Annotated in this window: 57 protein-coding genes, 1 tRNA gene and 1 pseudogene (1 of these 59 running past the window's edge); 44 read left to right on the forward strand and 15 right to left on the reverse strand. The window is 54.0% G+C overall.

Features of this window, described 5'->3' with window-relative positions:
- The 3 genes from BAA01_03750 to BAA01_03760 form a co-directional block, all read right to left on the reverse strand.
- The coding region (locus BAA01_03750; GenBank protein OUM86719.1) for an ABC transporter at positions 1-701 on the reverse strand (701 nt) is incomplete at its 3' end.
- Positions 702-713: 12 nt separating this feature from the next.
- Entirely contained in the window at positions 714-1,769 is a 1,056-nt protein-coding gene (locus BAA01_03755; protein OUM86720.1) for an iron ABC transporter permease, read from the reverse strand.
- Entirely contained in the window at positions 1,769-2,767 is a 999-nt protein-coding gene (locus BAA01_03760; GenBank protein OUM86721.1) for an iron ABC transporter, read from the reverse strand. The genes BAA01_03755 and BAA01_03760 overlap by 1 nt, the downstream gene beginning before the upstream one ends.
- A gap of 200 nt (positions 2,768-2,967) precedes the next feature.
- On the opposite strand from BAA01_03760, the gene BAA01_03765 reads away from it, so the two are divergent.
- Positions 2,968-3,990, forward strand: coding sequence for a hypothetical protein (locus BAA01_03765; protein ID OUM86722.1), 1,023 nt, complete (start codon positions 2,968-2,970; stop codon positions 3,988-3,990).
- 115 nt (positions 3,991-4,105) lie between these two features.
- On the opposite strand, the gene BAA01_03770 is transcribed toward BAA01_03765, so the two are convergent.
- From BAA01_03770 to BAA01_03790, 5 genes are all read right to left on the reverse strand, one after another.
- The gene (locus BAA01_03770) at positions 4,106-4,588 is read right to left on the reverse strand and encodes a hypothetical protein (protein OUM86723.1); all 483 of its coding nucleotides are present in this window, start codon (positions 4,586-4,588) and stop codon (positions 4,106-4,108) included.
- A gap of 4 nt (positions 4,589-4,592) precedes the next feature.
- Entirely contained in the window at positions 4,593-5,678 is a 1,086-nt protein-coding gene (locus BAA01_03775) for a hypothetical protein (GenBank protein ID OUM86782.1), read from the reverse strand.
- Positions 5,679-5,919: 241 nt separating this feature from the next.
- Positions 5,920-7,260 carry a hypothetical protein gene (locus BAA01_03780; protein OUM86724.1) on the reverse strand — a complete coding sequence of 447 codons (1,341 nt, stop codon included), beginning with the start codon at positions 7,258-7,260 and terminating at the stop codon, positions 5,920-5,922.
- On the reverse strand, positions 7,257-8,375 hold the full coding sequence (locus BAA01_03785) for a hypothetical protein (protein ID OUM86725.1): 1,119 nt from the start codon (positions 8,373-8,375) through the stop codon (positions 7,257-7,259). Before BAA01_03785 ends, BAA01_03780 begins: the two co-directional genes overlap by 4 nt.
- A 63-nt stretch (positions 8,376-8,438) precedes the next feature.
- Positions 8,439-9,845 (reverse strand): hypothetical protein, encoded by a 1,407-nt coding sequence (locus tag BAA01_03790; protein ID OUM86726.1) that lies wholly within the window; start codon positions 9,843-9,845, stop codon positions 8,439-8,441.
- Between the two features lie 108 nt (positions 9,846-9,953).
- On the opposite strand from BAA01_03790, the gene BAA01_03795 reads away from it, so the two are divergent.
- Both BAA01_03795 and BAA01_03800 read left to right on the forward strand, forming a co-directional pair.
- Positions 9,954-11,135, forward strand: a complete 1,182-nt coding sequence (locus BAA01_03795) for a hypothetical protein (protein OUM86727.1) — start codon at positions 9,954-9,956, stop codon at positions 11,133-11,135.
- Positions 11,136-11,356: 221 nt separating this feature from the next.
- Complete coding sequence (locus BAA01_03800) at positions 11,357-12,667, forward strand: hypothetical protein (protein OUM86728.1); 1,311 nt, start codon at positions 11,357-11,359, stop codon at positions 12,665-12,667.
- Positions 12,668-12,700: 33 nt separating this feature from the next.
- On the opposite strand, the gene BAA01_03805 is transcribed toward BAA01_03800, so the two are convergent.
- On the reverse strand, positions 12,701-13,192 hold the full coding sequence (locus BAA01_03805; protein ID OUM86729.1) for a hypothetical protein: 492 nt from the start codon (positions 13,190-13,192) through the stop codon (positions 12,701-12,703).
- Positions 13,189-13,521 (reverse strand): sporulation protein, encoded by a 333-nt coding sequence (locus tag BAA01_03810; protein ID OUM86730.1) that lies wholly within the window; start codon positions 13,519-13,521, stop codon positions 13,189-13,191. The genes BAA01_03805 and BAA01_03810 overlap by 4 nt, the downstream gene beginning before the upstream one ends.
- A gap of 129 nt (positions 13,522-13,650) precedes the next feature.
- Between BAA01_03810 and BAA01_03815 the strand changes: the two genes are divergently transcribed.
- The 8 genes from BAA01_03815 (at position 13,651) to BAA01_03850 (ending at position 23,181) form a co-directional block, all read left to right on the forward strand.
- On the forward strand, positions 13,651-17,037 hold the full coding sequence (locus BAA01_03815; GenBank protein OUM86731.1) for a DNA polymerase III subunit alpha: 3,387 nt from the start codon (positions 13,651-13,653) through the stop codon (positions 17,035-17,037).
- Between the two features lie 29 nt (positions 17,038-17,066).
- Positions 17,067-17,570, forward strand: a complete 504-nt coding sequence (locus BAA01_03820) for a phosphatidylglycerophosphatase A (protein ID OUM86783.1) — start codon at positions 17,067-17,069, stop codon at positions 17,568-17,570.
- Positions 17,571-17,695: 125 nt separating this feature from the next.
- Positions 17,696-17,884, forward strand: a complete 189-nt coding sequence (locus BAA01_03825) for a glutamate decarboxylase (GenBank protein OUM86732.1) — start codon at positions 17,696-17,698, stop codon at positions 17,882-17,884.
- Between the two features lie 179 nt (positions 17,885-18,063).
- Entirely contained in the window at positions 18,064-18,990 is a 927-nt protein-coding gene (locus BAA01_03830) for an acetyl-CoA carboxylase subunit beta (GenBank protein ID OUM86733.1), read from the forward strand.
- Positions 18,983-19,951, forward strand: a complete 969-nt coding sequence (locus tag BAA01_03835) for an acetyl-CoA carboxylase carboxyltransferase subunit alpha (protein OUM86734.1) — start codon at positions 18,983-18,985, stop codon at positions 19,949-19,951. Before BAA01_03830 ends, BAA01_03835 begins: the two co-directional genes overlap by 8 nt.
- A gap of 12 nt (positions 19,952-19,963) precedes the next feature.
- On the forward strand, positions 19,964-20,935 hold the full coding sequence (locus BAA01_03840) for a 6-phosphofructokinase (protein ID OUM86735.1): 972 nt from the start codon (positions 19,964-19,966) through the stop codon (positions 20,933-20,935).
- 32 nt (positions 20,936-20,967) lie between these two features.
- Positions 20,968-22,719, forward strand: a complete 1,752-nt coding sequence (locus BAA01_03845; GenBank protein OUM86736.1) for a pyruvate kinase — start codon at positions 20,968-20,970, stop codon at positions 22,717-22,719.
- An 18-nt stretch (positions 22,720-22,737) separates the two neighbouring features.
- The gene (locus tag BAA01_03850) at positions 22,738-23,181 is read left to right on the forward strand and encodes a hypothetical protein (protein OUM86737.1); all 444 of its coding nucleotides are present in this window, start codon (positions 22,738-22,740) and stop codon (positions 23,179-23,181) included.
- Positions 23,182-23,219: 38 nt separating this feature from the next.
- Here the strand turns inward: BAA01_03850 and BAA01_03855 are convergent, their stop codons facing one another.
- Positions 23,220-24,374 carry a sporulation integral membrane protein YtvI gene (locus tag BAA01_03855; protein ID OUM86784.1) on the reverse strand — a complete coding sequence of 385 codons (1,155 nt, stop codon included), beginning with the start codon at positions 24,372-24,374 and terminating at the stop codon, positions 23,220-23,222.
- Positions 24,375-24,591: 217 nt separating this feature from the next.
- Between BAA01_03855 and BAA01_03860 the strand changes: the two genes are divergently transcribed.
- The 21 genes from BAA01_03860 (at position 24,592) to BAA01_03960 (ending at position 44,080) form a co-directional block, all read left to right on the forward strand.
- Positions 24,592-25,707 (forward strand): citrate synthase, encoded by a 1,116-nt coding sequence (locus tag BAA01_03860; GenBank protein OUM86738.1) that lies wholly within the window; start codon positions 24,592-24,594, stop codon positions 25,705-25,707.
- A gap of 237 nt (positions 25,708-25,944) precedes the next feature.
- Positions 25,945-27,234 (forward strand): NADP-dependent isocitrate dehydrogenase, encoded by a 1,290-nt coding sequence (locus BAA01_03865; protein OUM86785.1) that lies wholly within the window; start codon positions 25,945-25,947, stop codon positions 27,232-27,234.
- Positions 27,235-27,354: 120 nt separating this feature from the next.
- A complete protein-coding gene (locus BAA01_03870) occupies positions 27,355-28,293 on the forward strand; it encodes a malate dehydrogenase (protein ID OUM86739.1) in 939 nt (312 codons plus the stop codon).
- A 171-nt stretch (positions 28,294-28,464) separates the two neighbouring features.
- Positions 28,465-29,154: a DNA-binding response regulator gene (locus BAA01_03875; protein ID OUM86740.1), complete on the forward strand. Its 690-nt coding sequence runs from the start codon at positions 28,465-28,467 to the stop codon at positions 29,152-29,154.
- Entirely contained in the window at positions 29,151-30,530 is a 1,380-nt protein-coding gene (locus tag BAA01_03880; GenBank protein OUM86741.1) for a hypothetical protein, read from the forward strand. The genes BAA01_03875 and BAA01_03880 overlap by 4 nt, the downstream gene beginning before the upstream one ends.
- 52 nt (positions 30,531-30,582) lie before the next feature.
- A complete protein-coding gene (locus BAA01_03885; GenBank protein ID OUM86742.1) occupies positions 30,583-33,261 on the forward strand; it encodes a DNA polymerase I in 2,679 nt (892 codons plus the stop codon).
- A 70-nt stretch (positions 33,262-33,331) separates the two neighbouring features.
- Positions 33,332-34,171 (forward strand): DNA-formamidopyrimidine glycosylase, encoded by an 840-nt coding sequence (locus tag BAA01_03890; protein ID OUM86743.1) that lies wholly within the window; start codon positions 33,332-33,334, stop codon positions 34,169-34,171.
- Between the two features lie 47 nt (positions 34,172-34,218).
- Positions 34,219-34,929 (forward strand): sporulation membrane protein YtaF, encoded by a 711-nt coding sequence (locus BAA01_03895; GenBank protein OUM86744.1) that lies wholly within the window; start codon positions 34,219-34,221, stop codon positions 34,927-34,929.
- Positions 34,930-34,942: 13 nt separating this feature from the next.
- Complete coding sequence (locus BAA01_03900) at positions 34,943-35,599, forward strand: dephospho-CoA kinase (protein OUM86745.1); 657 nt, start codon at positions 34,943-34,945, stop codon at positions 35,597-35,599.
- A complete protein-coding gene (locus BAA01_03905; protein ID OUM86746.1) occupies positions 35,596-36,177 on the forward strand; it encodes a hypothetical protein in 582 nt (193 codons plus the stop codon). The genes BAA01_03900 and BAA01_03905 overlap by 4 nt, the downstream gene beginning before the upstream one ends.
- A 103-nt stretch (positions 36,178-36,280) precedes the next feature.
- Positions 36,281-37,342, forward strand: a complete 1,062-nt coding sequence (locus BAA01_03910) for a type I glyceraldehyde-3-phosphate dehydrogenase (protein OUM86747.1) — start codon at positions 36,281-36,283, stop codon at positions 37,340-37,342.
- A 126-nt stretch (positions 37,343-37,468) separates the two neighbouring features.
- Entirely contained in the window at positions 37,469-37,957 is a 489-nt protein-coding gene (locus BAA01_03915; GenBank protein OUM86748.1) for a transcriptional regulator NrdR, read from the forward strand.
- Positions 37,958-38,012: 55 nt separating this feature from the next.
- A complete protein-coding gene (locus BAA01_03920) occupies positions 38,013-39,461 on the forward strand; it encodes a hypothetical protein (protein OUM86749.1) in 1,449 nt (482 codons plus the stop codon).
- Positions 39,462-39,485: 24 nt separating this feature from the next.
- Positions 39,486-40,418 (forward strand): hypothetical protein, encoded by a 933-nt coding sequence (locus BAA01_03925; GenBank protein ID OUM86750.1) that lies wholly within the window; start codon positions 39,486-39,488, stop codon positions 40,416-40,418.
- A gap of 118 nt (positions 40,419-40,536) precedes the next feature.
- Positions 40,537-40,611, forward strand: a tRNA-Ala gene (locus BAA01_03930).
- 446 nt (positions 40,612-41,057) lie between these two features.
- Positions 41,058-41,363, forward strand: coding sequence for a hypothetical protein (locus BAA01_03935; protein ID OUM86751.1), 306 nt, complete (start codon positions 41,058-41,060; stop codon positions 41,361-41,363).
- Positions 41,364-41,474: 111 nt separating this feature from the next.
- A complete protein-coding gene (locus BAA01_03940) occupies positions 41,475-41,693 on the forward strand; it encodes a hypothetical protein (GenBank protein OUM86752.1) in 219 nt (72 codons plus the stop codon).
- Positions 41,694-42,030: 337 nt separating this feature from the next.
- Positions 42,031-42,588 carry a hypothetical protein gene (locus tag BAA01_03945; GenBank protein OUM86753.1) on the forward strand — a complete coding sequence of 186 codons (558 nt, stop codon included), beginning with the start codon at positions 42,031-42,033 and terminating at the stop codon, positions 42,586-42,588.
- A 64-nt stretch (positions 42,589-42,652) separates the two neighbouring features.
- Complete coding sequence (locus tag BAA01_03950) at positions 42,653-42,901, forward strand: hypothetical protein (protein ID OUM86754.1); 249 nt, start codon at positions 42,653-42,655, stop codon at positions 42,899-42,901.
- A gap of 122 nt (positions 42,902-43,023) precedes the next feature.
- Positions 43,024-43,590 (forward strand): DoxX family protein, encoded by a 567-nt coding sequence (locus BAA01_03955; protein ID OUM86755.1) that lies wholly within the window; start codon positions 43,024-43,026, stop codon positions 43,588-43,590.
- Positions 43,591-43,702: 112 nt separating this feature from the next.
- Positions 43,703-44,080 carry a hypothetical protein gene (locus BAA01_03960; protein ID OUM86756.1) on the forward strand — a complete coding sequence of 126 codons (378 nt, stop codon included), beginning with the start codon at positions 43,703-43,705 and terminating at the stop codon, positions 44,078-44,080.
- On the opposite strand, the gene BAA01_03965 is transcribed toward BAA01_03960, so the two are convergent.
- Entirely contained in the window at positions 44,043-44,894 is an 852-nt protein-coding gene (locus BAA01_03965; protein ID OUM86757.1) for an alpha/beta hydrolase, read from the reverse strand. The two genes, BAA01_03960 and BAA01_03965, sit on opposite strands and share 38 nt — an antisense overlap.
- 1 nt (position 44,895) lies before the next feature.
- The gene (locus BAA01_03970) at positions 44,896-45,309 is read right to left on the reverse strand and encodes a hypothetical protein (protein ID OUM86786.1); all 414 of its coding nucleotides are present in this window, start codon (positions 45,307-45,309) and stop codon (positions 44,896-44,898) included.
- 618 nt (positions 45,310-45,927) lie between these two features.
- Between BAA01_03970 and BAA01_03975 the strand changes: the two genes are divergently transcribed.
- From BAA01_03975 to BAA01_04005, 7 genes are all read left to right on the forward strand, one after another.
- Positions 45,928-46,518 carry a hypothetical protein gene (locus tag BAA01_03975; protein ID OUM86758.1) on the forward strand — a complete coding sequence of 197 codons (591 nt, stop codon included), beginning with the start codon at positions 45,928-45,930 and terminating at the stop codon, positions 46,516-46,518.
- Between the two features lie 35 nt (positions 46,519-46,553).
- Entirely contained in the window at positions 46,554-47,321 is a 768-nt protein-coding gene (locus tag BAA01_03980; GenBank protein ID OUM86759.1) for a hypothetical protein, read from the forward strand.
- 229 nt (positions 47,322-47,550) lie between these two features.
- On the forward strand, positions 47,551-47,742 hold the full coding sequence (locus tag BAA01_03985) for a hypothetical protein (protein ID OUM86760.1): 192 nt from the start codon (positions 47,551-47,553) through the stop codon (positions 47,740-47,742).
- A gap of 339 nt (positions 47,743-48,081) precedes the next feature.
- A complete protein-coding gene (locus BAA01_03990) occupies positions 48,082-48,510 on the forward strand; it encodes a hypothetical protein (GenBank protein OUM86761.1) in 429 nt (142 codons plus the stop codon).
- Positions 48,491-49,051, forward strand: a complete 561-nt coding sequence (locus BAA01_03995) for a hypothetical protein (GenBank protein ID OUM86762.1) — start codon at positions 48,491-48,493, stop codon at positions 49,049-49,051. The genes BAA01_03990 and BAA01_03995 overlap by 20 nt, the downstream gene beginning before the upstream one ends.
- A 217-nt stretch (positions 49,052-49,268) precedes the next feature.
- A complete protein-coding gene (locus BAA01_04000) occupies positions 49,269-50,708 on the forward strand; it encodes a hypothetical protein (GenBank protein ID OUM86763.1) in 1,440 nt (479 codons plus the stop codon).
- 57 nt (positions 50,709-50,765) lie between these two features.
- The gene (locus tag BAA01_04005; protein ID OUM86787.1) at positions 50,766-52,427 is read left to right on the forward strand and encodes a hypothetical protein; all 1,662 of its coding nucleotides are present in this window, start codon (positions 50,766-50,768) and stop codon (positions 52,425-52,427) included.
- A 404-nt stretch (positions 52,428-52,831) separates the two neighbouring features.
- Here the strand turns inward: BAA01_04005 and BAA01_04010 are convergent, their stop codons facing one another.
- Positions 52,832-53,128: a hypothetical protein gene (locus tag BAA01_04010; GenBank protein ID OUM86764.1), complete on the reverse strand. Its 297-nt coding sequence runs from the start codon at positions 53,126-53,128 to the stop codon at positions 52,832-52,834.
- 63 nt (positions 53,129-53,191) lie between these two features.
- On the opposite strand from BAA01_04010, the gene BAA01_04015 reads away from it, so the two are divergent.
- The 4 genes and pseudogenes from BAA01_04015 to BAA01_04030 all read left to right on the forward strand — a co-directional run bounded on the left by BAA01_04015 (position 53,192) and on the right by BAA01_04030 (position 55,130).
- On the forward strand, positions 53,192-53,464 hold the full coding sequence (locus BAA01_04015) for a hypothetical protein (protein OUM86765.1): 273 nt from the start codon (positions 53,192-53,194) through the stop codon (positions 53,462-53,464).
- Between the two features lie 279 nt (positions 53,465-53,743).
- On the forward strand, positions 53,744-54,226 hold the full coding sequence (locus BAA01_04020) for a hypothetical protein (GenBank protein OUM86766.1): 483 nt from the start codon (positions 53,744-53,746) through the stop codon (positions 54,224-54,226).
- Positions 54,227-54,365: 139 nt separating this feature from the next.
- A pseudogene (locus BAA01_04025) lies at positions 54,366-54,659 on the forward strand (iron-uptake system-binding protein).
- A 168-nt stretch (positions 54,660-54,827) separates the two neighbouring features.
- The gene (locus BAA01_04030; GenBank protein ID OUM86767.1) at positions 54,828-55,130 is read left to right on the forward strand and encodes a hypothetical protein; all 303 of its coding nucleotides are present in this window, start codon (positions 54,828-54,830) and stop codon (positions 55,128-55,130) included.
- Positions 55,131-55,252: 122 nt separating this feature from the next.
- On the opposite strand, the gene BAA01_04035 is transcribed toward BAA01_04030, so the two are convergent.
- A complete protein-coding gene (locus tag BAA01_04035; protein OUM86768.1) occupies positions 55,253-56,782 on the reverse strand; it encodes a hypothetical protein in 1,530 nt (509 codons plus the stop codon).
- A gap of 427 nt (positions 56,783-57,209) precedes the next feature.
- Here BAA01_04035 and BAA01_04040 point away from each other — a divergent pair, with 427 nt between their 5' ends.
- On the forward strand, positions 57,210-57,671 hold the 5' portion of the coding sequence (locus BAA01_04040) for a hypothetical protein (GenBank protein ID OUM86769.1). 411 nt of this gene lie beyond the right edge of the window; only the first 462 of its 873 coding nucleotides appear in the window; its start codon is at positions 57,210-57,212; the stop codon falls past the right edge of the window.

The raw sequence follows: 57,671 nt of genomic DNA on the forward strand, positions 1-57,671 counted from the left end.
TGCACCAATTCCCTCGTAATAATCTCTTCCGGCTTGCCCTGGGCATACACGGAACCTCGATGGATGGCGACAATGTGATGCGCATAGCGGCAAGCCAGGTTTAAATCATGCAGCACCATGACGATGGTGCATTTTTCTTTTTCGTTCAGGTCATACAACAAATCCAGAATCTCAATTTGATGGGTCATGTCCAAATAGGTGGTCGGTTCGTCCAGAAGGATGATGTCCGTGTCCTGCGCCAGGGTCATGGCAATCCACGCGCGCTGCCGTTGCCCGCCGGAAAGGGAATCCACGGGACGATCGGCAAGCTCTTCCAGTTGCGTCGCCTTTAACGCTTTGTATACGTGTGCCTCATCCTCTTCCGACCATTGCCTCAACCAGCTTTGGTACGGATAACGCCCCTGTTTGACGAGTTGAAGCACAGTCAACCCTTCGGGAGCCACCGGACCCTGAGGAAGAATGGCCAGCCGCTTGGCCACTTCCCGGGTCGGGTATTGGGAAATTTCGCGGCCATCCAGGATGACCGAACCTGTTTTCGGCTTCAGGAGCCGCGCCAGGGCGCGCAGCAGCGTGGACTTGCCGCAGCCGTTGCTGCCGATCAAGACAGTGATTTTCCCGATTGGAATTTGCAGATTGAGTTCTTCGATGATCACCGTGTTTCCATAAGAAAGGGTCAAGGATTTGGTTTCCAGAGCCTGCATTCAAACCACCCCTCACTGATTCCGGTTTTTATAGAGCAAGTAGATAAAAAAAGGTGCGCCGATGGCCGCCGTGAAAACCCCGGTAGGCACTTCGACCGGCGAAAAAGCGGTCCTGCCGATCAGGTCAGCCACAAGGACGATCATGCCTCCGATCAGGGCGGACAAAGGCAACAAGCCGCCAAAGGAGGGTCCTACCAATTTCCTCGCGATGTGCGGGGCCATCAGACCGACAAATCCGATTCCTCCGGCGAATGCGACAGCCCCGCCGGCCAAAGCGGTGCAGATGAAAAGCAGGATCAACCGTTGCTTTTGCACGGCACTCCCGACCCCGGTTGCCAGGTCATCTCCCAACTCCTGCACGTTCAGATGTCTTGCCATGACAAAAGCCAGCGTGAGAAAAAAACAGGTCCAAGGCAAAAGAATGACCACATCTTCCCATTTCGAACCGTAGACGCTGCCTGCCAGCCACAGGTTTGCCTGTGTCAGCATGATCAGGGGACCATAAATCATCATCAGCGTGATGACGCCTTGCATGGCCGCGGAAAAGCCGATCCCGATCAACACCAGTGTCAGCGGGGATACGCCGTTTTTCCAGGCCAGAAGGTAGACGATGAGGGCTGCGAGCGTAGCCCCGATGAAAGCCGTAAACGGCAACCAGTTTGCGCTCACGACCAATGAGTTGTTGACGGGATTGGTGTAGATGCTCAAAAAGGTGACCACAGCCGCTCCTGCGCCGCCGGTAATCCCGATGATATCGGGAGATGCCAGCGGGTTGCGAATGATCCCTTGCAAAATCGCGCCGGCAGCGGCCAGTGACGCCCCGACCAGGACAGCGATGAGAATGCGTGGCAATCGAAACGACTGCACAATCAGATTTTCCGTCTCCGATCCGTGCCCAAAGGCAGCCTTGACGACATGGATGGGGTGGATGTTCTGATCGCCCATTCCCATGCTGAGGATCATCAATCCCAGGGTGCCCAGGGAGGCAAAAAGGATGACCAAGACAGCCTTTTTATCCAGGAGAAAGGAGAGGCCGCGCTTCCACCGCAAAGGCATGTACTTGTTCATCATTGACCCCCTCCCCTGCGGGCGATGTAAATGAAAAACGGAACGCCGATGAATGCGGTCATCACCCCAACAGGCACTTCTTTCGGCATAATGACGAAGCGGGCCAGGATGTCGGCAGACAACAAAAGGATCGCGCCGAGCAGTCCGGCATAAGGAATGATCCAGCGATAATCGATGCCGACAAGGGCACGTGCCAAGTGAGGGATCATGAGGCCGATAAAACCGATCGGGCCGGCGATGGCGACGAACCCCCCGGCCAGGACGGTCACCGTCAGGAGACCGAGCAGCTTGACAAGCAGGGTGCGCTGGCCAAGCCCTTTGGCCACATCTTCTCCCATGATCAGCAGATTGATCGGCTTGGCGAGCAGGAAAGCAACCAGCCAGCCGGCCGCCAAGTAAGGAAAAACAGCCCACAAATATTCCAGCTTCCTGCCTTCGACTGACCCGGTCAACCAGAACAGCACCTCCTCCGCCGCTTTTTCGTTGACAGCCAGGAGTCCTTGGGTCAACGAAGCGAGGAGGGCTGCCAGCGCCGCGCCTGCCAATGTGAGTTTTATCGGCGTCAGGCCTTCCCGTCCCACAGAGCCGAGGAAGAAGACGAGCACTGCGGCTGTTCCGGCGCCGAGAAAGGCAATCCAGACGAAGGAGCCGATGGAAGAAATGGAAAAAAAGGTAGCGGCAGCCACGATGAAGAAAGCGGCGCCTGCATTGATTCCGAGAATGCCCGGGGAAGCGAGAGGATTTCTCGTCAACGCCTGCATGATCGCCCCGGCCATGGCGAGGCTGGCGCCCACGGCGGCGGCGATGAGCGCACGGGGCACTCTCGCTGTCTGAATGATCACATGTTCATTGGAGCCGTTATATCGGGTAAAGGCTTCCAGCGCCGTTTTCCAACTGATATCTGTCAAACCGAAGAGAATACTGGACAGGATAAAAACCACGAGCAACGCGATACAGCAGATGAATCCAAAGAGCTTGGATGACACGGTTTGCAACATGTATGCCGCTTGATCTCCTCTCCAACATACTTGCTCTTCAGCATCCAGTCTAATAGCAGATGAGAATGATTGTCAATGATTTTGAGAATCATTTTCGCTCGTGAATGGGTACACTTGACATCCGGCAGGCAACGATTTATGATATTTCATTGTGAATGATAATCATTTTCAATTATAGGTGAATCAGGAGGGATTTTTTGATGAATTTTCTCGCGCTTCATCGTCATAAGGGGCGAATGCTGACGGCACTTGTTGCCACCCTTTTCCTTATGTCTTTTGTCTTGATCGGATGTGGAAACAGCGGCAGCGGGGGGGCCGGGACAGAACAGCAAAAAACCCAAGACGGCTCAGCCGACGCCACATCCTCAGAAGGACAAGAAACGCGCCTGATTAAACACGCGATGGGAGAGACGCCTGTCCCTGCCAACCCGAAAAGAGTGGTGGTGCTGACGAACGAAGGGACAGAAGCGTTGCTGGCCCTTGGGATTAAACCGGTGGGAGCGGTTCAATCGTGGACGGGAAACCCTTGGTATGAACATATCAAAGAGCAAATGGAGGGGGTCACCCCGGTCGGCCTCGAAAGCCAGGTCAACCTGGAAGCGATTGCTGCGCTTGAGCCGGATTTAATCATCGGCAATAAAATGCGCCAGGAAAAAATCTATCCGCAATTGTCCGCGATTGCCCCGACCGTGTTTTCAGACACGCTGCGCGGGGAATGGCAAACCAACTTTAAGCTGTATGCCGAAGCGGTGAATAAAGTACAGGAAGGGGAAAAAGTGCTGGCTGATTTCGAACGGCGGATCACCGAGTTCCGGGAAAAGGCGGGTGACAAGTTGTCGACGAAAGTCTCGGTGGTTCGTTTTATGGCCGGGAAAACGCGGCTCCTTCAAAAGGACACCTTTTCAGGCGTCATCCTTGATCAAATCGGCTTTGCCCGTCCTGATTCGCAAAATGTGGATGCCTTTGCGGAAGAGATAACAAAGGAACGCATTCCTGAAATGGATGGCGACATCCTCTTTTACTTTACGTATGAAACCGGTGACGGAGAAGGAACAAAGCAGGAGAAAGAATGGTTAAACGACCCCTTGTTTAAGAATCTGAAAGTGGTCAAAGCGGGCAACGTGCACAAAGTGGATGATGTGATCTGGAATACCGCAGGCGGCGTCATTGCAGCCAATTTATTCCTCGACGATCTGGAGAAATATTTTTTGGATAACAAGTAGATGGAGCTTCTCGAAAACGTCTGGCAAGGAAAAAGGGGCTGCCCCAAGTTGTAGACTTTTGGGTCAGCCCCTTCATGCTGCCTTGATTTCATGCTGCCTTCCCTTCATGCCGCCTTCAATCGAGTGATTGTGCACGCGAAATTTCGTCTTTTCGCCAGTTTCCTTTGCCTATCCAGAGTGTCGGTTTTCCTGTAGGACCTTTTGCCAGGGCAAAGGCGACAAAGCCGGCCTCAAAGCACATGGATAAACTGGGGATGTTGTCGATGGCGACGCGGCCGTAAAGCTTGCCCAAGTCTTTGAAGGCTTTGTCAACCATGCGGATGGCGACATTTTGGCGACGGTATTGGGGATGAACCACGATCAAAGATTCTTTTCGCCCGTAATCCGCGATGGCAACCAGGCCGACGAGGCGCCGTTCGTGCAGAGCCGCCAGAATGAGGTTGCCGTCATCTGACAAATGGGTTTCTTTCACCTGCCTGAGCCAGCGGATGCCACTGGCGGTAATCCGCCGTTCGCCGTATTTTTGGATAAACTGAATCATGGCCTTTCGTGCCTTTTTCAATTGTTCATGGTCAATTTTCCTGATGACAAACTCCATGTTGTTATCCCCTTTTTGTGAAGCCTGATAAGTAGCGGCAAAACTCGAAAAACCGCTTGATGGAGGTTTCCCGAATGTGAGGTTCGTCAAATTTCATCGGTTTGGCATTTGCCTCGAAGATCCATGGTTTTCCAGAACGGTCAATGCCGATGTCAATGGAAAGTTCGCCAAGAAGCTGGAAATGCCGCTCGAGCGATTGGGCGGTTTTCAACGCGACCTGACGCGTATGGCGATAAATGGCGCTGACGCTTTTTTCGCCAAACGCATGCCGCAGTGCGGTATCGGGATTCACAATGGATCCCCCTTGAGGGACATGGGTTGTAATGGCCTGTTTTCCGGATAATCTGGCCCCAATCCCGCTGACATCCCATTTCCCTTCCTGGTTCTTTTGCACGAGCACGCGCAGATCAAAGGGACGGCCCGCAAACGTGGCCAGCGGGATGGCTTGCTGAATGACATAAAGGCGGCTGGGAAGCGTGGCATCCACATAGCGCACCAGTTCCTCTTTGTGACGAAAGGTCTGGTGTTTTTGATGGCGATGTGTTTGGTGAGTCAGTTTCGTTCCGTAAGCGGTTTGTTCGATTTTGAAAAAGTGAATGCCCGCTTTTCCATGAATGGGCTTGAGGTAAAGGGTTGGATGACGTTTGGCCATCCGTTGCAGGGCAGCAGCTGAGTAAACGAGCGTTTCCGGGAGATAAGCGCCGATCTCGGGATCGGCGTGCAGCCATTGGTACAGATCCCATTTGTTGAAGAACGAAGGGTTGTACAAATGGATGGTCGGCTCTTGTTGCAACCGGGCCAAAACGTGACGCATTTCCGGCTTGCGCTCATCCTCCCGCCGCGGGATGCGGTTGTACACCACATCGGGAAACGGCATTTGCACCCTCATCCAGCGCCGTTGAATGGGATGATACTGATAGCCATGGATGATTTTACGGACATCATCGATTCCTTCAGGGGTAAATACATACACGATGCCGCCATATACATAGGAAGCTTTGCAGAGGTCCCGGAAATTTTGCCTGTTCCCGGAAAATCCCCCTTGTTTGCTCGCCGTGGTCAGAATGCCGATGATGGGTCCCACTTTCACTCCTTCCGGTGTCGTTTTGATGTACACCTTCTGGAGATGCGCGTCCGAGCCTTGAACAGGCCGTAACTGAAAGGTCTTTACCTCTCCTGAACTACCGAGCTGGCCGGTGACCCGGAAAAGGTGTTTGGCAAGCAGCGTGTTTTTTTCAACGTACAATGTATATTCCCGGTCGGCAGGAGTGGGATGAAGCCAGCCGACAAACGGTTCGGTCGCGATGGTTGTAAGCATCATGTCCCTCCTGTCAGGATTCTTTAAAACCGCTCAGATAGAGTGCGTAATCAACGATTGACCGTGCCGACTCCAGGGCGGCTGTTTTGAGCCAATGGCTTTTAAAAATGTGGCGTCCTGGTTTAGCGTTGATTTCGAATAACCACGGATTCCCATTGATATCAATGCCCATGTCCAATCCCAGTTCGCCGATGGGACCAGTTTCGCTGTTGGCCACTTCCTCTGCAAAAAGGATGGCCGTTTTTTTGAGAACATCCATGATTCCTTGCGCTTGTTCGGCAAAAGCGGATTTGAGGATCGCTTCTGCCGGCATGAAGCTGCCGCCTGTACGGACATGGGTGGTGATGCTGCGGGGGTGTCTTGCCACTTTCGCGCCAACGCCTACCACCTGCCACTCACCGTTGCCGTTGCGGTGCAGGTGAACACGAAAATCGACAGGGGCATGGTTGTATTGAATCAAAGAAATGGCCGGTTGAACCAGGTAACGGGAAGGCCCGATCGGGAACTCATGGAAGAGCCGGATGATGTTTGGAAAAATGCGGGAACGAATCGCGCCCTGCTGGTGGAAATGGCATTGGATGAGCCCGCTCTTTAATTGATGGGCGCGGATAATCCCAAGCCCCAGGCTGCCGTGGATCGGTTTGATGTAGACCGCTTGATAGCGGGACAACATTTCTTTGATGAGGGTCGGATGGGCCAGCGAAGTCTCCGGAAGGTATGGCCGGAGGGAAGGATTCTTGACCAGTCGCTTATAAATGTCCCATTTGTCGTAAAATCCCTGATTGAACACTTTGGCTCCCGGAAGATGGCGGAGTTTTTCCAGGCATAACCGCACATCGCGCCGTTTTTCGCTTTGGCGATTCGGAACCCGTTCGTAGATGACGTCTGGAAGAGGACACCTTTGGCGTTTCCAGGAAATCCGCCCTTTTCCCCCTTGATCCTTTTGCAACATGCTGGCCACGACCTGTTTTCGCGCCCAATCCACATCTGCCGGCCGGAAGAAGTAAAAGAGGGTGCCCTTGTCCAATCCCTCTTTGAGAAACGCAGTAAACATCGGCAAGCGGTAGGTACTCAAGAGGCCAATCACCGGCCCCAATTGAAGGCTGTGATTGCCGATGGCGCGAATGTGCAGTTTACCCGCCGGCAAACATAAGGAACGCGCCACTTCATGGCTGACGAACAGCTTGTCAATATGAGGAGAGAGGCGGACGTTGGCGACGCACTGAAGTTGCCCGAGTTTCAATATCACGCTTTGTTTCGGAGAAAGGTGAAACGCCTCGAGCAGCTCATGAGGCAACCAGATGTGACGGCCTTGCTCCCTGTGGATGGCGATGGGCTTGACGAATGTTTTCATTGTTTTCTTTTTCCCCCACCTTCAAAGCGTTTGGCCTTCAGGCAATAACAGGCGTAATCAATGATGTTTTGAACGGATTGATGTTGCACGTTTTGTTCGCCTGTCATGGCAAACAGGTTCCGCCCGGGTTTTGAATTCACTTCGATGATCCAGATGTCGCCTTTGCGATCGATCCCGATGTCGATTCCCAGTTCCAGCAAAGGACCGTGAACAGATTCCAGAGAAGGCGGGATCATTTGACTCAGCGCATCAATTTGTTGATGAATCACCTTCTCCCGATCCGGAAAATGGTGGCGGATAAAAGGAGCGAAGCGAAATCCTTTGCCACCGCCGTGCAAGTTGGAGGTCAAACCGCCGTGATTGCCTTGCCGGATGGCTTTGCCGACAACTTCCCATTCCCCTTGGCCGTTTTTTTGCGTGAGCACGCGGATGTCAAAAGGTTTTTGATCGGCAGTGTACAGGTGCAGGTATGGCTGGGCAATCCATCTGGAGAGGAGCAGTTGTTTACGGAGCCAGGAATAAAGTTGTTGATCCGACATCGCAGCGGAAAAAGGACGGTTTTTTGCATCCCGGCCCAACAGCCGGTACCATCCCGGATGGAGCTGCTGGACGCGAATCACTTTTTTGCCTGTACTTCCCCCGATCGGTTTAATGACGATATCCCGCTTCTTTTGAAGATATTCGAGCACTTCATTCACGTGATGGACCCGGCGGGTATCCGGCAGGTAAGGGCGGATGTGCGGAATGCGGGAGAGAATCTGATAAACCTCCCACTTTCCAGCCAATCCGTATCCGAGAAATCGCGTGTTTGGCAAACGTTGCAATCGCTTGATGAAAGGGGTATATTCCCTGTAGTGAGCGGAAGAGAGATAGAAGCACCGATCGTAAATCAATTCGGGTGGGGGCGCAACGATGGGATTCCAGGATTTGGAATGTTCCGCCCAATAATACCCGCGGACCCGTTTTTCCCTCAGGCGCAGGGATTTTGGCGAGAAAACAAGGACGAGAATGTTTTCTTTTGCAGCCAGTGTGGATAATTTACGAAAAAAAGAGTCTTCCATATAAGGCGGTTTTGCTTGACAGGTGAGGATTCCCAACGTGTGTGAATGGTTCATACATTGAATCCCCTTTTTCGGCGTGGTCGCTTTGTATGCCGTTTGTACACCGGTGATCTTTCATTACAAGGTAAATCGGTGTCTTGCGTTGCGTTGTTGTTCGGTGGCGTACTGGACGTAGTGCAACAAATTGCGTACAGAGGGACGGTTGGAATCTTTGCCCAGCATGCTGTTTTCATTTTTGGAGGGTTTGGCATTGACTTCGAGAAGCCAGAGGTTGCCGTGGATATCCAACGCAATGTCCACCCCGAATTCCGCAAACGTGCCCTCCAGTTGGGCCTCCAGTTCCTGTGCGATCAGAATGGCTAACTGACGCAAGCGGTGTTGCGTTTTCTCAACGGAGTGTTGTGTCAGGTGGGGCAGGATGCTTTTGACGCTGTAAATGTTTCCGCCCCGTGCGACGTTGGTGACCACCGTGTTTTCCCTTGCGGCACGTGCCACCATCGACGTGACGCGCCAATTGCCCGTGCCGTTCTTTTGCACCAGGATGCGAAAATCGACAGGACGTTTCGCCCAGCTGGCCAGTTTCAGTCCTTCTTGGATCAAATAGTCCTGACGGGTGGTTCGCGGTTTGAGAAATTGGAGAAGCTGACCGTAGTTTTTAAACTTTTTGATCACATTCCCGCTTACCGTAGCATATTGACAGGTGATATGACGGGAATGGCGAACAAGTCGTATCACACCCCGGCCCAGGCTTCCATCGGCCGGTTTGAGGTAGATGGTATTGTATTTTTTTAACATCTCATTCAAATCGGCTTCTGTATAGGGCCGTGTTTCCGGTAGGTAATGTCTTAGTTTTTCCGATTTGAACAGGTGTTGGTGGACTTGCCACTTGTTGAGAAATTGGGTGTTGAAAAGGTGGCAGGTTTGGTTTAGGAAGCGCAAAGCGGCCTGGGTTGCCTGCGCTTGTTCGACAGTGCGGGAGGAGATCCGGTTGTAGCAGACGTCGGGAATCGGAAATTCACTTGCTTGCCAGGTGCGGTTGAGAAGATGCCAGCCGGTAATTTGCTGCTTTTCCGGATTGACCCCGTCAGGACTGGCTACGAAAACCAGCGTTCCTCTTTTTTTCCCGTATCGTGTCACCTCTTCAATAAATGGAGACAAAAATTTTATTGGCCCGTCTGTGGGTTTTTCGATTGGATCGACAAGGATGCAGAACAAGGGACCGAGAAACAGGGTATTTGCCCTTGGGTTGTAGCTGATGTTGAGCTGAATGCCATCCGGCAGGCAGAGGTGGCTTGCCGTGGCGGCGTCGACGATTAGAATGAACTGGTTGTGATGATGGTTCGTCTTTACGCGCACCCTTGTTTTGCGCTTGCCACATACCAGTGCGGGAGTAGATCCCGGTATCAGTTTCAAGCGATTCAGCAGTTTGGGGTTGATGCTCAGGACACCGGTAAGTGAATGCTCTGGGTTTGACTTGGTTTGGACGGTTACTTTAACAGGTTTTGATTGGGAGACGGATGTCACGTCGATTCCTCCCAGGACCCGTTTGGCTCTTGCCAACCGTGATCCACGTCTTGAATGGACAGGTGTCCATGTCTTTGTTATGGAGTATTGTATGAAGGAGTGTCGGGCTTGGTGCATTTGGCACAGTTAGGATGGGCCATCATCATCAGTGTTGTCTTGGGAGCCCTGATTGGGGGGTTGACCAATTTTTTGGCGATTGTGATGCTTTTCCGGCCGCATCGGCCATGGAAAATCGGAGGCTGGAATGTCCCGTTTACACCGGGACTTATCCCAAAACGCCGGGAGGAGTTGGCCAGACAACTGGGGCATGTGGTGGAGGAATACCTGTTTACCTCGGAGGGGATGGTCCGGCTGATCCGGAACGGGGAGGTCCCTTATCGCATCAGTCGGATCCTGATGGAACGGCTTAAGAAATGGTCAGCATCGGAGCTGACCGTCGCGGAGTGTATCGATGCATGGAGCCGGTATGTTCCGCTGCCCTCGACACCTTCTGCATCTGTCAAAGGTACCGATTGGCATGCTTTGCTCGGACGGCTGCTGGAGCAGCCGCTCAAATCGTTGCAGGGAAAAAATCTGGAAGCAATATTGGGCAAAGAATGCTGCTCATGGGTTCGTGACCAGATTCCGCGGTTTTCACAAGTGCTGCTTGCACGGCTGAGCGAGAGGTTGAGCAGCCTTTCCGGCAAACGATGGCTGATGCACCTAATCCAGGATTTTGTCCGCACCAGCCTTCGGGGTGGCAGGATGTGGAATACCCTGGCGTCTCTGGTTTTGGATGAAGAACGTCTCGCCAGTTGGATGCAGCACCGTTTTATGGAATGGCTTGCGCAACCTGGAACCAAGGAGCAGTTGGACAGGCTCTTGCAACAGCAATGGGATAAGCTGTCGAAAAAGCCGCTTGGCGATTTGCGGGAGGTGCTGGGAAAAGAAGAATGCCGCCATTGCCTGGACAAATTGCTGCGGTTCTTTCTGGATGGGGAGCGGCTTCGTCAGATTCCCGTAAAAGAACTGTTGCGGCCTTTTTGCTCTGAGCCATGGGAACTGTGGCTGCGGCAGTGGCTGAAGGAGTCGGAAGATCGGCTGATTCAGCTCCTCCCCGCCATTTTCCGCCGGCTGCAGATTGCCCGGGTGGTGGAACAGCAGGTGCTGGAATATCCATTGTCCCAGCTGGAGGCCTTGATTTTGCAGGTCGCATCGCGCGAGCTGAAAATGATTACTTGGCTCGGGGCGCTGATTGGCGGGCTGGTGGGGTTGGTGCAGGGGGTTTGGATGTATGTGGTGATCGGTTAGCACGGTTTTAGGCGGGGAAAAACTGAGAACGATTTGTAATCCCTGTGTTACGGTTTTGTAATCTTTAGCCGCTACAATAAGAACCAGTAAAACCCCCTTTTAAATATAGATGATGCGCAGGCAGTCGGTGGACTGCCCTTTTTTTTGTGTACTATAATTGTGTACTATAATGGCTATTACAGGAATTATTACAGGAATGTCGCGAGGATGGGAGGACGATAATGACGACCAAACACCATCAGATTTTACGGTATATCGAAGGGCTGGAAGTGGGGACCAAGATCTCGGTGCGTCAGATTGCCAAAGATCTGGACGTCAGCGAAGGGACAGCCTACCGGGCGATCAAGGATGCTGAAGCAAAGGGTCTGGTCAGTACCATCGAGCGGGTGGGAACCATTCGCATCGAAAAAAAGGTCAAGGAAAACATCGAGCGGCTTACCTTTGCCGAAGTAGTCAATATCGTGGACGGACATGTGTTGGGCGGGCGTGGCGGCTTGCACAAGACGTTGCAGCGCATGGTCATTGGCGCGATGAAGCTGGAGGATATGATGAAGTATGTGGACCCGGGGAGCCTGTTGATTGTGGGGAACCGGGATCGGGCCCATTTGCTGGCGATGGAGGCAGGTTCAGCCGTCCTGATCACGGGAGGGTTTGATGCGCGGGAGGAAGTGAAGCAGCTTGCCGACGAGAAACAGCTCCCTTTGATCTCCAGCGCCTATGATACGTTTACGGTGGCTTCGCTCATCAACCGGGCCATTTACGACCGCTTGATCAAGAAGGATATTGTGATGGTTGAAGATGTCCTGGCTCCGCGCGAGAAGGTCCTGGTGCTGACCGATAAACAGACCGTCCTGGACTGGCAAAAGCTGGTTGAAAACACCAGGCATAGCCGCTTTCCGGTCATTGACGGGGAGGGGAAGATTATTGGCGTCGTTACGTCCAAGGACGTGCTAGGAATGGCGCCCGAGACGCCGATCACGGAAGTGATGACGCGCAACCCGATCACCACCACGCCTTATACGTCCATAGCGGCCGTGGCGCACCGGATGGTATGGGAGGGGATTGAAATGATCCCGGTCGTCGATGAGGAACGCAGACTGATCAGCGTGATCAGCCGGCAGGATGTGCTCAAAGCGATGCAACTGCACCAGAAACAGCCCCAGGTGGGTGAGACCATTGAAGATATCGTGCGTTCGGCCTTGCAGGAGTTCCGCGATGAACGAGGAGTGCGTTACCGGCTTGTTGTCACGCCGCAAATGACCAACCCCCTCGGGATGTTATCCAATGGCGTGATGACGACGCTTCTGGAGGAGACTTCGATTCGCTCGTTGCGCAGGCACAGAAAAGGGGAGATGATCGTTGAAAATCTGACCATCTATTTTATGAAACCGATTCCATTGGAGAGCCATATTGAAGTGCGGCCTTCCATGTTGGAAGTGGGCCGTCGTTTTGGGAAGGTGGATCTGGAAGTGACGATGCAGGGGCAGCTGATGGGGAAAGCGCTGCTGACCGCGCAAGTGTGGGAACGGTAGTGTGGGACCGGAATGGTTGGGAAGGGACTCTGATCAAGGGTCTTTTTCTTTTTCCACTTTTACCCTCAGCCAAAGATGAGTCAGGTTGCTGATGCTGACGGTCCTGGTCTGTATCCTCAGCCATCGATCATTGATGAAGAACAGGCGGTTGTCAAAGAAATAGAACAGGATGTCAGGATTTTCGGACAGGGTTTTTACCTCTTTGCCGATAAAGAACTTTCCGGCTTCCTGCAGCCGTTTGATGATCTCGGTTTCGGTAAAGCCGTCCGGTGCCTCCTCGATCGTAAAAAGCAATTTTTCCACGACTTGGGTATTCTGTTTCTGATGAAGACGGCTTTCCAGCGATTGCACTTCCTCCCGCAGACTGAGCATTTCCTGTTCCAACTGTTTTCGTTCCAGGTACAGGTCGTCCATCTGCTTGCCGGTGTGAACCACGATCGCAAGCGCCCCCAAAACGGCCCCGAAGACCAACAATGACAGGTCCCTGAGCGTTTTCCTGAGGTGTTTTTTTACCGGCGATTTCATGAGGAAGGTTCTCCTGCCATCCATTTGATGAGCAGCATGCCTGTGTTCGCTCCCATAAAGGCGCTGAGAATGTAGAGCAGTTGTTTGATGGTAGGTGACAGTTGGCCGCTCAGTACGCCGGATTCCAGGATGCGGAAGGCGTCCAGCGCTCCGCCGATAGCCGCGACGATGGCCCAGAGCTTTAATTGTTCGGCCAGTCGAAGCATGCTGTCCATCGGTGGCTGCCCCATGATCAGGGCGCCCAGCCCGCCAGTCAGGGTGCCGCCGATGAGAATACCGAAAGCGATGAAAAAATGAAAGACCAATGTGACGATGAACCTGTCCTCCATATGCCTCAACTCCTCAAGGGTACTGGCCTTCATTGGTCATGTATATGTGGACGATGCCGGGCCTTATTCCTGAAAGCCGGATATCAGTTATAATGGAAATATTGGTCCAGACATGGAGGGGCGATCAACTTGGTTCCGTCGGTTGTGCATCTGTTTGTCCAATCGGAATACAGCCTCCTTCAGAGTGCGGCGCGCATCGATGAGCTGGTGCAAAAGGCCAAGCACCTTGGCATGAAAAGCCTGGGCCTTGCGGATAACAGCGTGATGTACGGGACGATTCCTTTTTATCAGGCCTGCCGGAAGGCGGGATTGCATCCTGTGATCGGGTTGCAGGTCTGGGTGGCGGAGCATGAGGCGCGCCGGCAGAAGGCGTTCCAGCCGCATTGCTTGGTGCTGCTGGCGGAAGATCAGGATGGTTACCGCAGTTTGGTAAAGTTGTCCACGCTTGCCCAGATGAATGCGGTGCAGGGATGGCCGCTTCTTTCCTTTGAGCAGCTGGTGGAACATCGGCAGGGGATCATCGTTTTAAGCGGCGGCAGGCAAGGGGAGATTCAGCGGCTGCTGGAGCGGGAAGATGAAGCCGGGGCGTTGGACGTGATCCGGAGGTACCGTGAAGCTTTTGGACCGGAACATTTTTTCCTGCAACTGGAGGATCATGGCCGAAGCCATACACGGGAGAGGGACGTCCTTGTCCGGTTGGTGGAGCTCGGCCGCCGGCACCGGGTACCTCTGGTGGCGGCCAACCAGGTGCTGGCTGCCGACACGGAAGGCACCCGCCTGTTGCCTGTTCTTCACGGAATCCGGGATGGGAAGCATTGGCATGAACTGGAAAAGGATTGGCAAGGGTATGAGCTGACCCCGCCTGAGGTGATGCGGGAGCGGTTCGCCGAGCTTCCCTGGGCTTTGGAAAACGCGCGGGTGCTGGCTGAACGATGCCGGGTTACGTTTGATTTTGATCAGATGATCCTGCCCCGCTTCCCCCTGCCGGAGGGCGTGCAGGCTGCCGATTACCTGCGGGCGCTTTGCCGGAAAGGGGCCGAGAAGCGGTATGGCCGCATGACCAGGCAAATCCGGGAAAGGCTGGAACAGGAGCTGGCCGTCATCGAGTCGATGGGTTTCGTGGATTATTTCTTGATCGTCTGGGATTTCGTCCGCTATGCTCACCAGCAGGGGATTCTCACAGGGCCGGGAAGGGGTTCCGCGGCGGGCAGCCTGGTCGCTTATCTGCTGGGGATCACCAAGGTGGATCCTTTGAAGTATAATCTCCTTTTTGAACGTTTTCTCAATCCGGCGCGTGTCACGATGCCGGACATCGATATCGACTTCAGTTACGACCGGCGTGATGAAGTGATTCGTTACGTCGCGGAGAAATATGGCACCGATCGGGTGGCGCAAATCATCACGTTCGGGACAATGGCCGCCCGCGCGGCGGTTCGTGACGTGGGCCGGGTATTTGGAGTGGCGTCGGACAAAATTGATCGCTTGACCAAGTTGATCCCTTCTCACGCCAGCCTGGAGGAGCTGGAGAAGGGGCAGACCGCTTTTCGTCAGCTGCTGGACAGCGATCCGGAGCTGGCCGAGGTGGTCAGATGGGCCAGGCAGGTAGAAGGCCTGCCGCGCCACACCTCAACCCATGCGGCCGGGGTGGTGCTGGCACCCGGACCCTTGACCGACTGGATTCCCTTGCAGCCGGGGGCAGACGGACTGGCGTTGACGCAGTACCCGATGGATGTCCTGGAATCACTGGGTTTTTTAAAGATGGATTTTCTCGGCTTGAAGAATCTGACGATCATCGAGAAAACGCTGCAGTCTATCGAAGCGCAAAAAGGCATAAAAATCAATCTGAGCGAACTTCCTGACGATGATCCGAAAGTGTACCGGATGCTTTCATCCGGTGATACTTCCGGCGTATTTCAGCTTGAATCGGAAGGGATGCGCCGTGTGCTGAAGGAGATGCAACCGACCTGTTTTGAAGACATCGTGGCGGTGCTGGCCTTGTACCGCCCAGGACCGATGGATTTCATCTCCCATTACATTCAGGCCAAACATGGGCGGATTCGGGTCACCTATCCGCATCCGTCGCTGGAACCGATTCTCAAGGATACCTACGGGATTATTGTATACCAGGAGCAGATCATGCAGATTGCCGCCCGGATGGCCGGGTTTTCCTTGGGCGAAGCCGATCTGTTGCGGCGGGCCGTGTCCAAGAAACAGCGGGAGGTATTGGACGAACAGCGGGCACACTTTGTGGAAGGCTGTCTGCGGATGGGGTATGATCGCGAAGTGGCTGAGCGTGTCTACGATATGATCGTCCGGTTTGCCTCGTACGGATTCAACCGTTCCCATGCTGTGGCTTATGCGGTGATCGCCTATCAGACGGCTTATCTCAAGGCGCATGCTCCCCAGCATTTTATGGCCGCTTTGATGAGCGAGTCGATCGGCAATGCCGAGAAGCTGCACCAGTACCAGCGCCAGTTGCGCCAGCGGGGGATACGCCTGCTGCCTCCGGACATTCAGCGCAGCGGGCTGGAGTTTACAGTAGAAGGCAACGACATCCGCTACCCGTTAAGCGGCATCAAACAGGTGGGGACGCAGGCCGTACAGGCGATTCTGCGAGCCAGGCAGGAAGGGCCATTCAAAGACCTGTTTGACTTGTGCGCCAGAGTGGACTTGCGGTTGTGCCACCGCCGCGTGTTGGAGGCGCTGATTCAGGTTGGAGCGCTGGATTCGCTGCCCGGGCACCGGGCGCAACTGTTGATGATCCTGGATGAGGCGATCGCATGGGGAAGCCGGGTGCAGGAAGAGAAGAATCAGCCGCAGCTGTTGTCGGCAAACGCGGCAAAACCGGAGTACCCCGATGCGGCCAGGTATACCCGGGAAGAAGAATGGCAGCTGGAAAAAGAATACCTCGGTTTTTACCTTTCGGGTCATCCGCTTGAACTCTGGCAGGAGAGACTGGCCGCGCAAGGGATTCGGACGATTTCAGAGCATCTGACGCACAAGCGGGCCCATCCGTGGCAGGTGGCCGGGATTCTGCAGCAATTGCGGATCGTCCGCACGAAAAAGGGCGAGCCGATGGCTTTCGCAGAGCTGGAAGATATGAGCGGATCAGTGGGACTCATTCTGTTCCCGAAGGTATTCCGCAAATGGCTCGGAAGGATCCAGGAAGGGAAGCTGTTCATTGTGGAAGGGCATCTGGAAAGCGAGGAGAAGCTCACCCTGATCGTGGAGGCCCTTCATCCATTGGAGGATGCGGTGCAGGATGCGGTCAATCCCGTATACATTCGAATTCCTCCCCAGCGCACTTCTCCTCACGTGTTGAATCGGTTAAAAAACTTGTTTCTTCAATATCGTGGCAAGCGGCCGGTGATTTTGTATTATGAAAAGAAGGAGCAGGCGGTAAAGCTCGCGTTTCCGTTTCAGGTAGAGGATTCACCGGCTTTGCGGGAAGCGGTGGAGCGTCTGCTCGGTCCGGGTACCTATGCCAATGGGCCGAGGGGGAAAGACCAGCGCTGATGGCAAGAGGAATGTGGGAGGAATGTGCCATGTTATATCAGCAAACCTGCCAGTTATTGGAATCCAGAGGCGTGACCATACAACAGATCGCGGAGATCGTGCGGCAACTCCAGCTGCCGTACAATGCAAGCCTGACGTTGGAAGAGTGTATTGAAAGCGTGGAGATGGTCCTGCGGAAACGCGAGGTGCAGTACGCCCTGTTTACAGGGATTGCGCTGGATATGTTGGCTGAGGAAAAGAAACTGCCCGAACCTCTCCAATCCATCTTGGAAATGGATGAACCTTTGTATGGCGTGGACGAAATCCTTGCGCTCGGGATCACGAATGTCTACGGGTCGATCGGCTTGACCAGTTTTGGCTACCTGGATAAGGTCAAGATGGGCGTGATCGGCGATTTGAACCGTCACAACGCCGGGGAAATTCACGTCTTTTTGGATGATCTGGTGGCCGGCATCGCTGCCGCGGCCTCCGCGCGCCTGGCGCATCAGCAGGATGATCTCAAAACCCTGGAAACAGAGAAGAGGCTCAGCTAAACCGCGGATTTTTCAGACCTTCTCGTGTCCGCTGGCGTTTTCTTGTCAGTCGGAGAAGGCGTATGGTATCATTATTCCGAAAATGGCGCGTAGGGACATGACAAGTCAGCGAAGGAGGGCCTGGCATGTGGAAGGTGATTTATGTCACCAGTGCGGAAAAACTGGCGCGCCGGATAGAAGAGGCGTTGACCCGCGAAGGGTTTTTGGCTCAGGTTCGTCCGAGCATTTCCAAGCAATATGAAATCCAGGTACCGGCATCCGAGGTGCGTGATGCGCAAGAGATCTTGAACCAGATTTTGCAAACTCCGATGTAACCGAGCATGTGTGGATCCTGTGAGCAAATCCGATAATATATGATGAAAGATTCCTGTGATAGAATGAACGGTTGACAAGAAAGCCGCGTCGATGGAGAAAGACAGATGGCACTTACGGGACGGGAAAGGGAAATAAGGAGTGTTTGCGTGACCAGGTCGATATGTGCGAGGTGTTTTGAGTGCTGAAAGATTTTTTTCCCAAAAAGCGGAAATATGCCACCTTGCCGTCAGAAACGAGAAACAGGCCGGCTGATGAGGTGAAAAAGGAAATCCCGGAAGGTCTGATGGTCAAATGCGACCTTTGCGGAACCATCATGTACGCCAAGGAACTGGCCAAGAACTACAAGATTTGCAAGGGATGCGGATACCACTTTCCGATGAGCGCGCCGGAACGGCTTGCGATCACTCTCGATGAAGGCACGTTTGTCGAATACGATACGGATTTACGAACGACAGATCCGCTGCATTTTCCTGGTTACGAAGAGAAAGTGAAACAGACCATGGAGAAGACCGGGCTGGCGGAGGCAGTGGTGACGGGTGAAGGAAGAGTGGGCGGGATGCCGGTGGTGGTTGGCGTGATGGATTCCCGCTTCATCATGGGGAGCATGGGTTCGGTGGTTGGCGAGAAGGTGGCGCGGGCGATCGAACGGGCCCATCAACAGAAGGTTCCGCTGATCCTGTTTTCTGCCTCTGGGGGAGCGCGCATGCAGGAAGGGATTTTCAGCCTGATGCAGATGGCGAAGACCAGCGCCGCTTTAGCCCGTTTTCACAAAGCTGGTGGATTCTTCATCTCGGTGCTCACGAACCCGACGACAGGGGGAGTATCCGCCAGCTTTTCTTCTTTGGGGGATATTAACCTGGCCGAACCAGGTGCCTTGATCGGTTTCGCCGGCCGGCGGATCATTGAACAGACGATTCGCCAGAAACTTCCCGATGATTTTCAGACAGCAGAGTTCCTGCTGGCTCACGGCCAGCTGGATGCGGTGGTTCCCCGCAGACAGTTGCGGGACGTGCTGATTAACCTGCTTGATCTTCATCAGCCATATGGGGTGTCCACCGTTTTTGACGAGGGGCAAGCGGAGGAAAAGGAGGTTTCCAATGTCTAGCGAATTGGAGTTTGAACGTCCGCTCCTCGAACTCCAAAGAAAGATTGAAGAATTGAGGCGGTTCAGCGAGGAGAAGGAATTGGATCTGTCGTCGGAACTGGAAACCCTGCGTCATAAATACCGCCAACTGGAAGAGCAAATCTATGGAAATCTGGAACCCTGGCAGAAAATGCAGCTGGCCCGCCATACGGCCCGGCCGACGACAAAAGACTATATCGAACGGCTGTTTACCTCCTTCATTGAACTGCATGGAGACCGCCTGTACGGGGATGATCCGGCGATTATCGGCGGGATCGGCAAGTTTGAAGGAAGACCGGTGACGATAATCGGGCACCAAAAAGGGAAGGATACCAAAGAAAACATTGCGCGAAATTTTGGCATGCCACACCCCGAAGGATACCGCAAGGCGTTGCGTCTGATGCAACAGGCTGAGAAGTTTTCCCGGCCGATTATCTGCTTTATCGATACGCCGGGAGCCTATCCCGGGATGGCCGCCGAGGAGCGGGGACAGAGCGAAGCGATTGCGCGCAATCTGCGGGAGATGGCTTCTTTTACGGTACCGATCATCTGCGTGATCACGGGGGAAGGAGGCAGCGGCGGCGCTCTGGCGCTGGGAGTGGGGAATCATATCTACATGCTGGAGCACGCCATCTATTCGGTGATCTCGCCGGAAGGAGCGGCTGCCTTGTTGTGGAAGGACGCCACACAAGCCAAGCGTGCCGCGCAGACGATGAAAATCACGGCACAGGACATCTGGGAATTCGGCATCATCGACGGGATCATCCCTGAGCCCAAGGGCGGCGCCCATCGGGATGTGGACGCTCAGGCGGCTGCCATTGCCCATGTATTGCGGCGTTCCTTGGCGGAATTGGGGCAGATGAGCGGCGAGGAGCTGGTGGCCCATCGGTACGAAAAATTCAAGGCGATTGGCCGGTTTCATACACAGGTTCACCATGCATGAGGGGTGAAAACGATGAAACGGATCGCGGTTCTGACCAGTGGCGGGGATGCGCCGGGGATGAATGCGGCCATCCGGGCGGTGGTTCGGACAGGTTTGTACCACGGGATGGCGGTGTACGGTGTTCAGCACGGGTACAATGGGCTGATTGCGGGTGAATTTGTCCAGATGGATCTGGGTTCGGTGGGGGATATCATCCATCGGGGTGGCACCATCCTCTACAGCGCCCGCAGCGAGGCTTTTCGCACACCGGAAGGACAAGCCGGCGCATTGCGGCAATTGAAGTCGCACCAGATTGACGGTCTGGTTGTGATTGGCGGCGACGGCTCCTTCCGCGGCGCGCTGAAGCTTCACGAGCAAGGATTCCCCGTGATTGGGGTTCCAGGGACCATTGACAACGACATTCCCGGAACCGATTTTACGATCGGGTTCGACACAGCCGTCAACACCGCCATTCAGGCCATTGACAAAATCCGTGATACCGCCACCAGCCACGAGCGGACCTATGTTGTGGAAGTGATGGGCCGCTCAGCCGGGGATATTGCGCTGTGGGCCGGGCTTGCGGGAGGAGCGGAGTCGATCCTCATCCCGGAGGTTCAGTTGCCCATGGAGCAACTGTTGGATGAATTGGTTGAACGATTGAAACGGGGGCATCAGCGCGGCAAAAAACACAGCATCATCCTGGTTGCCGAAGGGGCGGGAAGCGGCGTGGAGATTGCCCGGCTGGTCCAGGAGCGAACCGGATTTGAAACCCGGGTGACAGTACTCGGCCATATTCAGCGAGGCGGCTCGCCCACCGCCTTTGATCGCGTACTGGCCAGCCGGATGGGCAGTATGGCGGTACAACTGTTGATGGAAGGCAGGAGCGGGGAAATGGTGGCCAGTCGGCAGAATCAGATTTGTGGAATCAGCATGGCCGACGCGTTGTCCCGCTCACATCAGGTGGATTTGTCCATTTATCAGATGGCTGGAATTCTTGCCATTTGAAGCACTGCCATCTCGTGAAAGGAGTCACTGTCATGCGGAAGACCAAGATCGTCTGCACCATCGGCCCAGCATGCGAAGACCTGGACAAGCTGAAACAATTGATCAAAGCGGGGATGAATATCGCGAGGCTCAACTTATCCCATGGCACTCACCAGGAACATCGGGAACGGATTGCCCGGATCCGGCAGGCCGCAAAAGAATTGGGCAAGACGGTCGGCATTCTGCTGGATACCAAGGGCCCCGAAATCCGGACCGGCATCCTGGAATCGGGGGAAGTGGAACTCCGCGAGGGCCAGCTCTTTACCCTGACGACCGAGGAGGTCCTGGGCAATGCGGAGCGGGTCAGCGTCAGTTATTCCGGCCTGGTGAACGAGCTTCGCCCTGGCGATACGGTTTTGTTGGACGATGGATTGATCGGTCTGGAAGTGGTGTCGGTACAGGGGACAGAGATTCGCTGCCGCGTCAAGAACAACGGCAAGCTCCGGGATCGCAAGGGAGTAAATGTTCCCGGCGTCTCCATTGGATTGCCCGGGATTACCGAGAAGGATGCCGCCGATATCCGTTTCGGTGTGGAACAGGGCGTCGATTTTATCGCGGCCTCATTTGTCCGCAAGCCGGGAGACATCCTGGAGATCCACGAAATTCTCGAACAGATGGGCGCGGACATTCCGGTCATTGCCAAAATTGAGAGCCGCGAAGGGGTGCAGAATCTTGACGCCATCTTGGAGGTGGCGGATGGCCTCATGGTCGCGCGGGGGGATCTTGGGGTTGAGATTCCCGTCGAAGAGGTTCCACTCCTGCAAAAAGAAATGATCAGCAAATGCAACAAAGTGGGCAAACCAGTGATTACCGCCACGCAAATGCTTGATTCGATGCAGCGCAATCCCCGCCCGACCCGCGCTGAGACAACGGATGTGGCCAATGCCATCCTGGATGGAACGGACGCCGTGATGCTCTCCGGGGAAACAGCCGCCGGCAATTATCCGGTAGAAGCGGTCCGAATGATGGCCAAAATCGCCGAGACGACGGAAAAAGCGCTCGCTTATCGGGACATCTTCCGCATGCGCAGCGAAAACGGGCAAAACACGATAACCGACCTGATCGGCCAGGCGGTGGCCGGGACGGCTCTGGAACTGAAGGTAGCGGCAATCATCACACCGACCGAAAGCGGGTATACGGCACGGATGATCTCCAAGTATCGCCCGGCCAGCCCGATCGTGGCGGTGACCTATAATGAACAAACGCTCCGCCGACTGACCCTTTCCTGGGGTGTGATGCCCATATTGGGGGATAAAGCCCAGTCCATCGACAAAATGCTGAACTCTGCCGTGGACCGGGCCCTGCAGGAAGGGTACATCAGTTATGGCGATCTGGTGGTCATCACGGCAGGCGTTCCGATCGGGCAGGTCGGCACGACCAACATGATGAAAATCCATGTGGTCGGCGACATCATCGCTCGCGGTCAGGGAATCGGACACCAAGTGGTGACGGGCCGCATCGTGAAAGGGGAAACCGTGGAAGAGATCTTGGAAAAAATGGCTCCCAACTCCATCCTCGTGACCCGAAGCACCGATCGGGATATGATGCCGGCGATGGAGAAAGCGTCTGCCATCATCACCGAACAAGGGGGCCTTACCTCACATGCGGCCATTGTCGGATTGGAATTGGGGATTCCGGTCATCGTAGGGGTCCAGAATGCCATGCAACAGTTGGAGGACGGGATGGAGATCACGGTTGATACGGAACGTGGGTACATCTACAGCGGCAAGGCCACGGTCCTGTAGGAGAGGAGGAAACGGGAGATGTCAGCAACGACCGAGGTTCGCCTGGCCGTCCGGTATCAAGAGACGGATCAAATGGCCATCGTTTACCATGCCAACTACCTCGTCTGGTTTGAAATCGGACGAACCGATTTTGTCAAGCAGGTGACAGGAATGGGATACCCCGATTTGGAAAAGCAGTACGGTGTCCTGCTGCCTGTCATCCACGTGGAGGCCGATTACCACGCTCCAGCCCGCTACGGGGACGCGATTCTGGTGCGCACGAGGATGGTCCAGTTCTCCCGCGTGCGCATTCATTTTGCCTATGAAGTGTTGCGGGAAGTGGACGGAAAAGGGGAGGAGCTCTTGGTTACCGGCCAAACCCATCATGCCTGGGTGAACCGGGAGCTGAAGCCCCTGCGCCTCGATCGCCATGCACCTGCGTTTTTTTCGCGTTTGCAGGAGGCGATGGCGCAGCAGCCCTGATGGTCTGTCCGGCTGTCTGTCCGGCTTCGGCAACCGCGCTATTCCGAGTGAAGCGGCCGGGTAATGTAAGACCATAAATCCCGGAACACGTTGGCTTTATACAGGGAGACCAGGACCACCAAAACCACCGGACCGATCAGGGCCCCCGCCACGCCGAACACCTGAATTCCCACATACAGAGCGATAAGGGTCAGCAGCGGATCAAGCCCCACGTTGTCGCCGACGATTTTAGGCTCCAGCAGTTGACGGGCGATGGCGATGATCAGGTACAAAATCCCCAGGGCGATCCCGAGTTTGTAATCGCCGATGATCAGGCAGTAAACGGCCCATGGGATCAGAATGGTGCCCACGCCTAAGTAGGGCAGCAGATCGAAGAGGGCCATGACCAACCCTATCGTAATGGCGTATTCCACGCCCAAAATCATCAGGTAAAAGACGACCAGGGCCCCGGTCACGCTGATCAGGATCGCCTGGGCCCAGATGAACCCAAAGGCCGCTTTGCGCAGATACCCCCAGATCAACTTGCTGCTTTCAGCCATCTTTTGCGGCATCATCCGAATGATCCCGTTCCTGATTCGATACCAGTCCTTGCTGATAAACAGGGCTGCCGCGAAGGAGATGATGAGCAGCAGGGCGGTGGATGGCAGCGCGGTGAAGAAACCCAGCAACCCGTTGAGCAGAAAGACAAACAATTTCGTAGCCGCCTGTGTGGTATAATCAATGCCGGAACGGATCGTTTCTGTAATTTTTTCCTGGTAGATCGGATCTAGGCTGGCGACGATGTTTTCCATTTGGTTGAACAGGTTGAGGACGATTTCCTGCGTGAGAAAGTGGCTGAGATAGGCCTGGACCTGATTCAGGTAGACGGGCAGAATGTTGATCAGTTGGGTCAGCTCAATGATGATCTTGGCCGTCAGAAAGGTAAACAGCGTGATGACCAGGAGGATAAACAGCCCCAGCGTCAGCATGACCGCCAGCATTCTGGGCATTTTTGCCTTCTTTTCTAAAAAGTTGACGATCGGATTAATGATTAACGCGATAAGCCAGGCAATAATAAATGGTGATACGAGCGGCAGTAGCCATCGCAACAGAAAGAAAAGTCCAATGATGGAAACCAGGACAATTAGCAGCCGAAGAAGCACCTGTGCTTGTGTTTTGGACAAAATGGTTTTCCTCCCCAACGTTGCGTCCATCATTTGCAATCTTCTATTTTTAAGATGGGAAAATTGTACTTCATTTTCGCGTAAATCTCAATTCAATCCTTTCATGGACCATTTCCGGCCGGGAATCGTTCACAAAACTAGTTTTTTAATTTATAATTAACAAAGGAAAACGTTCACTTTATTCGCTGCATTTTAAAGTACCTTCAGAGAATTTTAACAAAGAATCACATGAGAAAGGAAGGATAGGATGGCTGCGACCCAAGGCCTAGAAGGCGTGGTAGCTGCTCAATCGTCCATCAGTTCGATCATTGATGATACCCTGACCTATCGGGGGATCAATATCGACGATTTGGCAGAAAACGCCTGTTTTGAAGAAGTGGTATACCTGCTGTGGCATGGCAAACTGCCCAATCGCACCGAATTGGAACAGCTTCAGCAAGCGCTCAGGGAGAATGCGGCCCTGCCACCGGAAGTGTTGGCCCAACTGAAAGCGTATCCGAAAACGGCCGCACCTATGGAAATATTGCGAACGGCCGTCTCGGCGTTGGGAATGTACGACCCTGAGGCAGGAGACAATACACAGGAAGCCAATCTCAGGAAGGCCATTCGCCTTACGGCGCGGATTTCCACCATTGTGGCGGCGATCCACCGGGTTCGTCAAGGGTTGGAACCGGTTGCACCCCACCCGGAATACGGATTTGCGCAAAATTTCCTGTACATGTTGAATGGCGAGGCGCCTTCTGAAGTGGCCATTCGGGCATTTGACAAAGCCCTTGTCCTTCACGCCGATCACGAGTTCAATGCGTCTACCTTTGCGGCGCGCGTGACAGTGGCCACCCTTTCTGACATTTACTCCGGGGTGGTTTCGGCCATTGGCGCACTGAAGGGTCCTCTGCATGGGGGAGCCAACGAACAGGTCATGAGGATGCTGGAAGAGATCGGCACTCCGGAGCGGATTGAGGCCTACATACAGGACAAGTTCAACAAGAAAGAGAAGATCATGGGCTTTGGCCACCGCGTCTATCGGAAAGGGGATCCGAGGGCCAAACACCTTCATGAGATGTCGAGGGAACTGGCGAAACTGAAGAATGATCCGAAATGGTTTGAAATGTCGGAGAAAATCGAGGCCATTGTGGTCAAAGAAAAGGGATTGCCCCCCAATGTTGACTTTTACTCCGCTTCCACTTATACGTACTTGGGTATCCCGAAAGAACTGTTTACGCCAATTTTTGCCGTCAGCCGGGTATCGGGCTGGACTGCGCACATTCTGGAGCAGTATGCAAACAACCGCTTGATCCGGCCACGCGCGGAGTATGTGGGACCGACCAAGGCTTCTTACATTCCTCTGGATCAAAGGGATTAAATCAAGTAAGATAAAAAAGGTGAGTGCAGCCCATCAAAGCGTCTGCTTTTGGTGGGCCCTTTTGGTGGGCCTTGAAATGTACAGATAAACTGGGGTAAAAAGGGTAGCAAAAGGTCAGCAGAAAAAATTTGCAGAGAATCGAGAGCAAAAGCAGAGAACCGAAAGCAAAATGGGTAGAGGTTGGGGTAAGGAGTTTGCTGTTGAGGCCAATCAGCAAAGGAGGGTGCAAGGATGTCCATTTTTAAAAAGTTTGACATGCCGGCAGAGGGCGAGAAGATTCAGGTAAAGGACGGAAAGCTGCACGTCCCCGATCACCCGATTATTCCCTTCATTGAGGGAGACGGTACGGGTCCGGACATCTGGGCTGCTGCTTCCCGCGTGCTGGATGAAGCGGTTAAGAAGGCATATCGCGGCCAGAGAAAGATCGCCTGGTACGAAGTTTACGCGGGTGAAAAAGCCTATCAGAAGTATGGCGAATGGCTGCCGGAGGACACATTGACTGCCCTGCGGGAATACATAGTCAGCATCAAAGGGCCTTTGACGACACCGGTCGGCGGTGGCATCCGTTCGCTGAACGTGGCATTGCGGCAGGAGCTGGATCTCTATGTATGCCTCCGGCCCGTGCGTTACTTCAGTGGTGTGCCGTCGCCGGTCAAGCGGCCAGAACTGGTAGATATGGTCATTTTCCGCGAAAACACGGAAGACATTTACGCGGGTGTCGAGTGGGCGGAAGGAACACCTGAAGTGCAAAAGCTGATCCGTTTCCTGCAGGAGGAGATGGGGGTTACCAAGATTCGTTTTCCGGAAACATCCGGGATCGGGATCAAGCCGGTTTCCAAAGAAGGCACTTACCGGCTGGTTCGCGCCGCGGTTGAGTATGCGCTCAAAAGAGGCCGGAAAAGCGTCACGCTGGTCCACAAGGGCAATATCATGAAGTTTACAGAGGGCGCGTTTAAAAACTGGGGATATGAAGTGGCCGAGAAAGAATACGGGGATCGCGTATTCACGTGGGCGCAGTACGACAAGATTAAGGCCGAACAGGGCGTAGAGGCGGCGAATCGGGCGCAGGCCGATGCGGAAGCGGCCGGAAAACTGATCATCAAGGATGTCATTGCGGATGCGTTTTTGCAACAAATCCTCACACGCCCGGCTGAATACGATGTGATCGCGACGTTGAACCTCAACGGCGACTACATCTCGGACGCGTTGGCGGCACAGGTGGGGGGCATTGGAATCGCGCCAGGCGCCAACATCAATTATGTGACCGGGCATGCCGTGTTTGAGGCAACCCATGGAACGGCTCCCAAGTATGCCGGGCTGGACAAGGTCAACCCAGGCTCCGTTCTGCTCTCTGGCGTGATGATGCTGGAGCATCTGGGGTGGCAAGAGGCGGCTGACATGATCATCCGTGCTATGGAAAAGACGATCAGCCAGAAGATCGTGACGTACGATTTTGCCCGGTTGATGGACGGAGCCACCGAGGTGAAGACATCCGAGTTTGCGGATCACCTGATCAAAAACCTGTAAGGCATCCTCTGTCCTATATGAACCAGCCATGCGGACATACCTGATCATCCAGCCATCGTGAGATATTGCGACCGGTGACTCAACGGAAAGCAAAGAAAAAGCGGGAGGCGTATAAACGTCATGGCGATGAAACGGAAAAAAATCAGTGTGATCGGGGCGGGCTTTACCGGGGCGACAACGGCGCTCATGCTGGCGCAGAAAGAACTGGGAGATATCGTATTGGTGGACATTCCCCAGCTGGAAAACCCGACCAAGGGCAAGGCGCTTGACATGTTGGAGGCCGGTCCTGTTCAAGGTTTTGACGCCAATATCGTCGGAACCAGCCATTACGAAGAGACAGCCGGCTCCGACCTCGTGATCATCACAGCGGGTGTGGCAAGAAAACCTGGGATGAGCCGTGATGATCTGGTCAATACCAATGCCGGCATTGTGCGTTCCGTTGCAGAGCAGGTGGCGAAGCATTCGCCTGAGGCAATCGTCCTCGTCCTTTCGAATCCGGTGGATGCGATGACCTACGTCGCCTTCAAGACGACCGGTTTTCCGAAAAACAGGGTCATCGGTCAATCGGGTGTGCTGGATACGGCCCGCTTCCGGACGTTTGTCGCGCAGGCGCTGAACGTTTCGGTGGAGGATGTGACCGGTTTTGTGCTGGGGGGGCACGGTGATGATATGGTTCCCCTCATCAGATATTCCTACGTGGGAGGCATTCCTCTGGAAAAATGGCTGCCAAAGGATCAGCTGGAAGCCATCGTGGAGCGGACACGCAAAGGCGGCGGCGAAATCGTCAACCTGCTCGGAACGGGCAGCGCCTACTATGCTCCGGCTGCCTCGCTCGTGCAAATGGCTGAGGCGATTCTCAAGGACAAAAAGCGGATCCTCCCTGCGATTGCCTACCTGGATGGCGAGTACGGGTACAACGACATCTACCTCGGTGTGCCGACCATCCTCGGCGGCAATGGCATCGAGCGGGTCATCGAGCTGGAACTGACGCCGGAAGAAAAAGCTGCGCTGGACAAGTCGGCCCAGTCGGTGGAAAACCTGCTCAAGATGCTGCGTTAGGCAATCTAGGCATCCACATCAGACATCATGGTCAGACGGCGGACATTGGATTCCGCCGCTTTTTGTTTCTTCCTCCCTTGTTGTATTCCCATGGCAACTTGTTTAAGATCAAATCAAAGATAGAATTGAGAACAGGTGAAAACAGGGTACAGGGAAAAAGGAGGAGCAAGGTTGACCCAATCCGTCCTGGTGGTGGACGATGAGGCTGCCATTCTGACGCTGGTTGAATTCAATTTGCAAAAGGCCGGTTACAAGGTTCTCAAAGCCACGGATGGCCGGATGGCACTGCAGATGATTCAGCAGGCACAGCCGGACTTAATCGTTTTGGACATCATGCTGCCGTCGGTCGACGGATTTGAAATCTGCAAGAAACTGCGTCAACAGGGAAACCGCACACCGGTACTGATGTTGTCGGCTCGGGATGAAGAATTGGACAAGGTCCTCGGCCTGGAACTGGGAGCGGATGATTATTTGACGAAGCCCTTCAGCCCCCGCGAATTGGTCGCCAGGGTGAAAGCACTCTTGCGGCGGGCCAATCCTGAACGGGAGGAAGAAGGTACGGTGCGTGTCGGCGACCTGTCGGTCAATCCGGAAAGGTACGAAGTTTATTTCCGGGGAAAACCGCTGGATCTCACACCCAAGGAGTTTGAAATCTTGCGCTATATGCTGGAACATCGCGGGAAAGTGTTGACGCGGGATCAGTTGCTTGATGCGGTTTGGAATTACGAATTTGCAGGGGACACGCGGATCGTGGATGTACATGTCAGCCACCTGCGCGAAAAGATTGAGCCTGATCCCAAGCAACCCGTCTACATCAAGACGATTCGTGGGGTCGGCTACAAGTTTGAGGGTCCTGCATGAGGCGGCTGATCTGGCGCATCTTTTGGTTTGCCATGGCCGCGGTTTTCGTTGCCGGCCTTTTTGCCGTACTGTCGGTTGGCCGCATCCCTGTTCCGGCCGTTGTCCTGATCGGCGGCCTGCTGCTTGGCAGCGGATTGTACGGCGCGATTTATTGGGGGCTCATCCCGCACCTGCGGACCCTGGATGAATTGACCCAGTTTCTGCAAAAAATCCCAGGGCAACGCTTTACGCAACGGTTGTATCACGATCCGCTGAGTGAAGTGGCGCCGTTTATCCGGGCGCTGAATCAGTTGCTGGACCAGATCGAGATTCAGATGAATATTGGCGAGGAATACCGCCAGCGGCTGATCAGCCTTCTGGAAAACATGGCCAGCGGGGTCATGCTGCTCGATCCGCGGGGGCGCATCCTTCTGGTGAACGCGATGGCGGAACGGCTCTTGGGCAGTTCGCGGAAAGAGCTGATCGGCAGGCAACATATCGCAGCCAGTCACCATTACGAACTGGGCCAATTGATCGATCGCTGCCTTCAGAGTGGGCAGCGATTTAAACAGGAATTGACGGTCTATTATCCGCAAGAACGGGTGCTTGATGTGCATCTGTCGCCCATTGCGCGCCCCGGTGGCGGGAAGGGCGGGGTGGTGGTCGTCATGCACGACATCACGGAGATCCGGCGCCTGGAGCGCCTGCGAAGCGAGTTTGTGGCCAATGTCTCCCATGAATTGAGAACACCCCTGACAGCCGTCAAGGGGTTTGCCGAAACGCTGCTGGATGGTGCCATGCATGAACCTGAGACGCTGCAGGCTTTTCTGGAAATCATTCTGCATGAAAGCGACCGGCTGCATCGGATGATCGGCGAGCTCCTGGATTTGTCCAAGATTGAATCCGGGCAAGTGAGGTTGGATTTTCGCAGGATTCATTTGAAGGAACATCTGGAAGCGGTGCTCCGTTTGGTCCATGTGGAGGCGGAAGAACGCCAGCTCACCCTGCAGCTGCATGTGGAGGATGATCCGGTCATTGAAGCCGATCCGGATCGTTTCCGCCAGATCCTTCTCAACCTGCTCAGCAATGCCGTCACTTACACGCCGCCGGGAGGAAAGATTGAGCTGTTTGCGGAATCGCGCCCTGATGGAGCGTGGGTGCGGGTCAGGGATACGGGGATCGGCATTCCGAAAGAGGATCTCCCCCATCTGTTCGAACGTTTTTACCGTGTGGACAAGGCCCGATCCCGCGAGTCGGGAGGAACCGGACTGGGGCTGGCGATCGTCAAGCACCTGGTGGAGGCGCATCATGGGCGCATTGAGGTGGAAAGCGAACTGGGCAGTGGTTCCCAGTTTTCTGTCTTCTTTCCCGCGCGTCAGCCGGACATGCCGGAATAGACTGCGGGCTTGCCGGAAAGGGCAGGCGGATAAAAGACAAGAGGTGACCATTTTGGGAAAAGTGATTTTGGTAGATGGCAACAGCATTGCCAACCGGGCTTTTTATGCGCTGCCCTTGTTGAATACGGAACGGGGGCTTTATACCAATGCCGTGTACGGATTCACGATGATGCTGCTCAAATTGCTGGAAGAGGAGCAGCCGACCCACATGCTGGTGGCGTTTGACGCGGGCAAGCGCACCTTTCGCCACGAAACGTATGGGGATTACAAGGGAGGCAGGCAGAAAACGCCTCCGGAGTTGTCCGAGCAATTTCCGCTCCTCAAGGAGGTCCTGACCGCTTTTTCCATTCCACAGTATGAACTGGACAACTACGAGGCGGATGACATTATCGGCACTATCGCAGATCAGGCCGCCAGGTCGGGACATGAGGTGTTGGTCGTTACCGGAGACAAGGATCTCTTGCAACTGGTTTCTCCCAGGGTTAAGGTCTACCTGACCCGCAAAGGGATCACCGACGTCGAAGCATATGATGAAGCGGAAGTTCAACGCAGGTATGGTTTGAAACCGCACCAGATCGTGGACTTGAAGGGTTTGATGGGGGATGCCAGCGATAACATTCCGGGAATTCCTGGAGTGGGTGAAAAGACAGCGCTGAAATTGCTCAGCCAATATCCGTCGGTGGAAGAGATTCTGCGGCACGTGGACGAGTTGCCCGGCGCCAAGTTAAGGGAACGCGTCCGGGAACATGCGGAAGCGGCACGACTGAGCAAGCAGCTGGCCACCATTTGCCGGGAAGTGCCACTGCCTTACCAGATACAGGATCTTGCGTTGCAGCCGTTTGATCCTGAGCAGGTGGCAGAGGTGTTTCGCAAACTGTCTTTCCATTCCCTGCTTGAACGATTGAAGCTGGAGCAGGCCGGACGCGGCGCGACCAAGGGGACGGCGCAAGCGGACCAAGCGGACGCAGAGGATGACGTTTCGTCCCTTTCGTATACTTGCCTCAAACGGGAAGATGCGGACCGTTTGGTGGCAGAGTGGCGCAAGCTGCGGCCGGCGATCTGGGTGGAACAGGAGCCGGCGGACTGGAAGCCGGAAATTCTCGGCCTTGGCGTGACCTGGCAGCGTTCCTCCGTGTTTGTGCCGGCTCAAGTCATCCGGGAGTCCAAGTCCCTTCAATCCTGGCTTGCAGACCCGAACGCCAAAAAGATCCTCTATGATGGGAAACAGGCCAAGGTAGCCCTGGCCCGCCACGGCATCACGCTGGCAGGGGTCGATTTTGATTATCTGCTGGCATCTTACTTGATCAATCCCTCCACGACGCAGCATCATTTGTCAGATATCGCAAAGATGTTCGAAGAACGGCTGCCTGCCGATGAAGAGGTGTTCGGCCGCGGCGCGAAGCGGAAAAGGCCGGCGGAAGCCATCTGGCAGCGCCACATCATCCAAAAGACGCACTTTATGGAGCGAAGAGTGGAGGATGTCACCCGCCGCCTCGATGAAGATCAGCTCCTTTCGCTATACCGGGATCTGGAACTTCCGCTGTCGATGGTTTTGGCGGAGCTGGAAATTCGAGGCATCCGGGTGGACAGACAGGCGCTCAAGGAAATGGGCAGGCAATTCCAGGAGCAACTGGAGCGGTTGACGGAAGAGATTTACGCATTGGCGGGAGTTTCTTTCAACATCAACTCCCCCAAACAGCTTGGCGAGATCCTGTTTGACAAGCTGGGGCTGCCTGTCATCAAAAAGACCAAGACAGGGTATTCCACCAGCGCTGACGTGCTGGAAAAACTGGAGCCCCAGCATGAGATCGTCCGCAAAATCCTGCACTACCGGCAACTGGGAAAGTTGCTTTCCACTTATATCGACGGCTTGCTGAAGGTGATCCATCCCGAAACGGGCAAGGTGTACACCTCATTCAACCAGGCGATTACGGCCACGGGCCGACTCAGCAGTACGGAGCCAAACCTGCAGAACATTCCCATTCGCATGGAAGAAGGGAGACGGATCCGCAAGGCGTTTATTCCTTCCCAGCCCGGTTGGACGATTTTGTCGGCTGATTACTCGCAAATTGAGCTGCGCATCCTGGCTCATTTGTCGCAGGACGAGCGGTTGATGGAAGCTTTCCGGAAAGATATGGATATCCATACCAAGACAGCCATGGATGTTTTTGGCGTCCCGCAGGAGGCGGTGACCGCCGAGATGCGGCGGCAGGCCAAGGCGGTCAACTTCGGGATCATTTACGGAATCAGCGATTACGGCCTTTCGCAAAACCTGAACATTCCCCGCAAGGAGGCGGGAGCATTTATTGAACGCTACTTCGAAACCTTTCCCGGCGTCAAGGCCTACATGGAACGGGCGGTTCAGGAGGCGAGGGAAAAAGGGTATGTGACCACCATCCTCAACCGGCGCCGCTACTTGCCGGAGATCAACAGCCGCAATTACAACCTGCGCAGCTTCGCCGAGCGCACGGCAATGAACACGCCCATTCAGGGGAGTGCGGCCGATATCATCAAGCTGGCGATGATCCGCCTGGAAAAAGAGATGCGCAGGCGCAAGATGGCCAGCCAGATGCTCCTGCAGGTGCACGATGAGTTGATCTGTGAGGTTCATCCGGATGAGCGGGAGGAACTCTTTTCTCTTGTCAAGGAAGTGATGGAACAGGCGGTGCCGCTTGCCGTGCCTTTGAAAGTGGAGGTCAGCGACGGGCCGACATGGTATGATGCCAAGTAGCTAATTAGCAAGACAAATGTCATTTAAAAAATGTCACGCCTGAATACCGATGGAGGAGAAGGAGACAGACATGCCGGAGTTGCCCGAAGTTGAAACATTGAGACAAGCCCTGGCCTCCGCCATTTGCGGCAAGACCTTCGCCCATGCGGAAGTGAGGTACCCTCCGCTCATCCGCCAGCCCACGGCGATGGAATTTGTCAAGTGGCTTCCGGGACAACAAGTCGAAGAAGTGGCCCGGCGGGGAAAATACCTGCTGCTCCATTTGACTTCCCTCACGCTGATTATCCATTTGCGGATGGAAGGAAAATTGTGGCTGGGTTGGACAGACCGGGTCCAGGAAAAGCATGTGCATGCGGTTTTTACGTTTTCGGACGGATCGTTGTTGCTCTATCAGGACGTGCGAAAATTCGGCACCATGGATCTGGTGCCCCGCGGAAGACTGGATCTCGTTCCTGGCTTATACAGTCTGGGTCCGGAGCCATTGGACCCTCATTTTACTCCCGCGGTGTTGGCGGAACAACTGTACAAGCATGCCCGCAGCATGATCAAGCCCGCCTTGTTGAACCAACAGGTGGTTGCCGGCCTTGGCAACATTTACACGGATGAAGCCTTGTTTCTGGCGAAGATCCACCCTGAGCGACGGGTGGAGACCTTGCGCCCGTCGCATATTCGGGCGCTGCACGGGGCCATTCGCGATGTGTTGGAACGGGGCCTCGAAGCCGGCGGGGCATCTGTCCGTTCCTATCGGCATAGTAATGGAGAAGAGGGCGCTTTTCAGCGGCAGCTCTATGTTTATGCCCGCCAAGGGTTGCCTTGTAAACGTTGTCAGCGTCCGATTCGGCGGATCGTTGTGGCCGGACGGGGAACCCACCTGTGTCCCCATTGTCAGCGGCAGCGAAAAAAAGTGTAAACAAACATCGACTTCCCCCTACACCAAACCGCCCACCCCTTCATACGATGAAGATAGTTTCGAAAGAAGGGGGCAAAGCGGTGAAGGCATTCTCCGTCTTGTTGCTTGCGTTTGCTGTCAGTTTGGACAGTTTTATCGTCGGCGCGACGTACGGGATGCGGCAGATCCACATTCCTGTCCGCTCCATTCTGATCATTGCCGCTTGTTCTTCCTCGATGGTTTTGATGACGATGCTGGCAGGGGAGCAATTGGCGCAATGGGTGCCGCTTGAATGGGGAAAACGGCTGGGAGCCATGATCCTTTGCCTGGTCGGGGCGTGGTCCCTGTGGAACGTGCGGCGATCTGGCCTGACCGATGAACCATCCTCTGCTCAGAGCGAACGGGAACTTGCAGCACGAAGAAAAGAGGAACAGGTCAAGCCGGTCTGGACATTGGAAATCCGCCATTTGGGCCTGGTGGTTCAGGTCTTGAAAAAACCGGTCATCGCCGATATGGATCAATCCGGTCTCATAACCGGTCAGGAGGCGCTGATTTTGGGCTTGGCCCTTTCGCTCGATGCGATGGGTGCAGGGATCGGCGCAGCCATGATCGGCTTTTCTCCCTGGCTGACGGCGCTTTGTATCGGTTGTTTCAGCAGCCTGTTTCTCCTGTCTGGAATGGTTGCCGGCCGCCGTCTGGCAGGCTGCAGGTGGGTTCGGAAGGCTTCTTTTCTCCCCGGGGCCTTGTTGATCGTTCTAGGATTTTACAAGATGTTTTGATGGCGCGGTTTTCATGGCCGATACATTGCAAAAGGAAGGATGGATTCATGTGATTTTTGGCATTACGGGCGGCATCGCCACGGGTAAAAGCACGGTTTCCGACATGTTGCGGGCCCGTGGCGCTGTGATCGTGGACGCCGACTTCTGGGCGCGGGAAGTGGTGAAGCCGGGAAGTGAAGGCTGGGAGGCGATCCGGCAGCAGTTTGGGGAGGAGTACCTGCGGCCGGATGGCAGCCTGGATCGGGAAAAGCTGGGTGCCTTGGTGTTTGCCGATGAAGCGGCGCGCAAGCGATTGAATGCCATCACTCACCCTTTGATTCGCCAAAAAATGGACGAGCAGGTGCGGCAAGCGCTGTCGGATGACCCGAAGGCCATTGTCGTGATGGACATTCCTCTCCTGATCGAGTCTATGGTTCACGAGGGGCTAAAACGGGTAGACAAAGTGATCCTGGTCTACGTGCCCCGCCACATTCAGCTTCAGCGACTGATGAAACGCAATCAGTTGAACAGGCAGGAGGCCGAGAATCGGATCGAGGCGCAGATGCCGATTGACGAGAAGCGCAAGTACGCGGACTACATCATTGATAATTCCGGAAGTATCGAAGAGACGGAACGGCAAGTGGAACAATTGATGGACAAGCTCCGGAAACTGGTGCAAGGTGAACGATGAGGTACGGCAAATGGATCGTCGGCGGGATTGTCTTGATCCTGCTGGTGACTTTGTTGTATTCCTCGCTCTACCAGCGGTTGGCTTACCCGCTTCGTTACCAGGAAGAGATCTGGCAGGCGGCTTCCCAATTTGATGTGGACCCCTATCTGGTGGCTGCCGTCATCCAGACGGAAAGCAGGTATAAGAAAACGGCGCGCTCATCCAAAGGAGCGCTTGGTCTGATGCAGCTGATGCCCGAAACCGCCAAGTGGGCACTCCGGAAGATGGGCTATTCGGAAGAGGCATGGCGGTATATCCAGGATCCCGTCTTGAATATTGAAGTAGGTACTTGGTATTTGGGCTGGTTGCTCGATTACTATGACGAGAACATGGTTGCCGCGATTGCCGCGTACAATGCAGGACAAGGCGCCGTCGATCGATGGCTGGCAGATGGCCTGTGGGACGCCCGGGAAGAAACGGTGGGACGCATCCCCTATTCCGAAACCCGTCAATATGTGCGCAAAGTCTTCTATTATTACGACAAATACCGGGCAATCTATCAGGAAAAGCATCCCCCAAAGATCATGAATAAAGGATGAAATGGGGGCCTGACAGACTGCACGAACGGCAAAAATGTGTTATACTATATCTGTCAATCATACGATATAGTATGTATCAATCGATGAGGGGTGTTAATCGCGCATGGCGATCAGGGTAGCCATCAACGGATTTGGACGGATTGGGCGGATGGTGTTCCGACGTGCACAAGAGGTGAGCGATCTCCACATTGTTGCTGTCAACGCCAGTTATCCTGCGGAGACATTGGCGCATTTGCTGAAATACGATACGGTACATGGAACTTGGGAGAAAGAGGTGCAAGCGGAGCCGGACGCTCTGGTGGTGGAGGGAAGGCGTACCCGGCTTGTCGCAGAACGAGATCCGAGCCGCCTGCCCTGGCGTGAATTGAATATCGACGTGGTGGTTGAAGCGACTGGCAAATTCCGCGATCGGGAGGGCGCCGGACTGCACCTGGCCGCAGGCGCCAAGAAAGTGCTGATCACGGCACCTGGCAAGGACGAGGATTTTACGATGGTGATGGGCGTCAACCACGCCTTGTATAATCCGGAGGAACATCATATCATTTCGAATGCTTCGTGTACCACGACCTGTCTGGCTCCGATAGCCAAGGTCCTTCATGAGGCGCTGGGCATCCGGGAAGGTCTGATGACCACGGTGCACAGCTTTACCAACGACCAAAAGCCATTGGACAACCCCCACAAGGATTTGCGGCGGGCGCGCGCCTCCAGCCAGTCGATTGTCCCGACCACGACGGGCGCGGCCAAGGCGGTTGCCAAGGTGCTGCCTGAACTGAAGGGAAAACTGAATGGCCTGGCACTGCGTGTACCTACCCCCAACGTTTCGGTGGTGGATCTGGTCGTTGACGTGGAAAAGAAGGTCACGGCCGAAGAGGTCAACCGTCTGCTGAAGGAAGCGGCCGAGACAACGATGAAAGGGTACATCCAATATACGGAGGAACCGCTGGTCTCTGTCGATTTTATCGGCAACCCGCACTCTGCCATTGTAGATGGCCTGTCGACGATGGCCATCGGCGATCACAAGATCAAGGTGCTGGCCTGGTACGACAATGAATGGGGCTACTCCTGCCGCGTCGTGGAAGCGGTTCAGCATATCGGCCGGGGCCTGTCATCTGCGCTTTCAAAGGAGCGGGAAACAGAGCAGGTGGCTTCCGTCGGCGCCCGGTGAAGTTGGAGCGGGTAAAACTCAAATACTGGGTGGGCAGGCTGCCTGCCCTTTTTTTGTCCTATTGACGGATGGCGCAAGGATCAGACAAACTATACCCAAGAAGAAGGATGGAGCTGATCGAGCGAGATGCGATGTCCGTATTGCCAGCATATGGGGACGCGTGTCCTGGATTCCCGTCCCGTCAATGACGGCAAGTCGATCCGCCGCAGGCGGGAGTGTGAACAGTGCAACCGTCGTTTTACCACATTTGAAATGGTGGAAGAAGCCCCCTTGTATGTCATCAAGAAAGACGGCACGCGGGAAGAATTCAGCCGTGAGAAATTGCTGCGGGGCATCTTGCGCGCCTGCGAAAAGCGGCCGATTCCGATTGAACAGTTGGAAACCCTCGTCAACGAAATTGAAAAGGAACTGCGCAGCGTGGTACAGTCGGAGGTTCCAAGCCGCGAAATCGGCGAGATGGTGATGCGGCGGCTGTATGACATCGACGATGTGGCCTATGTCCGCTTTGCTTCCGTTTACCGGCAGTTCAAGGATATCCACGTCTTTTTGCAGGAACTTTCCGAGATGCTCAACACGCAGCGAAAAGAGCAGCGAAAAGAGCAAGGATCGGAGTAACACAGCGCACACCTGAAGCGTATCGATTGCAGGAGCGAGGAAAGGGGCGAAGGATTTGCGATCGGTATACCCGAAGGATCCGTTTGTAGTCCATTTGGACAGGCCGTTGCGCCAAGATGAGAAGATGTCTCTCCTCCTCCTTTACCAGCCGATAGCAGGACCGATGGCGGTGAACCTTTATTTTTTGCTTCAGACACTGGCGCAAGGGATGGAAACCGGGAAGGCATCCGGTGAGGCCCTGATGCGCCACCGGTTCCTCCTGTCGGCGATGGGTTTGACCATGGATGAATGGCTTGAGGCCCGTTACCGCCTTGAGGGGCTGGGATTGTTGCATACCTATGTGGAAGAACGGGAAGAGGTGACTTATTTTTACCGGTTGACGCCGCCGTTGGCGCCCCCGTTGTTTTTTCAGAGCGATGTTCTCTCGGTGATGCTGTTGAACCGCCTGGGGGAAGGGCAATACCAGTGGCTGCAACACTTTTTTTCATCGCCCCCTGCCCCCTGGCAAGAGCGGCCGATGAGAGAAGTGAGCAAGGGTTTTCACGACGTCTATTCTCCCCTGTCGCAGCGTGAGCTGATGCAGGCAGACGGGCTCGCCTCACTTCCTGTCGAGAAGGAATCGGAACAGCCGCTTCGACTGGGCGACTGGCCGTTTGATACCCGGCTGATGCGGAATCAAGTGGGGGCTGTCTTCGGTCTGGACAAACACTGGAATCGCCAGGTAGAGGAACGAATCCTTCAGCTGGCCGCCTTGTATCAACTGAAAGAGGATGAAATGGCCCGGCTCATTCAGGAGCACTTGTTTGCCCGAGAGGCTATTGACTGGGAACAGTTTCGCCGGGAAGTGATGGCCTGGGCCGAGCGGCGCCATCAGCAGAAACCGGGGCTGATTTGGACTGAACCTGCACGGGAACTGGCTGCGACCAGTCCGGACGCGCCTGTCTCCGGCAAACCGGAGCAACTCCTCACCGATGCGGAACGGCATCGTCAGGACCTGGAGCGCATTTCCCCTTACGCCTTGTTGCACGCCTACAGCAACGGGACCAAAGTGGCAGACAGCGACCTGCGGCTGGTTTACAGCCTGCTTCATGATTATCAGCTGAAACCCGGCGTCGTCAACGTCCTCATCGAATACGTGATGTTTACCAACAACTACAAGCTTCCGAAAGCCCTTGTCGAAAAGATTGCCAGTCATTGGAAAAGATTGCGGATCGAGACCGTCAGCGAGGCGCTGGGGTTATGCCGGAAGGAACACCAGCTCTACCGGCGCTGGCCGTTGAAGGGTGGAGAACGAAAAGGAAGCGCATCCGAGGCGCCCGGATCGGAGCGGAAGGCGCCAAGGCAGGTGCGGAGCGAGCCTTTGCCAAAGTCGGTCAGGCAACAATTGGATGAGGTGGCGGGTGGAAAAACCGTCAGCATGGAACAGGAACGGCTTCAGAAAGAGAAGGAAGCACGCGCCCTCGAGTTGTTGCGTGCATTGGGTGAACTGGATGCCGGCACGTAAAGTCCGAATTGAGGTGACAAGCTGATGGAACCGATTCGCAACTGGATCTCTTCTGCTCACCGAGCGCAGCAGCAGATGGACGAAAAATGGCAGGAACTGAAAAATGCTCCGGAGATTCGAGCCCTTCTCCGGCAGTATCCTGATCTGCCGGAGACGACGTGGAAGCGTTCCATCCTCCGCTTGCAGCAATATGTCGAGGAGCGGCGTCACTGTGCCCGTTGCCCTGGTCTGGAACAATGCCCCAACCTTTTGCAGGGATACCAGAGCGAGATCACCTGCCAGCCGCCATACCTGTACCTTTCCTATCAGAAGTGTCCACGCCTGCGGAGCAAGGAGCTGCAACAACGCCAGACAGAGCTGATTCGTTCGCACTACGTTCCGGAAGAGATCCTTGCCGCCTCCTTTCACACCATTGAGCGGGACTTGCCGCGAATTGACGCCCTGAATGCCGTGATGGAGTTCTGCCTGTCCTACGAAGTGGGAAAACGCATGCCGGGACTGTACCTGTACGGGCCGCTGGGTGTCGGAAAGAGCCGGATGATGGGGGCGGCTTGCCGGAAATTGGCCGAGCGGGGGATTCCATCCATCATGGTGTACCTGCCGGAATTCCTGCGCGAGGTCAAGGATGCCATTCAGGACGGACGGGTTCAGGAGAAGGTGGACGTGTTGAAGCAGGTGCCCGTTTTGGTCCTGGACGACATCGGAGCGGAGACCGTCTCATCCTGGGTGCGGGACGAGATCCTCGGACCGATTTTGCAGGCACGTGTCAACGCCGGCTTTCCCACCCTTTACACGTCCAATCTCAACTACGATGAACTGGAGGAACACCTTGCATACTCCCACAAGGGGGGCGTGGAGGCGATGAAGGCCAAGCGGATCATGGAGCGCATCCGCTATGAGACCCGCGCCTATTATGTCGGGGGAGAAAACCGCAGGAAGTCCAAGTGGACTTCCTGACCGGCAACAATCTTTTTGCAAGTGCGACTCTGAAGGTTGATGTTGACTTTTGAAGCAGTCCTTGCTAAAATAGCGGTGTCTTGAGTTTGAAGCACAGATGAATATGGATTGTGAATGTGGGACCGTAGCTCAATGGGAGAGCACTACGCTGGCAGCGTAGGGGTTGTGGGTTCGAGCCCCATCGGTTCCACCATTTTTATGCCTTCAAACCCTTGTGTTTCAAGGGTTTTTTCTTTTTCTGTCCTGTTTTGATTCCGGATACATGATGCCTGTAAAACGGCTTTGGCCACAATTTGACCACATCAAATTTGATCACAATTTGATCACATTCTTTATGCTGATTCCTCACAGACCATCGTTTGTAGTTCCGGATTGTTCTGAAATGAAATTGGAACGGCGTGTCCATGCCTTTGTGCCGGAGCGGACGGAAGAGCCGTCTCGCGAATGGTTAGGGGAGCAACCTCGTTTTTCCATAACGGCATTGTCTGCGAATGGAATAGGCTTCGTTTACCCCTTTCCGTTACCGGCCAACGCTGAGCCGCCGACGGTTGCTGGGGGGGTGGTGTGTTAAACTGCCAAGGAAAATATTAAGATAACTTTAAAATGACTTAACAAGAGAAAGAAGGGAGCGCGAATTTTATGGACATGAATCGTGGACAAGAGCTTAGAAAAAGGATTCTCTCTTGGTATGCCGGTTTTTTGCCGTTCTACTTTTTCTTTTTCTTTTTGATGTTCTTTTTATTCGATGCTCCGGGGACGATAACCCCTTTTCGAGTCTTTTTAGTCACAGTTTATTCGCTATTTATCCTTTACTCCGTTATTCCGTTTGTACTTTCATTGGTTTTGGCGAAGAGATTTCCCAGGTTCAGCCTGTGGCTTGCCATTCTGCCGATTGCCGTTGCATGTCTCGACTATCTGACTTTATTTTTGAGTTTTAAAAAATAACCAGGGAGGACAACATGCAGGGAGGATAACATACATACCTTGGATTCTAAAGAGCCAAGACGGAAAGTGCTTGTGGCATTTTCCATACACAAAAAACGAAAGGGGTTTTCAATGTTGCGGAAGTTACGATGGATGCTTGGATGGGATGAAAGATGGATTTGTTTTGCGAGCATTTTGCGAACACTTATTCCCTGTTTTCGTGGTATAATATGGGCATCATTCGTCAGGCGGTTTAAGGGTGTAAAATCCGAATGGAGAAAGGAGGAAGCGGCACTTTCACCCCAGTCACGCTTCGCTGGCCGCAAGAAGGAAGAGATTGAACGGGAATAGGAGGATCGACAACTGTAATCCGTGCTTTGCACGACCCGGAGGAAATGCGGAAAAAGGCCATCGAATGGAAGAAAAAGGTTACGAGGTTGAACCAGTTGATCGACAAAAAGAACGATCAGGTTGAGATTGACTTTCCGGAAGCGAAAAAATACATGGGCTGATGTGCCTAGCCTTGTTGAGGGACGAATTGGGATCCGTCCTTATGACGGACGGGAATCACGCTTTTGTGCATTTTTCTTTCCATGCATCTCTCTTTGGTGTGCTGTGGGCTTTTTCACCAGACATGTCATCATGCATCAATAACTGCAATCTCATCATCCAACCGGGAGGGGTTAAGATGTTGGAAACAAGATATGGCGACTGGATAGAAACGTATACAGGGGTAAAATTTTACCCGTTTGACCCGAGGTTGGAGGAGATTGTGGTTGAAGACATGATTCATGCTGTCTGCAATCTATGCCGATTTGGAGGACACTCTAAAATCTTTTACAGCGTCGGTCAGCATTCGCTCATGGTATATCGTTATTTGACAGACAGGAACTACTCGCCGTCCGTCCGTCTGTATGGATTGACACACGATTTCACAGAGGCGTATCTGATTGATTTACCGCGGCCAATCAAACGCATGTTGATTGATTATCAACGGATGGAAGAAAGATTGTTTGATTTGATTTGGCAATCTTTTGGTGCGCCGAAATTGGATGATGACGACATTGAAGCAGTTAAGAAAGCTGACGATATTGTTTTAAGTCATGAGGCCCGTGTGCTGGGTGTAAACAAAAACAAATGGGCACAACATGTTGATTTGGGTTATCCGATTATCGAAGAAAAACCTTCAGACGTAAAAGCGAGGTTGACCCAGACGTTTTACGATGTGCTGAGTGAGATATTTTAAAACATCAATTATAATAAATTATGCGTTTGCTGAGAAACAACAGCGAAGGTTCCTGACAGCAACCGTGCGTTCGGACCGTCAGGAAAGGGACTATCTCGAATTTACCTTGTCTGACCAGTCAGGGGAGATCTTTGCGAAACGTCAGACGCCGACAGATGAGAAGATGGCCAGTCCATGGAACAAAAGAGATACGTTCAGTTTGCAGTCACAGGATAAAGAGAGCTTGATAGAAAGAAAAAAGGCCGGTATCGGTTTGTTCCGTTGGTCAGCAACGGGATGCCGCGCATGCGCGTTTTCTTTGATTTATCGTTAACAAAAATTTCAAAAATCTACGCGGGATGTTAGTAGATTGTTCAGGTGTGAGTATGGTAAAGTATTCCTGTCATTATAAACATTTCCAATGATAGGTTTTATTTTGCCGAAGGAGTGAGGACGATGCGCGGGAAAGAAATCCTCATCCCGGAAAACCCTGTTTCACAATTTCTTTTTAGCAGCACGCGTTCCGCCTGGATATGGCTGATCATCCGCCTGTACGTAGGATATGAATGGCTGATGGCAGGCATCCACAAAGTCGGGGCGGAAGCTTGGACCGGCGCCAAAGCTGGCGCGGCAGTCACGGGGTTTGTCAAAGGCGCGTTGGAGAAAACCGGCGGCGAGCATCCTGACGTAACCGGCTGGTATGCCTGGTTTTTGGAACAAATTGTTTTGCCCAACGCCAAACTGTTTGCCTGGATGGTCGCTTGGGGCGAGGTGCTTGTCGGGATTAGCCTGATTGTCGGGCTATTGACGGGTATTGCGGCCTTTTTTGGCGGTTTTATGAATGCCAGTTTCCTATTGGCAGGTACGGTCAGCAGCAACCCGGTGCTGTTCATCCTCGGCACTTGGCTTGTCTTGGCTTGGAAAGTCGCCGGGTGGTATGGATTGGACCGCTGGGCACTGCCTTATCTTGGAACACCTTGGAAACCCGGAAAAATAGCTGCGAAAAATAAGGCCAGTATGTGATGACGAAAACATGCATGCACCTTTGAATAGGTCGCTTGACATAACTCATACTTGTCGCCAAAGACAAGGTTCCGGAGCAGGTTCAGCCGTTGCTTCAAACCATCCAGGAATGATGATTCTTGGTGGCCCATCAGCCGTCAGCGACAAAATCTTTTCGGTCAAGCTGTTTGCCCACTTTATAGATGTGGGCCAGGGTGGTCAGTGGAGAGGGAACCAAACCCTGGGCTGGAAAAACGAGATCGTAATCAGTCATCAAAACGAGCGCAACCATCAATTGAAAACACAGAACCACGAATACGCCCATTATCTGCTTCACCAGAAGGGAGCGCAATTCGAGAAAGAGTCCCGCGAGATCAAGAAAGCCCAGGCGGAAAGCATCGCTTATGTTTTCGGAAAATACTTCGGATTGAACACTGATGGCTGCTCATTCGGATACTTGGACGCTGTCAACTTCAAGCGCGAAGTCGAAGCTCGTACAAGATGGGCATGAGGGCTTGCTTAAAGAGTTCAGGTCGCTCCGAAGGCGGGAAGTGTCCAAGCCCAGGGATGCGCGTTACCTTCAACCCCTTGATGGAAGACTTGAGCTTGTCGGTGTGCTCTGGGTAGCAACTCCAGTCATCATCGCCTCCTATGACATAAAGGCCTTGCTCTTCCGCGTCAATTTCTTCGAGAAATGGGCGGGCGTCATGCTCCTTGGAGGCGAAGTAAAAGTCGCCGCTGAGAACCCCTGGACCACAACGTGCGTAGATCCACTCCACTTCGCGCCTATATTCCTCTGGAGCCTGCGACGATGTAAGGCTTCGAATTAGCGGGCGGATTAGGTTTGCCGGGTTGACCTCTGGATGCACCAGCCACTTTGACATCTCATCCCACGCAGGCTCGTAGTCTCGAGGTTGCAAGGCGATAAGTCCTCTGAACTTTCCAGGGTGCTCGTGAGCGATGTCCAACATCAAGTAGCCGCCCATAGAGCAACCCATCAGGATCGGCCTGTCGAGCTTGAGTGCCTCGGTGAACGCGATAACGAAGTCCATGTAAAAACGCCGCGTGAGCTTGTACTCTTTCTCCCACCATCCAGAGGGCGGCAGGGAACGCCCGTGCCAGGGCATGTCGAATGCGATGACCTGAAACTCTTTCGTGATGTCGTCATCGGCCAACAAGTGCCTGTACTCAAGTGAGTCCGCGCCCGCCGTGTGAAGACAGACCAGCGGTATTCCCGAACCGTTTGACTCGAAGTAAGTCCGGTAGTTTATCCCGTCCACTTCGACATGAACGTATCTGCCAATCATCGGCTCTATAGTAGCCATTCTAAACCCCCTCCGTCTCACGAATTTTCGAGAGGATTGCGTACAGGGGTTGCAAGTTCGCGAATAGCTTCTGGTAATTACCTTCCAACACCAGATGACTTTTTATTTCCCCCGTTACGCTCATGATCCCTTGGAATACCATGCCAAGTATGTCACGGTACTCGGGATCCGTGTCTCCGTTCGCGAAGCGTTGCCAAGCATCCAAGCTACCACGAACAGCAAAATCCCACGGTTCTTCTAAGGTCGGGTCAGCTTTTAACTTAATGACACCCTCATCTACCTTTAGCAGATAAGGACGGTCGCCGATCTCAACCAGGCAATTAAACCTGGCCCACCGCGTGTTCAGTTTTACTTCGGGATCTTCGGCAACGAATTGTTGGAACCCAGTAACCCACTTTGGATCCGAAAGCTGCATTTGCACGTCCTTCCTCACTCCTTTCTTCTTACTCCCACTGACAGTTTCTACGTGCCGTAGTGAAAAGGGGCCAACCAATGCCATCCTTCCTTTTGATCGATAAAATCGATCATTAATTCTTTATTCCAAGTCTTGCGCCAAATCAGACGCTTGAAAAATTAAGGATTTATAACTAGTGTATATTGCATATACGAAAATTATTATTACAGCTATGCAATTTACCATTCCACCTCCCTCAAATATAGCCAATAGTTCATATTGTGATGATGCTTTTGGGGCCGTAGCTCGTTATCGTCGTGCCCGACATATAGATTGAAAATTTTCATAACAAGAAAGTTATGATATACTGAGATTGTACTGAATGGTTGGTACAAATTAGTTAGATATCAACATACCTACAGGTAACCGGCGCGACATCGGCCTCCCGCAACTCACCCGCTTCGATGCCCAGACCGTTGCGACGCTGCCGATGCCGGTTCTGGTGCCGGGTACGCCCGTTGTTGCCGTTCCAACAGTCGACCAAAAGTTGTCAAGACACAAAAGATATGATAAACTTGGATTGTACTGAACAGTTGGTACAATTCTAGAATACCAACATAATAAGGTGATATGTGAATCATGGGAACCGAACGCTCCGCAGCACGCATGGATGAGATTATCGAGGTCGCCGTCCAGTTGTTTGCCAGAAAGGGTTATCACGCCACGACCATCACGGACATCTCCGAGGCTGTAGGATTGGGACGGGGCGCGCTGTATTACTACATCGGCAGCAAGGAAGACCTTTTGTGGGAGTGCCACAACCGGCACGTGGATCCAATGCTGGATTTAGCCTTGGAACTCGAGGCCGCAGCAATACCGGCAAGGGAGAAGCTGCGGGCGCTCAGCCACCGCCTGGTTGAGATCATCGCCCGATATCAGGCCTATATTACCGTCTTTTACCGGGAAATGACTGCCCTGTCACCCGAGCGCATGGCTGAACTAGTGAAAAAGCGCCGGGCGTTTGAGGATGCCATTGAGCGCATCATCCGCCAGGGCATCGAGGCGGGTGAGCTACGGCAGGAGGACCCACGTATGTGTGTGCTAGCTTTCTTGGGCATGCACAACTGGGTCTTTCATTGGTACAACCGCCAGGGCCGCCTACAACCCGAGGAGATAGCCGAGATCTTTATTGGCATTTTCCTACGCGGTATGGAGCAACTGGATTCCTAATTCAGTCCGATGCAAGGTAAAGGAGGAAGTCGCTGATGTCGTTTCCGACTATCGACCTGAGAGGCCGGGTTGCTCTGGTTACTGGTGGATCGCGAGGCCTCGGTTATGCCATCGCCACGGGACTGGCCCGGGCGGGGGCAGACGTGATGATCACCTCGCGCCACAAGGACGCCGCGGACAAGGCCGCGGCAGATATCGCTGCCGCCACCGGTCGGCGTGTGCAAGGACTCGCCGCCGACGTGCGCTCTGTTGTCAACGCGCAGCGCATGGTGGCCGACACTGTGGCCGCTTTCGGCGGGTTGCACATTTTGGTCAACAACGCCGGCGTGGCCATCACCCGCTATGCCCTCGACTTGACCGAGGACGACTGGGACACCGTGGTCGACACCCACCTCAAGGGAGCATTTTTTGCCTCTCAAGCGGCCTGCCGCCACATGAAGGACGCCGACGGCGGGGTGATCGTCAACATCTCCTCGGTGATGGGCACCGTAGGCGAAAAGGCGATCGCACCCTACTGCGCCGCCAAAGCCGGGCTCCAAAACCTGACCCGGGCACTGGCGATGGAATGGGCGCGCTTTGGCGTGCGTGTTGTCGCAGTGGCGCCGGCATACATCCGCACCGGCCTTAATGAAGACTGGATGAACGACGAGCGGTTCGTCGGCCGCATTCTCGAAAGGACGCCACTCAGGCGACTAGGTACCCCGGAAGAGATTGCGGCAGCTGTGGCGTTTCTGGCCTCGGACCTGTCCGGTTACACCACTGGCGAGACACTGTACGTGGACGGAGGCTGGACCGCACAGTGAGGCACAAGTTCATGGGTCAGGTGTTCAGGGCCATCAGCGCCCAAGATCCGTTGCAAGGGCGTGAGTAGATCGAGTAGAGGAGATGGAGAAAATTGCGTGTCCGGCGTCCCGGCACCGGGCCTAACGGAGGTGCGTGAGATGCACAGTGTGTCCATCGTCGGCGTCGGGTGTACTCGCTTCGGGTCGCTGGCGGCATACTGGCTAAACAGGAGCGACGCTATACAACGTCATGCGCTGCAGTCGCCCCGCCACGGCGGAGCAGCAACGGCTGGGGGGCTCGCCGGATGCGGACGACGAGGCTGCGGCCGTAGCGGTAGTGGAGACCTTATTGCTTTCCTGGGTAACCGGGCTGGCTCTGGGACATGGGCGCGGCCGCGGGGCGTCTGCCCGGAATGGCCCGGGCGGCCATGAGGGAGCTTAAGGTGTCCGAAAATCCGCGCCGCGTCGGGGTGCCGAAGTTGCTCGCTTTCCTGGAAACCGCTTAGTGACCGCTCCACCTGTTTGGCTTCACCCCGGCATCGGGCAGGTCAGTGGCGAAAGCGGGAGCGAACAGGGTGGCGGGTTTTGGTGCTGGACAACGAGTGCCGCATGATCAGACAATGAATTTTTATGTACCGGACGTTCAGTACGGTACAAACCCACGGGAGAGGACCCGTCATGAAAGTACCGAAAAGGGGTGAACTGGCACCGAATAAGACAGTTAGTCCCGGCCTTTGATTTGCTTAACTGTTTGTAAAAGTCGCGGTAAAGGAGGATGTACATGCAGCGGGTGTTCGTAGTTGGCGCAGGCCTGATGGGGCGAGGCATTGCCCAAGTGTGTGCGCAGGCTGGATTCGCGGTTACCCTCAGCGATATTCATTTCGAACAGCTCTCCGAAGCCAGGTCCGGTATCGAGTCAGGGCTTAACAAGCTGGTGGCCAAGGGAAAGATGACCGCCCATGAAGCACAGGCGGCCAAGGAGCGCATCCGGTACGTCACGGACCTGGAGGCGGCCCGGGAGGCGGAATACGTGATCGAGGCTGTCACCGAAAAGAAGGAGGTCAAGTTTGCCCTGTTCCAGGAGCTGGACCGAATTGTTTCGCCGGGGGTGACCCTCGCGACCAACACCTCTTCCATCTCGATTACTGAGATCGCGGCTATGGACCACCGAGGAAATGATAGTTTGCGCCATGGCGCGGGAGCTACGTGACGGCCGCATCTTTGCCCAGGGCATTGCAACGCCCATGGTCGCCGCGGCATACATCCTCGCCCAAATGACTCACACCCCAAACAGTCTGTTATCGTTCACGACGGGGAACTCTTTTGGCCTACACGCTGCTCCCCTTGGGTTGGCCTGGTACGAGGAGTGGACCCTGGGCCAGGCGCTGCTACGCTGGACCTTCCCGCAAGTTGTCTCCGAGCTTCTACCTACCCTGCCCATCACCGAGTTTTTCCGACCGGCTCAGGTGGACCGGTACGGGCGCACCAACAACGTGACTATAGGTCCCTGTGGGCAGCCGCAGATACGGTTGCCCGGCTGCGGCGGCATCGCCGACACGACCACCTACTTCGATGACTTTTACCTTTATGTACCCCGCCATTCTGTCAAGGTGCTGGTGGAGGAGATTGACTTTGTGAGTGGAACTGGCCACGGGGGCAGTACACCAGGGCCCCGCAAGTTGTTCACCGATCTGGGGGTGTTTGCCTCCCTGCTGGCGAGATGGTCCTGGAGCGGCTGTATCCGGGCGTAACGCTGGCCCAGGTACAGAAGAGTACCGGTTTCGATATCTTGACAGCGCCAGACCTCAGAGAAGAACCACCGCCCACAGAGCGGGAACTGCATCTGCTACGGGATGTCATTGATCCGCTGGGCGTGCGGGATCTCGATTGACTGGGTCGTAACGAGCGAATAAAACGAGCCCGCTGGATTTTGTCTAAAGAGAAAACACACTGGAGGAGGAGATCAAATTGGGTCTGAGAACGCCGGAACAATTTCGCCAGAGCCTACGCGACAAACGAGTGGTCTGGGCCTACGGGCAGCGGGTCGAGGATGTGACGGAACATTCGGAACTCAAGGTGGGAGTGGAAACCGCCTGTATTGATTACTCCGTGTCCGAAGACCCGGCATGCCGGGAGTTTGCAGTGGTGGGTGAGGGGGAGGAAGCCTACAGCCGGTACTACCACGCCCCACGGTCGATACAGGACCTGCTGCTACGCCGGCAGCTGATCGAGGAATGCAGCCGCCGTGCCTTCGGTGTCGTGCCGCTATCCAAGGACGCCGGCAGTGACGGACTCAACGGGTTGTCGGTTGTGGCCCCGCAGGTGGACCGGGATAAGGGTACCGAGTACGCCGCCCGGGTAGAGGCCTTCCGCCGCTACCTGCAGCAGCATGACCTGTCGCTGGCCCTAGCCATGACTGATCCCAAGGGCGATCGCACCCTGCGGCCATCGCAGCAGGCACGCCCCGACTATTACCTGCGTATTGTCGAACGCCGTCCCGGCGGTATCGTGGTGCGCGGCGCCAAGTTCCACATCAGTACTGCCCCGTACACCAACGAGGTGTTGGTGCTGCCCACCCGGGCGATGACGGAAGCCGATCGGGACTATGCTGTCGCCTTCGCCGTGCCCATCGACACGCCAGGGATTACCATCGTCGCCCGGCCATCTCGTCAGACTACCGGTCATTCGGACGAGTACCCCGTTAGTTCCCGTTACGACCTGATTGAGGGTACGGTAATCTTCGACAACGTCTTCGTACCGGAGGAACGGGTGTTTCTGGCTGGCGAGTGGGAGTGGGCGGGCCGGTTGACGGAGATGTTCGCCAACTTCCACCGTTTCACCGCCGCCTCGTACAAGTATCCGGCCCTATGCCTGCTTGCGGGGGCAGCGGCGTGGGTCGCCGCCTGTAACGGCACAGACCGGGTCGGGCACATCCGGGAGAAGATCACGGGGCTGCTGGCTTATGCAGAGACTCTGCATGCGTTAACCTTCGCAGCGGCCATGGACCCGCGGATTGATCCCTATACCGGAATCAACTACCCCAACCCGCTTATCGGTAATCTGGCCAAACTGTACTTCGCCGACGGGTTCCACGACGCCGTCAAGGCTGTGCAAGACATCGCTGGCGGATTGACGGTAACGGCGCCGCACATGCTCGACTGGCAGCATCCGAAACTGCGCGGCCTTCTGGAGCCTTATCTGGGCGGCCGGGCGGACGTGACGGTAGAGGAGCGGCTGCGGGCGTTCAAGCTGGTGCGCGACCTAGTGGCATCGGACTTCGGTGGATTCTGGGAGGTGACCACCATCCACGCCGAAGGCTCGCTGGCCGCCGAGCGGTTGATGGTGGGCCGGGAAGCCGACCTCAAGGGCATGGTGGCCTATGCCAGGCAGGCGGCTGGGCTTTACTAAGGCGTATCCTCGAATTTCATTCAGCGACAAGGAGAGTTGGCTGGTGTGCTTCCGAACATGCCGGACTACGAGCAATACTACCGTAACTTTCGCTGGAAGATTCCTAACCGTTTTAACTTCGGACGCGACGTTGTCGACTACTGGGCAGTCGACCGATCGCGCCTGGCGCTGACCTGGGAAGACCAGGACGGCCGTATGCTCCGCTACACCTTTTGGGACATGAAAGTACTGACGAACCGGCTGGGCAACGCCCTGCGTGGCCTCGGCGTGCGGCAGGGCGATCGGGTGATTGTGCACCTGCCCCGGGTGCCTGAGTGGTTCGTCGCCTTCGTGGCCTGCATAAAGATCGGCGCCATCCCCATACCCACCCCGGAGATGATGCAGGCCAAAGACCTGGGGTTCCGGGCCAACCACTCCGGCGCCGTGGCGCTCTTCACCACGCCGGCCGGGATGGAGCGGTTCGCTACGGTGGAGCGGGACTGTCCCACGGTGCGACACCGCATCGTGGTGGGTGACTCGGTGACGGGGACAGCACCGCGGCGCGACGGTTGGCACGTCTACGCCGACTTGGTTGCCCGCGGGGCACCACAACTGACATGCGCCGACACGGCGGCGGAGGATCCGGCGGTAATGTACTACACCTCGGGCACCACTGGCCAGCCGAAGGCAGTCGTGCACGCCCACCGCGCCATCTTTGCTTGGCGCGAACAGGCTTTCTGCTGGCTTGACCTAAAGCCGGAGGACCTACACTGGTGCACGGCGGACACCGGCTGGTCCAAGTTCGGCACTAGCATGGTCATCGGCCCCTGGTCACTTGGCACCTCGCTGTTGATGTACAACGGCCCCTTCGATCCCGAGCAGCGGCTGCACTTTCTGCAAAAGCACCAAGTAACCACCTTCTGTGCCGCGCCGACGGAGTTGCGGCTGATCGTACAGCTGGACCTCGGCCGCTGGGATTTGCGCCACCTGCGCCACAGTGTGTCGGCGGGGGAGCCGCTCAACCCCGAGGTGATCGAGCGCTGGCAGCAGGCGTTGGGTCATCCCGTCTACGACGGCTACGGCCTCACCGAGGCGCTGATGGCCTGCCTTAACTACCGGGCTTTGCCGATGCGGAAGGGTTCCATGGGAAAACCGCTGCCCGGTTATGAGATGGCGGTGGTGGATGCGGATGGCCGACCGCTGCCGCCGGGGCAGGAGGGGGATCTCGCCATCCGTATGCCTAACCCGTGCGTGATGTTGGGTCACTGGAGCGATCCCGGCGCACTGGCAAGGGTGTGTCGGGGCGAGTGGTTCATCACCGGTGACCGCGCTTGGGTGGACGAGGACGGTTACTTCTGGTTTGTCGGGCGCGGTGACGACGTGATCCTCTCTGCCGGCTACCGCATCGGCCCGTTTGAGGTGGAAAGCGCCTTGGCCAGCCATCCGGCGGTGGCAGAGTCAGCGGCTGTAGGCAGCCCTGATCCGGTGCGCGGTGAGATAGTCAAGGCGTTCGTGGTCCTGCGGTCCGGCGCCACGCCCTCGCCGGAACTCGTGAAGGAGTTACAAGAGCATGTCAAGCGGGAGACAGCACCGTACAAGTACCCGCGGGAGATCGAATTCGTCGACGAGCTGCCCAAGACCATTAGCGGCAAAATCCGCCGCAAGGAGCTTAAGCAGCGGGAATTGACGAAAAAGGGCCGGGACGGCGATCCCGATGGCACAAAGAAGGGTAGCAGTTGATTCAAACTCGTATCACCAAGCTGCTCGGAATCCGGTATCCCGTGGTACACGCTACCATGACCTGGGTCACCAGCTGAACTCGTGACAGAAATTAGTAATGCCGGAGGAGCCGGAAGTATCGGACTGAATGCGGCTCAGAAGGACCTGACCCGGGATGTAATCGAAATGGGCGAGCGCTTACGTAACACCATCAGAATCCGTGTCAACTTTCAGTAGGTGAAGAGATCTCAGCGTGGGCATGAAGCAAATCTTAAACGACAATGACGAATGCACCAACTGTTGAAAAACGTATTTCATCTGTGTGGGCCCCTAAACGCTCGAAGGTGTACCTGTTGTTACTGCTAAGCTGCTGGCAACTGCCCCATGAACATGTGCCTCACTGGGGGCTCGCCGCACCGCTGCTTTCACTTGAACCAGGTGGATTGCTCCTCGCATACTCCAGGCCATGCCGCTTGATTAAAATCGTCTTGATCCAGTACCTCTTTAGCATCCTTTCCATGCAACAAACCATCCAAGAAATCGAGACCAATATACGGCAGGAAGTGTTTGTGGAAAGTGGATGCGTGTGCCAGATTCAGTGTGGTATGCGCGTACCATAATGGAATTGTAAAAAGGCCGGATTTGCTCCGAAAAGGAGTGAACCGGCTTTTTGTTTTGAAAATTAAAATGAGGTGAAGCCTGTCAGATACGGGCGAAATCATGATAAAGAACCATTAAACGTGACTCCTCATCCAATTACGGTAAAAAGGGAAAAGATATCACTTTTGAACCATCAGGAATTGTTTCTCATCACTTCCTTAACAGAGGTATTGGGGGAAGTATGTCAACCACCTATGCCTAAAGGCGGGAGTCTCCTCGGCAAGCATGTGATGATACCGGAAGAGGAGATTCTGCACTACCTTGGCATGATCGACGTTAGGATGTACCGGAACCAATCCGGAGAATGGAAGATAGGAGTATGTATGTTGGAGGGTGATGATTCCTTGTTCGGTATACAATACCACAATAAAAGTGATCAAGTCCTAAAGTGGGTGTAAAATCCCTCGGTTGAACGAACTTACCGAATGGGTGTAATCTTATTTACTTTTTTTGCTTCATGCTGACGTTGTTTCCATTCAAGATATTTCGCCATATCCAAGTACCTTGCAGTAAGGTCGACGTGATGAAGCAAGAGGCGCAAAATTGATGATAGAATCAATTTTAGTGGAGTGTGACAATTGCGGAATGGCTTTTCCCGTTCCGCTTGAAAAAGATCGCATTCCCGGATGCATTTGTTGCCCGCATTACGGCCAGCGGACGTGCGGAGAGTGAGGAAAATGGAAAGTTTGAAAATGCTCCAAAAAGAAGCTGCCGAATTTTTAAGGAAAGCATATGGGATTGAATTGAAAATCCCAATCAAAATCAACGGCAGACTCAAGAAAACCCTTGGCAGGTTAGCCTTAAAATCTGGGAAGCCATATGCAATCGAATTGTCGGCTGATCTTGTGCAGTACCAGGATCTTAAAGTCATCATGGATGTTTTGAAACATGAGTTGATTCATTATGCTTGTTTTGAGCTAGGAAAACCTTTCAAAGATGGCGAGGAGTATTTCGAGCGCGAATTAGCTAAGCATGGTGTGAGCAAAACCCGCACACATGCCTACAAGGGAAATTTACATGTGTATCGGTGCGTTTCTTGTGAGAATGTTTCTTTTAGGCACCGAAAATATGCAACCGATGACAAGGGAATTTTAAAATCACGTATATGTGGACGGTGTCATGGCAGATTGCAATATATGGGTATGCAGACAAGAAAATGAACGGAATGAAAAGGCCAAGGTTCAACCCTATAGTTGCCTTGGCCTTTTTCGTATACATGAAGTTTAAGAGCGAGGGAAGAAGATGTTTCAAAAAGCCGGTCTGGCCGGGTTATCCACAGGGGCCGGCACCACCGAGGAAACTAAGGAAACGAGAACCATCCGCTACCTGGACAAAGAATATACGGTTCCCGCAAAAACAGAGCGGATTGTGATTACCGGAAGCCTGGAGGCGATGGAAGACGCGCTGGTGCTTGGCGTCAAACCGGTGGGGGCGATGACCGTTGGCGGGAAGTTTCCGGATATGTTTGCGGCAATCACGGATGCCGCGGAGTCCATTGGGGAAAAGCAACAACCCAACGTGGAAACGATCCTGAAACTGAAACCGGATGTGATCTTGAGCACAACGAAATTCCCCCCGGATGTCAGTGAAAAAAAGGAACTGCCTCCGAGACCCGATGGCAGCGTATGGCCGGGAACACGGCGGGGCAGATGCATTTCTCACATTCATTGAAGAAGAGTTGAAGCCTTGGATCGAGCGTGAGTTTAAGATCGACGGCACGAGACAAGCGATCATCGGTCACTCTCTCGACGGACTTTTCGTGTGCACACGCTGTTTACCAAGCCGGGCGCCTTTCGGACATATGTGGCAGGAAGTCCGTCCATTCATTGGAGCAGGCGGATCATTCTTGATGAAGAGTGGCAATTTGCCTCCAGGTTGGAACATGAACGGATGGATGTGCAGGTCCTGCTGGCGGTGGGAGAACTGGAGAAAAGCCATAAAAGCGGCTTGCCCAGAACGCGAAGGAGCTTGCGGACCGCCTGTCCAACCTGGCCAGCCGCGGTGTGCAGGTGGAGTTCAAGGAGTTTGAAGGCAAAAACCACGTATCAATACTGCCTGCCTTGATCAGCCGGGCCGTTCGGTTTGCATTGGGCGGGTGAAGGATTGGGAAAGCGGGAACGGTGGATTCACCGGAGTTTGTCACCACTCTGTTCCAAGGGTGGATGACTTTGTAATATATTACGCATTTATATTTTTATATTGCGGATGACTTCTTCCAATTCTTGCGACAATTTATTCAGACTTTCAGCGGATAATGTTACTTTATTGGCTGTGTTCCATTGTTCGTTTGAAGCGGAAGCGACTTGTTGAATGTTAGTGGAAAATTCTTTTATGATTTTCAACATATCTTCCAGGGTTGCGGTTATTTCTTCGGAACCGGCTGCCATTTCTTCTAATACTGCGGAAAGATCCTGATTCTGTTCCGCAACTTGTTGCGTAGCATATAAAATGCGGTTGAAAGCTTCTATAGCCTCCTTGCTTTTTGTGATGCCGATTTCAACTTCTTTGTTGACTTTATTCATCGCCTTTACCGCAAGGGTGGTATCTGCTTGAACAGATTTGATCAAGTCTGAAATTTGATAGGCGGATTGGGCGGACTGTTCAGCGAGTTTCCGGACTTCACTGGCGACAACGGCAAATCCACGGCCATGTTCACCAGCTTTTGCCGCTTCAATGGCAGCATTCAAAGAAAGCAAGTTGGTTTTGGAAGCAAGATCGGTGATGATTTTGACGATTTGTTCGATTTCCTTGGAACGTTCGTCTAACATGGTTACGATGGAAGCGAAATCATGAGTCAATGCATGGATCGTTTCTATTTGCGCAATTGCATTCTGAATAGATGAATTTCCCCGTTCCGCTTCTTTGGCCGCTTCCTGTGACACTTCGGCAACCCTGGATGATGTTTCCGTAATATGCTGGATGCCGATCGCCATTTCTTCTATGGCTCTGGCTGCTTCGGTTGCAGCCTGTACTTGGGTATCCGAGCCGTTTTTTATTTCCAGTATGGCCGATTTTATATTAGTGGAAAGATTTTTGCTCTCCTTGGAATGGGTAAACAGTTGATTGGAGGTGGTCGCCACCTGTCGGGATGTCAACGTAAGAGATTGAATCATTTGGTTTTTAAACGTTTGTTTTTGTTCTTTTTCCTTCTGTAATTCCTCAGTGACTTTTTTCTTATTCACGATGACCCAAATGCTGGCTCCGGAAGTTGCCAACAAGAAAACGGCATGGATAAGAACCATCGAAAAAGCATATGTTGACGATCCGTACACCAATTCAGGAACGAAGAAATAACCGCCCAGATGTTGGAGCGTAAAGAGAACTGTCATCACTACAGTTAATGTGATGTTTTCGTAATAAGAAATCATGGCGATGACCATAAAAATAGAAAAATGGTATTCGACCATTCCGTTTCCGCCGGCAATCATCGAAATGCTGCTGAACGTCAGAATGAGTGTATTGAACAATGGAATCCAACGATGGTCCCCCTTTTTTCGGTATAACCAAAAGGTGAATAAAAATAGCGCCAAAGGGGTGAGGAGAATAACATTCAATATTAAATCAAACTTTCCGGATATGTGAGAATGGTCGATCCGGTGGATGTTGAACATTCGATGTAAAAAATGGATCATCAAGGATGACAACATCGTCAAAAAGGATAATGCAATAATCAATCGATTTTTCTCCTTAATCACTAAATTTGTCTGATGAAACATGCCCACACTCCTTCGTTTCGTGCCCCTTCAGGCAACCTTGATCTTTTTTCGTTCATGCAGGATGCGTTCGCGCTGTTGTTTTTGACCCGCCGGCAGATATCCAAAAGATACGCTTGGTTATTGTCTCATGATGTATTTTCGTCGTTACCCTTGGTGAATCCTTCCTCGTCGCATATGAATGCAAGCGAAGTCATTTGAAACAAGTCATAAAAAAAGCGTGTTCACCCGTAATGGGTGAATGCGTCTTCTTCTGTTCTTCTGTTTTGAACAGCGTGGATTCGTGAGTGATGGAACGGTAGAAAGCCGGCAAATCATTCGTTCTATTGACTGACCGGTCATATATAAATTATAATTGGTAGCGTTATTGCTTATAATCGAAACTGACTATCCGGACAGTCATCAATTCGGCACAAGGATGTGTAAAAAGGTGAATGAAAAGAAACTCAAAATCATCCGGTCGGCGATGAAATTGTTTGCCCAAAAAGGATTGGATGCCACTTCGATTCAAGAAATTGCGGATAGGAGCGGCATTTCCAAGGGTGCGTTCTATTTGCACTTTCGCTCGAAAGAAGAGTTGTTGTTGTCTCTTTTTCAATATGATGCCGAGAAAATTGATGAAATCATCGCCCAGGCGGAACAACAGGACCTTCCTGCAAGGGACAAATTTGTCCTGCAGCTGACCCGGTTGTTTCAGCATCTGCTGGATAACAGGGAAATCATCATCTTGAACTTCAGGGAAGAAGTGCTGCACATAAACAAAGAAATGGCGCATTTTTTTCGCAAACTCCGGCAAAAACAGCGGCAATGGCTGGAAAACGTTTTTTTATCCATCTATGGCGAGACGGTGCGTCCTTATTTGTATGATGCGACCGTGATTTTTCACGGCATC

It is taken from the genome of Bacillus thermozeamaize (genome assembly GCA_002159075.1).
GTDB lineage: Bacteria > Bacillota > Bacilli > ZCTH02-B2 > ZCTH02-B2 > Bacillus_BB > Bacillus_BB thermozeamaize.

Excerpts from the sequence above, each read along its gene's own strand:
- BAA01_03845 (OUM86736.1), top strand. The coding sequence starts at position 20,968 with ATGCGGAAGACCAAGATCGTCTGCACCATCGGCCCAGCATGCGAAGAC.
- BAA01_03780 (OUM86724.1), bottom strand. The coding sequence starts at position 7,260 with ATGAAAACATTCGTCAAGCCCATCGCCATCCACAGGGAGCAAGGCCGT.
- BAA01_03820 (OUM86783.1), top strand. The coding sequence starts at position 17,067 with ATGTTATATCAGCAAACCTGCCAGTTATTGGAATCCAGAGGCGTGACC.
- BAA01_03980 (OUM86759.1), top strand. The coding sequence starts at position 46,554 with ATGTCGTTTCCGACTATCGACCTGAGAGGCCGGGTTGCTCTGGTTACT.
- BAA01_03900 (OUM86745.1), top strand. The coding sequence starts at position 34,943 with ATGGCCGATACATTGCAAAAGGAAGGATGGATTCATGTGATTTTTGGC.
- BAA01_03800 (OUM86728.1), top strand. The coding sequence starts at position 11,357 with ATGACGACCAAACACCATCAGATTTTACGGTATATCGAAGGGCTGGAA.
- BAA01_03955 (OUM86755.1), top strand. The coding sequence starts at position 43,024 with ATGCGCGGGAAAGAAATCCTCATCCCGGAAAACCCTGTTTCACAATTT.
- BAA01_03870 (OUM86739.1), top strand. The coding sequence starts at position 27,355 with ATGGCGATGAAACGGAAAAAAATCAGTGTGATCGGGGCGGGCTTTACC.
- BAA01_03880 (OUM86741.1), top strand. The coding sequence starts at position 29,151 with ATGAGGCGGCTGATCTGGCGCATCTTTTGGTTTGCCATGGCCGCGGTT.
- BAA01_03805 (OUM86729.1), bottom strand. The coding sequence starts at position 13,192 with ATGAAATCGCCGGTAAAAAAACACCTCAGGAAAACGCTCAGGGACCTG.
- BAA01_03785 (OUM86725.1), bottom strand. The coding sequence starts at position 8,375 with ATGAACCATTCACACACGTTGGGAATCCTCACCTGTCAAGCAAAACCG.
- BAA01_04005 (OUM86787.1), top strand. The coding sequence starts at position 50,766 with ATGCCGGACTACGAGCAATACTACCGTAACTTTCGCTGGAAGATTCCT.
- BAA01_03945 (OUM86753.1), top strand. The coding sequence starts at position 42,031 with ATGTTGGAAACAAGATATGGCGACTGGATAGAAACGTATACAGGGGTA.
- BAA01_03770 (OUM86723.1), bottom strand. The coding sequence starts at position 4,588 with ATGGAGTTTGTCATCAGGAAAATTGACCATGAACAATTGAAAAAGGCA.
- BAA01_03840 (OUM86735.1), top strand. The coding sequence starts at position 19,964 with ATGAAACGGATCGCGGTTCTGACCAGTGGCGGGGATGCGCCGGGGATG.
- BAA01_03960 (OUM86756.1), top strand. The coding sequence starts at position 43,703 with ATGATTCTTGGTGGCCCATCAGCCGTCAGCGACAAAATCTTTTCGGTC.
- BAA01_03925 (OUM86750.1), top strand. The coding sequence starts at position 39,486 with ATGGAACCGATTCGCAACTGGATCTCTTCTGCTCACCGAGCGCAGCAG.
- BAA01_03995 (OUM86762.1), top strand. The coding sequence starts at position 48,491 with ATGGCGCGGGAGCTACGTGACGGCCGCATCTTTGCCCAGGGCATTGCA.
- BAA01_03835 (OUM86734.1), top strand. The coding sequence starts at position 18,983 with ATGTCTAGCGAATTGGAGTTTGAACGTCCGCTCCTCGAACTCCAAAGA.
- BAA01_03935 (OUM86751.1), top strand. The coding sequence starts at position 41,058 with ATGGACATGAATCGTGGACAAGAGCTTAGAAAAAGGATTCTCTCTTGG.
- BAA01_03890 (OUM86743.1), top strand. The coding sequence starts at position 33,332 with ATGCCGGAGTTGCCCGAAGTTGAAACATTGAGACAAGCCCTGGCCTCC.
- BAA01_03990 (OUM86761.1), top strand. The coding sequence starts at position 48,082 with ATGCAGCGGGTGTTCGTAGTTGGCGCAGGCCTGATGGGGCGAGGCATT.
- BAA01_03970 (OUM86786.1), bottom strand. The coding sequence starts at position 45,309 with ATGCAGCTTTCGGATCCAAAGTGGGTTACTGGGTTCCAACAATTCGTT.
- BAA01_04020 (OUM86766.1), top strand. The coding sequence starts at position 53,744 with ATGGAAAGTTTGAAAATGCTCCAAAAAGAAGCTGCCGAATTTTTAAGG.
- BAA01_04035 (OUM86768.1), bottom strand. The coding sequence starts at position 56,782 with ATGTTTCATCAGACAAATTTAGTGATTAAGGAGAAAAATCGATTGATT.
- BAA01_03760 (OUM86721.1), bottom strand. The coding sequence starts at position 2,767 with ATGTTGCAAACCGTGTCATCCAAGCTCTTTGGATTCATCTGCTGTATC.
- BAA01_03910 (OUM86747.1), top strand. The coding sequence starts at position 36,281 with ATGGCGATCAGGGTAGCCATCAACGGATTTGGACGGATTGGGCGGATG.
- BAA01_03825 (OUM86732.1), top strand. The coding sequence starts at position 17,696 with ATGTGGAAGGTGATTTATGTCACCAGTGCGGAAAAACTGGCGCGCCGG.
- BAA01_03965 (OUM86757.1), bottom strand. The coding sequence starts at position 44,894 with ATGGCTACTATAGAGCCGATGATTGGCAGATACGTTCATGTCGAAGTG.
- BAA01_03895 (OUM86744.1), top strand. The coding sequence starts at position 34,219 with ATGAAGATAGTTTCGAAAGAAGGGGGCAAAGCGGTGAAGGCATTCTCC.
- BAA01_03855 (OUM86784.1), bottom strand. The coding sequence starts at position 24,374 with ATGGACGCAACGTTGGGGAGGAAAACCATTTTGTCCAAAACACAAGCA.
- BAA01_03765 (OUM86722.1), top strand. The coding sequence starts at position 2,968 with ATGAATTTTCTCGCGCTTCATCGTCATAAGGGGCGAATGCTGACGGCA.
- BAA01_03940 (OUM86752.1), top strand. The coding sequence starts at position 41,475 with ATGTTGCGGAAGTTACGATGGATGCTTGGATGGGATGAAAGATGGATT.
- BAA01_03810 (OUM86730.1), bottom strand. The coding sequence starts at position 13,521 with ATGGAGGACAGGTTCATCGTCACATTGGTCTTTCATTTTTTCATCGCT.
- BAA01_03755 (OUM86720.1), bottom strand. The coding sequence starts at position 1,769 with ATGAACAAGTACATGCCTTTGCGGTGGAAGCGCGGCCTCTCCTTTCTC.
- BAA01_03905 (OUM86746.1), top strand. The coding sequence starts at position 35,596 with ATGAGGTACGGCAAATGGATCGTCGGCGGGATTGTCTTGATCCTGCTG.
- BAA01_03850 (OUM86737.1), top strand. The coding sequence starts at position 22,738 with ATGTCAGCAACGACCGAGGTTCGCCTGGCCGTCCGGTATCAAGAGACG.
- BAA01_04010 (OUM86764.1), bottom strand. The coding sequence starts at position 53,128 with ATGATTTCGCCCGTATCTGACAGGCTTCACCTCATTTTAATTTTCAAA.
- BAA01_03975 (OUM86758.1), top strand. The coding sequence starts at position 45,928 with ATGGGAACCGAACGCTCCGCAGCACGCATGGATGAGATTATCGAGGTC.
- BAA01_03860 (OUM86738.1), top strand. The coding sequence starts at position 24,592 with ATGGCTGCGACCCAAGGCCTAGAAGGCGTGGTAGCTGCTCAATCGTCC.
- BAA01_03915 (OUM86748.1), top strand. The coding sequence starts at position 37,469 with ATGCGATGTCCGTATTGCCAGCATATGGGGACGCGTGTCCTGGATTCC.
- BAA01_03985 (OUM86760.1), top strand. The coding sequence starts at position 47,551 with ATGCGCTGCAGTCGCCCCGCCACGGCGGAGCAGCAACGGCTGGGGGGC.